The sequence below is a fragment of the Pedobacter sp. MR2016-19 genome, assembly GCF_014947265.1.
Lineage (GTDB): Bacteria > Bacteroidota > Bacteroidia > Sphingobacteriales > Sphingobacteriaceae > Pedobacter.
This window is the reverse complement of sequence record NZ_JADCNK010000001.1, coordinates 519,043-576,713: the sequence shown is the minus strand read 5'-3', so window position 1 is coordinate 576,713 and position 57,671 is coordinate 519,043. Positions and strand designations below refer to the sequence as shown.

At 39.4% G+C, this 57,671-nt stretch carries 38 protein-coding genes, 1 tRNA gene and 1 pseudogene (2 of these 40 only partly in view); 12 read left to right on the top strand and 28 right to left on the bottom strand.

The window, feature by feature from the left end:
• The 11 genes and pseudogenes from IM793_RS02490 to IM793_RS02435 form a co-directional block, all read right to left on the bottom strand.
• Positions 1-344, bottom strand: partial view of an AraC family transcriptional regulator gene (locus IM793_RS02490; protein ID WP_193419569.1) — the 5' end (the start) only. The gene continues 661 nt to the left of window position 1, outside the view; the window shows 344 of its 1,005 coding nt (coding positions 1-344); it begins with the start codon at positions 342-344; its stop codon lies off the left edge, out of view.
• Positions 345-874: 530 nt separating this feature from the next.
• On the bottom strand, positions 875-1,258 hold the full coding sequence (locus IM793_RS02485; protein ID WP_193419568.1) for a hypothetical protein: 384 nt from the start codon (positions 1,256-1,258) through the stop codon (positions 875-877).
• Between the two features lie 4 nt (positions 1,259-1,262).
• On the bottom strand, positions 1,263-2,165 hold the full coding sequence (locus tag IM793_RS02480; RefSeq protein ID WP_193419567.1) for a hypothetical protein: 903 nt from the start codon (positions 2,163-2,165) through the stop codon (positions 1,263-1,265).
• A gap of 430 nt (positions 2,166-2,595) precedes the next feature.
• Positions 2,596-3,622 (bottom strand): annotated as a pseudogene (gene porV, locus IM793_RS02475) (type IX secretion system outer membrane channel protein PorV).
• Between the two features lie 289 nt (positions 3,623-3,911).
• Positions 3,912-4,412, bottom strand: coding sequence for a hypothetical protein (locus IM793_RS02465; protein WP_193419565.1), 501 nt, complete (start codon positions 4,410-4,412; stop codon positions 3,912-3,914).
• Positions 4,413-4,612: 200 nt separating this feature from the next.
• The gene (locus IM793_RS02460; protein ID WP_193419564.1) at positions 4,613-5,107 is read right to left on the bottom strand and encodes a hypothetical protein; all 495 of its coding nucleotides are present in this window, start codon (positions 5,105-5,107) and stop codon (positions 4,613-4,615) included.
• Positions 5,101-11,685 (bottom strand): polymorphic toxin type 23 domain-containing protein, encoded by a 6,585-nt coding sequence (locus tag IM793_RS02455; RefSeq protein ID WP_193419563.1) that lies wholly within the window; start codon positions 11,683-11,685, stop codon positions 5,101-5,103. The genes IM793_RS02460 and IM793_RS02455 overlap by 7 nt, the downstream gene beginning before the upstream one ends.
• 28 nt (positions 11,686-11,713) lie before the next feature.
• On the bottom strand, positions 11,714-12,178 hold the full coding sequence (locus IM793_RS02450) for a T9SS type A sorting domain-containing protein (RefSeq protein ID WP_193419562.1): 465 nt from the start codon (positions 12,176-12,178) through the stop codon (positions 11,714-11,716).
• A gap of 224 nt (positions 12,179-12,402) precedes the next feature.
• Positions 12,403-12,476, bottom strand: a tRNA-Asp gene (locus tag IM793_RS02445).
• A gap of 103 nt (positions 12,477-12,579) precedes the next feature.
• Positions 12,580-13,653: a peptide chain release factor 1 gene (gene prfA, locus IM793_RS02440; protein WP_193419561.1), complete on the bottom strand. Its 1,074-nt coding sequence runs from the start codon at positions 13,651-13,653 to the stop codon at positions 12,580-12,582.
• 680 nt (positions 13,654-14,333) lie between these two features.
• Entirely contained in the window at positions 14,334-15,083 is a 750-nt protein-coding gene (locus tag IM793_RS02435) for a UDP-2,3-diacylglucosamine diphosphatase (RefSeq protein WP_193419560.1), read from the bottom strand.
• A 329-nt stretch (positions 15,084-15,412) separates the two neighbouring features.
• Here IM793_RS02435 and IM793_RS02430 point away from each other — a divergent pair, with 329 nt between their 5' ends.
• The 3 genes from IM793_RS02430 (at position 15,413) to IM793_RS02420 (ending at position 19,192) form a co-directional block, all read left to right on the top strand.
• Positions 15,413-17,452, top strand: coding sequence for a prolyl oligopeptidase family protein (locus tag IM793_RS02430; protein ID WP_227256102.1), 2,040 nt, complete (start codon positions 15,413-15,415; stop codon positions 17,450-17,452).
• A 360-nt stretch (positions 17,453-17,812) separates the two neighbouring features.
• Positions 17,813-18,823, top strand: coding sequence for an NAD(P)/FAD-dependent oxidoreductase (locus tag IM793_RS02425; protein ID WP_029274634.1), 1,011 nt, complete (start codon positions 17,813-17,815; stop codon positions 18,821-18,823).
• Between the two features lie 42 nt (positions 18,824-18,865).
• The gene (locus IM793_RS02420) at positions 18,866-19,192 is read left to right on the top strand and encodes a 2Fe-2S iron-sulfur cluster-binding protein (RefSeq protein WP_025141835.1); all 327 of its coding nucleotides are present in this window, start codon (positions 18,866-18,868) and stop codon (positions 19,190-19,192) included.
• A 535-nt stretch (positions 19,193-19,727) separates the two neighbouring features.
• On the opposite strand, the gene IM793_RS02415 is transcribed toward IM793_RS02420, so the two are convergent.
• The 5 genes from IM793_RS02415 to IM793_RS02395 all read right to left on the bottom strand — a co-directional run bounded on the left by IM793_RS02415 (position 19,728) and on the right by IM793_RS02395 (position 28,530).
• Entirely contained in the window at positions 19,728-22,337 is a 2,610-nt protein-coding gene (locus IM793_RS02415) for a glycoside hydrolase family 2 TIM barrel-domain containing protein (protein ID WP_193419559.1), read from the bottom strand.
• Positions 22,338-22,527: 190 nt separating this feature from the next.
• Positions 22,528-24,786 (bottom strand): GH92 family glycosyl hydrolase, encoded by a 2,259-nt coding sequence (locus IM793_RS02410; protein WP_193419558.1) that lies wholly within the window; start codon positions 24,784-24,786, stop codon positions 22,528-22,530.
• Positions 24,787-25,085: 299 nt separating this feature from the next.
• On the bottom strand, positions 25,086-26,411 hold the full coding sequence (locus IM793_RS02405) for an alpha-L-fucosidase (protein WP_193419557.1): 1,326 nt from the start codon (positions 26,409-26,411) through the stop codon (positions 25,086-25,088).
• Between the two features lie 26 nt (positions 26,412-26,437).
• On the bottom strand, positions 26,438-28,129 hold the full coding sequence (locus tag IM793_RS02400; protein ID WP_193419556.1) for a S41 family peptidase: 1,692 nt from the start codon (positions 28,127-28,129) through the stop codon (positions 26,438-26,440).
• Between the two features lie 185 nt (positions 28,130-28,314).
• Positions 28,315-28,530 (bottom strand): hypothetical protein, encoded by a 216-nt coding sequence (locus tag IM793_RS02395; protein WP_010599278.1) that lies wholly within the window; start codon positions 28,528-28,530, stop codon positions 28,315-28,317.
• A 261-nt stretch (positions 28,531-28,791) separates the two neighbouring features.
• On the opposite strand from IM793_RS02395, the gene IM793_RS02390 reads away from it, so the two are divergent.
• Positions 28,792-29,394, top strand: a complete 603-nt coding sequence (locus tag IM793_RS02390; protein ID WP_121285188.1) for a porin family protein — start codon at positions 28,792-28,794, stop codon at positions 29,392-29,394.
• 84 nt (positions 29,395-29,478) lie between these two features.
• On the opposite strand, the gene IM793_RS02385 is transcribed toward IM793_RS02390, so the two are convergent.
• From IM793_RS02385 to IM793_RS02375, 3 genes are read right to left on the bottom strand one after another with little or no spacing between them, the layout of a single operon-like run.
• Positions 29,479-30,273, bottom strand: a complete 795-nt coding sequence (locus IM793_RS02385; RefSeq protein WP_193419555.1) for a DUF4397 domain-containing protein — start codon at positions 30,271-30,273, stop codon at positions 29,479-29,481.
• A 23-nt stretch (positions 30,274-30,296) separates the two neighbouring features.
• On the bottom strand, positions 30,297-31,853 hold the full coding sequence (locus IM793_RS02380; RefSeq protein ID WP_193419554.1) for a SusD/RagB family nutrient-binding outer membrane lipoprotein: 1,557 nt from the start codon (positions 31,851-31,853) through the stop codon (positions 30,297-30,299).
• Positions 31,854-31,864: 11 nt separating this feature from the next.
• Positions 31,865-34,945 (bottom strand): SusC/RagA family TonB-linked outer membrane protein, encoded by a 3,081-nt coding sequence (locus IM793_RS02375; RefSeq protein WP_193419553.1) that lies wholly within the window; start codon positions 34,943-34,945, stop codon positions 31,865-31,867.
• 220 nt (positions 34,946-35,165) lie between these two features.
• Here IM793_RS02375 and IM793_RS02370 point away from each other — a divergent pair, with 220 nt between their 5' ends.
• Entirely contained in the window at positions 35,166-35,912 is a 747-nt protein-coding gene (locus tag IM793_RS02370; protein ID WP_121285193.1) for a DeoR/GlpR family DNA-binding transcription regulator, read from the top strand.
• Between the two features lie 37 nt (positions 35,913-35,949).
• Here IM793_RS02370 and IM793_RS02365 read toward each other — a convergent pair whose 3' ends face one another.
• The 3 genes from IM793_RS02365 to IM793_RS02355 all read right to left on the bottom strand — a co-directional run bounded on the left by IM793_RS02365 (position 35,950) and on the right by IM793_RS02355 (position 41,702).
• On the bottom strand, positions 35,950-37,245 hold the full coding sequence (locus IM793_RS02365; RefSeq protein ID WP_193419552.1) for a RagB/SusD family nutrient uptake outer membrane protein: 1,296 nt from the start codon (positions 37,243-37,245) through the stop codon (positions 35,950-35,952).
• A 17-nt stretch (positions 37,246-37,262) separates the two neighbouring features.
• Complete coding sequence (locus tag IM793_RS02360; RefSeq protein ID WP_193419551.1) at positions 37,263-40,400, bottom strand: SusC/RagA family TonB-linked outer membrane protein; 3,138 nt, start codon at positions 40,398-40,400, stop codon at positions 37,263-37,265.
• 105 nt (positions 40,401-40,505) lie between these two features.
• Entirely contained in the window at positions 40,506-41,702 is a 1,197-nt protein-coding gene (locus tag IM793_RS02355; protein WP_193419550.1) for an anhydro-N-acetylmuramic acid kinase, read from the bottom strand.
• 151 nt (positions 41,703-41,853) lie between these two features.
• Here IM793_RS02355 and nagB point away from each other — a divergent pair, with 151 nt between their 5' ends.
• From nagB to IM793_RS02335, 4 genes are all read left to right on the top strand, one after another.
• Positions 41,854-43,779 (top strand): glucosamine-6-phosphate deaminase, encoded by a 1,926-nt coding sequence (gene nagB / locus IM793_RS02350; protein WP_193419549.1) that lies wholly within the window; start codon positions 41,854-41,856, stop codon positions 43,777-43,779.
• A 243-nt stretch (positions 43,780-44,022) separates the two neighbouring features.
• Entirely contained in the window at positions 44,023-44,538 is a 516-nt protein-coding gene (locus tag IM793_RS02345; RefSeq protein WP_193419548.1) for a transposase, read from the top strand.
• Between the two features lie 177 nt (positions 44,539-44,715).
• On the top strand, positions 44,716-45,876 hold the full coding sequence (locus IM793_RS02340) for an acyltransferase family protein (RefSeq protein WP_193419547.1): 1,161 nt from the start codon (positions 44,716-44,718) through the stop codon (positions 45,874-45,876).
• A gap of 36 nt (positions 45,877-45,912) precedes the next feature.
• The gene (locus IM793_RS02335; protein WP_193419546.1) at positions 45,913-46,932 is read left to right on the top strand and encodes a LacI family DNA-binding transcriptional regulator; all 1,020 of its coding nucleotides are present in this window, start codon (positions 45,913-45,915) and stop codon (positions 46,930-46,932) included.
• A 5-nt stretch (positions 46,933-46,937) separates the two neighbouring features.
• Here IM793_RS02335 and IM793_RS02330 read toward each other — a convergent pair whose 3' ends face one another.
• A complete protein-coding gene (locus tag IM793_RS02330) occupies positions 46,938-48,482 on the bottom strand; it encodes a glycoside hydrolase family 10 protein (protein ID WP_193419545.1) in 1,545 nt (514 codons plus the stop codon).
• Positions 48,483-48,685: 203 nt separating this feature from the next.
• Between IM793_RS02330 and IM793_RS02325 the strand changes: the two genes are divergently transcribed.
• A complete protein-coding gene (locus IM793_RS02325; protein WP_193419544.1) occupies positions 48,686-49,588 on the top strand; it encodes a hypothetical protein in 903 nt (300 codons plus the stop codon).
• Positions 49,589-49,627: 39 nt separating this feature from the next.
• Here the strand turns inward: IM793_RS02325 and IM793_RS02320 are convergent, their stop codons facing one another.
• The 4 genes from IM793_RS02320 to IM793_RS02305 all read right to left on the bottom strand — a co-directional run bounded on the left by IM793_RS02320 (position 49,628) and on the right by IM793_RS02305 (position 55,471).
• Entirely contained in the window at positions 49,628-53,359 is a 3,732-nt protein-coding gene (locus tag IM793_RS02320) for a HAMP domain-containing sensor histidine kinase (RefSeq protein WP_193419543.1), read from the bottom strand.
• Between the two features lie 83 nt (positions 53,360-53,442).
• Positions 53,443-54,324: an ACP S-malonyltransferase gene (gene fabD, locus IM793_RS02315; protein WP_193419542.1), complete on the bottom strand. Its 882-nt coding sequence runs from the start codon at positions 54,322-54,324 to the stop codon at positions 53,443-53,445.
• 88 nt (positions 54,325-54,412) lie between these two features.
• Complete coding sequence (gene folE / locus IM793_RS02310; protein WP_193419541.1) at positions 54,413-55,048, bottom strand: GTP cyclohydrolase I FolE; 636 nt, start codon at positions 55,046-55,048, stop codon at positions 54,413-54,415.
• A 12-nt stretch (positions 55,049-55,060) separates the two neighbouring features.
• Complete coding sequence (locus tag IM793_RS02305) at positions 55,061-55,471, bottom strand: 6-carboxytetrahydropterin synthase (protein ID WP_029274209.1); 411 nt, start codon at positions 55,469-55,471, stop codon at positions 55,061-55,063.
• Positions 55,472-55,661: 190 nt separating this feature from the next.
• On the opposite strand from IM793_RS02305, the gene mqnB reads away from it, so the two are divergent.
• Both mqnB and IM793_RS02295 read left to right on the top strand, forming a co-directional pair.
• Positions 55,662-56,285 (top strand): futalosine hydrolase, encoded by a 624-nt coding sequence (gene mqnB, locus IM793_RS02300; RefSeq protein WP_193419540.1) that lies wholly within the window; start codon positions 55,662-55,664, stop codon positions 56,283-56,285.
• A gap of 118 nt (positions 56,286-56,403) precedes the next feature.
• Positions 56,404-57,252 (top strand): menaquinone biosynthesis family protein, encoded by an 849-nt coding sequence (locus IM793_RS02295; protein ID WP_193419539.1) that lies wholly within the window; start codon positions 56,404-56,406, stop codon positions 57,250-57,252.
• Positions 57,253-57,437: 185 nt separating this feature from the next.
• Here IM793_RS02295 and IM793_RS02290 read toward each other — a convergent pair whose 3' ends face one another.
• Positions 57,438-57,671 carry the 3' portion of a response regulator transcription factor gene (locus tag IM793_RS02290; RefSeq protein ID WP_193419538.1) on the bottom strand. Its footprint extends 462 nt past the window's final position, so only the last 234 of its 696 coding nucleotides appear in the window; its start codon lies off the right edge, out of view; it ends in the stop codon at positions 57,438-57,440.

Below are 57,671 nucleotides of genomic sequence, written 5' to 3'. Positions count from 1 at the left end.
AATGATATGGAGATCACCAAATAGGAATTTTGGTAAAGCGCAAATGAGCTACTGGCCCATGTATAATGAAAGATTGTGGTAAACCATACATATGCATAGAGAACCGTGGTAAGCGCCGCCGGTATTAAATGTAAGCCATCTTTACTGGTCGTTCGGGCCCCAGATAGAGATCGTAAAGCAAGATGGAGCAGTGGTCCAAACAACATCCATGCGGGGTTCCATAAACGCTCATTAAACTTTATTTCATTTGTGATCCATTGAAATTTGTAAAAGACAACATAAATTCCAAGGCAAGCTGAGAGCAAAATTAATTTGTTGAAGGTATCGGCTAGCTTTAAAAGCATTTTTTATTAATCATCAAGGATATTCGACTGTCAACAAAGTTACCCTTTTCTAAAATATTTTTAGTGATTTCGATTGTTCAGTTTGTTATTAAGGAAAGGCTATGTATTTCGATGAAAGTGGTTCTTCCTCTCTGCTTCGGGCCAAAATGGCCACCAATTTGGTTACCTGATGATACACACCTAAGTTTCTTTCCCTCTGAACAAATATACACTTCGGATCCAAATCCATTTTCCTCTGAGCTTTTCGGCTTAATCCATCCTACTGCCGGATTTATCTTAAATTCAGATCTTCCTAAAGGTCAAAATCCATTCGCAGGCACCAGAAACCTTAACAAAACGCCATAATCTTTCCAAAACAGCGAAGCTACCGTAGTCCATACCGAATCTCAGATATGCCCCAGGAGCTTTTATTTTATGCAGAAATTGAAAAATTATTCGCGAAAGTCAGTCGTGGAAAAAGCTGATTGAATTCGTAAAGATATTTTGATAACTGTTTAGATTTGGAAAAATGGTTTATTATAAATCTTACTTTATTTTACAGCTGAAATGATGTCTTTTACGTTGCCAGGGATTGCCGCATAATTTTCGCTTAAGATCGAAGCCGCCAAAACAACTACCTTAGCAGAAATATCTATTATTTTTTGGACATTCTTAATTGTCTTTATTGCTGCTTCAATGTCAGCTGTGGCATCCTTCAGTGCGTCCAGACTTTTGGAAACATTATCGCTAATTTCTATAGATTCTAATTCATACAACAGTCTGGCCTGGACCAGTAAGGATCTGGCTTGTTCATTCAGCGTCAGTATTTCGTTAATTGATAAGCTTTGGAAGTTATCATGAATGTTGTTGCTGATCACAGCTGCAGTAGCCACAGCAACATCCGCTGTGTTACTAAGAGAATATTGGTTTGCCATGATATTATTTTTTTAGGTTTTTAATATTTTCTAAAAGATCTTCTAATATTCCCCCATAATACTTGATTTTGTCCTTTACTTCCTGGGAGTCAATTTTATTTGTTTTTAATAGATCTACTACAGAATGGTGTTCCGCTTTAATTTCTCCTAATGCTTTTACCAGATTATTAATCTGGATTTCATAACTGTCCAATTCCGTTTGTTCTTCAAGATATTTTTCTCTCAGTCGTACCTTAGTACCGAGATCGATATGGTCATCCAATAAAATGACTTGGTACTTTGTATCAAGAAGCTTTCTGTCTATATTTAGGACATTTATTCTGGGACCAGACAATATTTTTATCAAAGCATCAGCCACAGCAGCCACATCGTTGTCATGATTAATTATGACATTTTTAATGGTCTTCGCACGATAAGCTTTCATGATTTCATCAGTTAATACTTTTGCGATTTTCGAAGAGGCATCAATTTGTCCATTTGTAATACCACCTAATTTGGTTTTTAAGGTCGCGTCAGCTTTTAAATTTTTAGCTACATCATCATAATTGTAGTTAACGAGGTCTTTGTCTGAAATATTTGCCAGGCCCTGAAAATATGCGGTAAGTCCGGTAAATAGAAAGTTTATGGCTTTGTCTGCCTTGATCGCCGTTTCAGGCTCGCCTGCAACTGTGAATTTTTGAGGCAACTGAATTTTGTTCGCTTTCAGATCATCACCGATGTTGAATTCGAAGTCTTTCTGTGTTAATACATACTTTTTGTAGCCGCTGGTGTAAGTGTAATCAATATCATTATAGCTTTTAAGCGTCTTAACAGCACCAGTAGAGAAAGTGTTGAGGTGTTCCAGATTAGCGCATCCCTGGAATAGGATACTGAGGAATAATGAGAGCAATAAGTATTTATTTTTCATGAGATCAAGTTTGGAGTTTAGAATTGTGCTTGATATTCTCTTATATTTTGCAGTCTTAGAAGAAAGCAGGACTACGCTGATGCGGTGCCACAACAAAGTAACTGAAAGGTTGAGAGAACATTAATTTAAATTGTTAATATGAATTTAGAACCTAAATTTATAAAAATAATTCAACATTTTATAAGTGCAAATATTATTTTAGTGAAAGCATAAATTATGTAATACTTTATTGAACATTGCAGGCCTCCTCCCCCTCTTCTATAAAAACCTTCTTCTGTTCATTATGATATTGATTGCAACGGCCAGAATTGCCAAGGCCACCGCCGCCAAATAATAAATTCAAGATTACTCCTTTCTATTAATTTTAAGTTCTGATTTAGAATGATTTGTAAGTGAAATTGGTCGGAGCGATTCTATAAAAGCTATTTTCCTATTTAATGGATTTTGATATTTTGGTTGCGTTTCTTTTATCAAAAGAGAACTGTAGCCCAAACCGAAGCGTATTTGCAAGTGGATTACTATTTACAGAACCGGCAAGATAAGAGAAATCGATAGATAGGACATTATACTTCAAGCCTGCCCCCAGCGTAAGGTAACTGTTGTTCCCTTTATTTGGATTCTGATAGTTATAACCTGCACGTACTGCAAACCTTTCCTTAAAGGAAAATTCCAGTCCTGTGGAAATTCCAACTTCTTGCAATTCTTCCTTAAGTCCTCCCGGAGCATCACCAAACGAGCCGAAGATACCGGAAGGCACTGAACGGTTAGGATCGCTCCCGTTAACAATGTTGCCTTCTGCATCATAAATAGGCTGGGTGGGAACAAGCAATTTATTCAGGTCCAATGCGATGATCAATTTGCTTTCCTCTCCTACCAACGTGGCGGCTGTTCCAATTTTTAAATTAGCCGGGAGAAAATAGGGTTCATCGCCAATGTTATATGAAATTTTGGTGCCGATATTCGATATATTCAAACCGGCAGACCAGATTACAGGCTCGCCCAAAAAATAACCGCCTTTTTTATAAAGACCGGAAACATCTACTGCTATTGCTTTTCCCTTTCCAGTCTGTTCCTCAGAATTAAACTGCAAACTATAGAGATTGCTATATATGAAACGTAAACTTCCTCCAAGTGAAAAGTCTGGTCCAAAACTCCTTGCGTAGCTTAAGTCAGCAGCAAATTCGTTTGGATTAAATGTCCCCAGGTCCTGTTGGTTATTGTCAATAAATTTTACGTCGCCGATAGAAAAATCTCAGTGAAGCTGCAATAGTATTCCTTTCATCAATTCTATAATACCCACTCAAATAGGAAAGGCTCATCCCTTGTGTCAGGTTCTTGAGCCATGGGCTATAGGTAACAGAAAACCCGTAGCTACCGTCTTTTAGGTATGCCATTGATGCCATATTTAACGAAGGAGCATTCGCATCTGCTTCAACAGCAACACCAGCATTGCCCATAGCGCCAGCTCTCGCCTGCGGGGTAATTAACAGGAATGGTACAGAGGTTAGAATATTGCTGGCGTGTCTACCGTATATCGTAATCTTCTCCACAGACTGGGCACAAACAGTATTCCAGTCCGTAAGGACAAGCAAAAAAGCCCATAAAAAAATATTCTTCCCATTTTTCAGAAAGATCAGAAAAGTAAAAACAAGTCTATTCATGGCAACTTAAAACATAAATACCGTATCCATTCTTACAATTTTATTGCTGGGATAAATTCCAGGTAAACCACTACACTATTCTTATTTAGAAGATTAACGCACCTGAGTCTTTCTGAAATTTAGAAAAAGCTTCCTTCGCTGCTTTAAAATCAATGTTTCGATTCAAAACTCCAACAACAGTCGATTTAAAGTTTATGATTTTTTTGTTTTTTTCATCAGCGATATTCATTGGATCACTATTTGTGACTATGATATCTGATTGTCCTTTTTCATCCTTTATTACCTTAAACTGGAAATTGTCCGGCGGCATTATCGACTGCTTGCTATCAACAAATATGTTTCCCTTCATATCGCCAATTCTATTCACATTAAATGAATTTATAATTAGCTCTTTGTCCTTCTCGGAAATACTAATAGTATCCCGGTACTTGGCGACCGCCACATTTACGATGCCTGAATTAAAATCTACTTGAATCCACGGGTTATACAAAAATTGTATATCATAACGATCGCGGTCGTATTTTGAAATTTTCCTGCATGATGCAAAAAATAAGATGCTGATAAAAAAAAGTCCTATTTTATTCATGGCTATATTTGTTAGTTTACTATTTATATCACTTTCACCTGCTAAAAAGTCGTCAGCTCTATAGTTTTACTAATAAGAGTTATCAGGACGTTATCCATAACGGCACAATACGGGCGAATTTTCTCCTGAGTTTCAAATCTCGATTAATGTGAAGTTCTTCGGAGGCAGTAGTCATGGACTCATTCTAAGTGGACATTTAATTACCAATCAGGCTTATAAATTAAAAACTTACGGGGTAGATTACGGATTTTATAACGTATTAAGAGGCTCCCGGAAGTCATATAGAAATCATCGTTAACGGTTTTTTTGTACACACCCTTAACCCAGCCACCTCCTTGAGGATGTTTAAAAAAGAATCTTACTTTTAAATTTTGATCTTTATACTCGTAAAATCCCATGTCTGCTTTCCTTGGATTAAGTGAAGAAACATCATTAGGGTCGTAATTGGAGAATGTGGCTACTTTACCATTGCTATAAAATTTGACAAACTCTTGCTTAACATTCTGTAATGTTTCGTTATGGGCAGTATCAATTGCGCCAACCTGCTCATATATCTTTGCGGTATCTATAATGCTAAAGACCTTTGTGTCCACTTCCCCTCCCTTCAGTGCATTTGTATTTCTTATCTTGCCATATTCTGTTCGAACCTGGCATCCTGATAAAAGGACTGCCATAGCCATAATTTTTCTTACCATGATGTAAAACTATTACGTGTCTTATATTGAGAAAAGCCATTCCAGTTCCATGACTGGTTAGTAAATTCCGTATCGTGAATAAATCGGTGAATGACACTATTTTGGATCGCATGACGTACGTGTTCGCTATCTACACCGGCTCTATAATTTCCGTATGAAACAGTTAAAGCGCCGAGCCTGTAACGGGTGCCCGTCTCGTTTACGTATGTATTTCTGTGGTATACACCAAATTGATCTTCTGATGCTCTTTCAGCAAATTGCTCAGTTCTTTGGTTTGCCAAGCTCCTATTACCTGTAAAAAGACTAAAAGCTACACCGATTTTTTTGTAAGACAAGCTTAATGCCGCTGTTCTATAACTATCATTTCTGTCACCTAAACGCATCTGAGCAATCGGCTTTCCTCCGTCATTTTCATAGGACACCTTGAAATCTCCAAAATGAAAATCGATCAAGCCGGTCCTTTGTTTAAATTCGTTCATTTCGCCCGTTCCCCACCATTGATTAGTGCCTAAGTTAAATCCATTTGTTCCGTTATCATAACCACCCATAAGAGAAGCACGTATTTCAGCACCTCCTTTCCCAAAGCCTTGATAGTTACTATAAGCCATAAACCCGAATCCGGCGGCAAAATTCCATTTCCCTGTCGAGTATCCGACGCTTAAATTTGCACCCATACCGAACGACTTGCCAAAAACTATTGATGGAGAAATACTGAAATTAAAATCTCCGAGCGAAAAGTTTGCAGATGGCATAAAACCACCAACGAAGGCTGTCGCAAAAGTTGTCGTTAATGAATTACTTATTAATGCGGAAGGATTGACCCCTCCCGTAATTCCCCCGATAACAGCCCCCGACAACATGGACATTCCTAGCGAGCCCCAGTTCCAGCTGTCGGTCCTTATTGCCGATGCCACATAACTTATTCCACCGGTTAATGCTCCTATCAGAGCTCCAACCGCAACAAATGCCCAGATAAACTCCCCACTGGGGTCGGTAAACATTAGTGGGTTGTTCATTGCGTAACCATACCTGTTATAATTTTGAGTATTGTAAGGATCTTGTACAAAATTATCAGGGGATAAGAAACGATGCAATTTAGGGTCATACAAACGTCCGTTCATATGGAGCAGCCCTACCCCTAATAAGTGTTCGTGGCCGGTATAGCCCCTGTCTAATACTAGAAATGCAGCAAGATCATTCCCAAACCCGTCCTGTATTTTCACAATATTTCCCCACGCATCAAATTGACGCTTCTCGACCACCGCTCCCTGGTCGTTGGTAATCATTACAATGCTTCCCAAATGGTCACGGTGCAGATAATATAAGTTAGCAGCCTGCACGCTTCCCGACGAGTATTCTTCTTTCCAAATAGCCGGGGCATTGTACGCATCGCCACCCAGATAAAAAACAAAACTGGTTTTTCCCGACTGTATATCATTAGTAATTTCCATGACACCATCTTCGCTATAATGCCGCCTGTACCTCCGCAACATTTTATCGACCTGTTCATCGCCATAATACATGTGCGCCCGGCCAAGTAACGCATTATACTGAAAGCTGACGCGCTCCTTACCTTGCTCTATAATCTCCACGGGACTTTTAAAAGCATTATAGCTGATCTGTTGAAGCGGATGGTCAGTTTGATAATAAGGATTGGCACCAGTATTTAGCATAAGCTCACTTTGGCGGTAAGTATTGCCATCATAAGTGTAAGTTCCTAACTGGCTGTTGTCGGTTATCCTTCCACGATTGTCGTAGACTTGGCTGTTATTGCCCACGTTATCATTAAATGCAGTGAGCCGATCCTGGTTATCATAGCTGAAGCTTTCGCTCCAGTTAAAGGCGCTGTTGCTCCTACTGTTTAACAAACCCCGCTGCGCATCATAACTATAACCAAGGCTCATCAGGGTTACGGGTGTACCAGACACGTTTTCTAACAGGTTCTGCTGTGGCAATCCATAGGTATCGTACTGAATGGTTTTTTTTAATGCAGTTCCTTGCATAGCTTGTGTTAAATTCCCCCTGCCATCTAGCAGATCCACCTTCCAAAGTATCTGCCCGGTGCCCTGTAAAGTTGTTTGCACAAGCCAGCCGTTCTGGTATTGCAATTCTATACTTTTGGCGGCTACGATATTATTGGCTTTGTTTTTTGCCTCGTAACTTTCCGTGCTAATCCGGCCAAAGCTGTCATAAGTATATCCTTTGACGAAGCGGGCGTGAAGATTATCTTCAACTGTGCTACTTATCCTTTTGTCTCCGTCATAATTGTAGGTATAAGTCGCATTATTGCCATCGGCATTGGTCAGCGCCATACCTGTCAGCAACTTGGTTGTACCATCATATGTATAGTCTTGTTGGATATTGGTTTCATCACCAGTGATTTTTTTCTGCGTCAGATTACCCGCACCATCATAGGTCATTTCTGTGATCCCTTTGGGTGTTATTTCTTTGATCACTTGTCCCCACTCATCATACTGGTATTCGTATACCCCGGCAGATGGATCAGTGAGCCTGGTTTTTCGTCCCCAGCCATCCTGTTCCATGGTCTGTACAATCCCGCTATAATCGGCGGTTTTCAAATTGCCATTAGCAAAATAAGTATAGTTGATTGTTCCTCCAGGATCTTGTAAGCTCACCACCTGGCCCATTGCGTTTTTGGTAGAGGTTATGCTTTTGACTCCATCGTTCATTGTAGTGCTTAATCCACCATAATTGATATTGGTCACTTTGCCAGTAAAACTGGTAGTTTGTTTTACCCTTCCATATTCATCATATTCGGTGTCGTTCCACTGGCTAGCCGAACCTTGTGCAGCCTGTTCGCTCTGACGGGCAAGACGACCATAAACATCATATTCCGTTTCGGATGCCAGGTTGCCTCCCAGTGCGGTTTTAGTATAGCTACTTATTTTTTGCTCGAACGCGTTTAAGACAGTGCCGGCAACGCCGCCCTCATCATTGGTCTGTGTAATTGTAATACCCCCGTTCGGCGCGGTTGCATAGGTTGTGGCTGTCACCTTGCCTAGATAGTCGGTGATCGAAATTACCCTGCCCCAGGTATCATAATCATTGGTTGTAGTTTGCCCAAAAGGATTGGTTGCAGTAAGCAGATTTCCAGTACTACTATTATAAGTACAAGTGGTGGTCATCCCAGTAATATCTGTTGAACTGACCATAAACCTTCCTGATCCGTCATACTGCATTGAAATAGTCCGCTGGGCACCACCGGGTGCCGTCGTCGTTTTTTGGGTCACATTACCAAAACTGTCATAGGTCATATCCTCTATAACCCAGCTGTTGTTTCCTTTCTTTTTTACCCGGCTTGGCAAAAACCCACTATACGTATATTCGTCTTCCGTTGTAAAAATCTCTGCCCCATTAGTTAGGGTAGCCTTGCTGGACAATATCCTCCCAATGTAATTACCGGCCGGATTGTTATCATAAGTAATGTCTGTTGTTTTTGATCCCTCACCGTTAAAATTGCCTATGCTTTTAGTAACATTATAGAAATTATCATATTCCATAGTTTGAGTACTGAAAGTTCCACCAAGCATATCTTTACTAACTGTTCCCACAGCTAGGTTTACGAGGACTTTGTTCGGCAAAAGCTGTGTGCTGTAAACCTGGTCTGTCCTGCTGATATAGTCGTTCAGCGATGCCCCGTCTGCAGTGTTTGTTGGTGTCAGGGCCATATCTTTTATAGACGAATTGATATAGGTTGATTTTGTCCTGAAGCTTCTGACTGCTGCACCCCGTAGAAGCGGATCGGAAATACTGATATTAAACATCCTGTTATTGTCACTGCTGTTTACATGCCAATTACTACGTGTGAGTTCGCCAAAGCCCATAAACCCCAGTCCGCCAATGTGGCTTACGGCTTTGCCATAACCAAATACTTGCTGAATTTGCTCTCCGTTATAATTCCTTGCCAGTTTACTGACCACGCTCACTCCAGGTAGTGTATACGAGTCAGCATAGGGATAAGTTTGGTTGTTTCCCGCTTGGTAGAGTTCAATATCAGTTGTACTCTGTTCACCGCTAAGTTCGTTATAGTTGATCGAATGCGTTACTCCATCCTGATAAATACCTGTGATCTGCACCTCATCCCTAAAATCTTTCTGAAATTTAAATAGCGAAATAGTGGCATCACTTATAAATCCAAATTCGGGCCTGAAGTTCTTTCGGTTTGGATTTAGGAATATCGGGATTGGGTTGTGCTTGAGATTTGTAAACTGGCTCATAGAATAGGATGAGCCAAAGGTTGGTGTATGATCTGAGGAAGATGGGCCTAGGTTATAATAAATATTGAGGTTTATTGTTCCGCCGTTCACTCCATTTTGCGAAACGGTCTCTCCTCTGATAATATCTGTTTTTCCATCGCCGTCCACGTCATTGGAAACAAGATAGTATTGACGTAATACTTCATAGCCAGACCCTGGTCCCGGTGACCAATAAGCCGCAGTGTTCGAAAAAGGTTGGTTTTGGGTATATTTTAAAAACGAATAACCTGTGGATATAAACGTTAAAAACTGTGAATTATATCCTGTCGAAAACATGATGTCCATTTTCCCGTCCCCATTGTAGTCTCCAATTAAGGGAATATCAGTACTGCTCGTAGGCGCACCAGGAGTTTGCCACAAAAGTTCTAGTGTTCCTGCGTTATTCATTGAGTAGACCACTAAATAACCACCCGAGAGCTGAAGGATGTCTGTTTTTCCATCGCCATTAAAGTCTGCGGTTAAGAGAGGCTGGCCTGTACGATAGGAGACAGCGAGTGCTCCTATATTTGTCACATAACCGGAAGTTAGTCTCCGGTCCATATTGATCAGGTACGCAGAGGAACCAACATCTCCGAATAAATAGTCACAGAAATTATCCCCCGTTACGGGGTCTGCACCGTAAAATTTATTTAGAAGCGCATAGGAATTGTTTATCCCGATAACATCAGTGCGCCCATCTCCATTGAAATCCCCCGAAACAAACTTAATATCAAGCGGAGTGCCCTGATAGGTGATCCCATCACATTCTGCATAGAATGTCGGACTATATGGGGCCGTATCCCATACCCTGTCATATTGATAATAAACAGTGGAAGTAATTCCTGCCGACAGCATCTCAAATTTGTAAGCGCCCGGTCCGATGTCCTTAACTACGATCAAGCCCTGTTGTGGCAATAATTTATTATTATGACTTAGCCAGGTAGCCGGAATCAGTTCTTTGAAAGCACCGGTATTGACAGGCATGCCCCACTGAAGATTTGAACCACTCGGAACCATATCATAAAAAGCATAGAATTTGGTTTTATCGGCTTTATTGTACCACAGAAAATCCATTGTACCGTTACCGGTAAAATCGGCTGTTACAATTTCCGAGTTGTTGAAATCAATTCCAGATATGCCAAAATTTGAAATGGTACTGGAAGGGATAATATTTCCGGTAGTTCCATAGGTAAAAGAAACCGGTGCAAGGGGTGTTGTTCCGTCCCCATTCTTTTCCTGCACTGCCGTTATCCGCTGATAGTTGAGGTCAGATACCGTACCATAGTCTAACTGGTAATTTCGGAAGCCACTGCCATTGGCAATAACAGAAATATTGCTAAGCAAGTTGGAGCTGTAGGATTCAGCACCCCCGGTATATGCTTGTTCACCCCTGATTGCCGACATGTAATTGAAAACAATTTGGTTTAGACTAGCAGAGTTACCCAAACTGCCGTATTCTATCCGCGCAATAGATAGATTGTTGTTACTATTGTTATAATAGTAGCTAATCCGCGCACCAAGTGGGTTTTCAGAATAAGTAATAGCATAGGTCAAGGATGTTTCAGAAGCAACACCAACTCCATAATAAACTTTTGAGCCATCAGGGTGGATTACTTCAAAATAATCTGGCCCAATTCCTGATTCCCCTCTGGAGAATATCCTGATATTAGAATAGTTTTCGGTCTGGTATTCCGAACCATCCGCGCCATAAACCCCGCTCTTAAGCATTAACCTTTGCCCATCAAGGGCAAAGCGGTCTTTTGAATCCCAGTATGTACTTCCTATAAATCCGTCATGGAACATTGTAGCAGGTATACGTGTAATAGTAGATAAGCCTGATAAACTCCAACCTAAGCCAAGGCTCCCATTACCTCCCTGACTGTTATAGACCAATGCAAGCTGAGGCACAGCATTGCCTAGTCCTGGCGGCAGGATCAGGGGAATAGAATAAGTCGCGCCACCTGTAGCGGATACATCTACACTTCCTGCAATCCTCCCTGCTGTAGAAGATATAACAGGACCAACAGGGTCTCCCGGATCTCTTGGGTCAATCGGATCAGTAGGGTCTCCTGGATCGCCAGGGTGACCGGGGTCGCCCGGAGGATAATAGACATTTTTTGTAGCATTGGCACCTTTCCCAGCTAATGCGTCGGTCTTGAGTACAGGGATACTGCCTTTAATAAACTTTAATTCCTGTCCGGGAATGATAATACATTTAGTTGTGTCATTATTTTTTTTTGGAATGACCGTCTTAATCTGCGCCAGGCTGATATGAATGCCAAGGACGAAGACTATTAGCGAGAGTATGGAAATATTTTTCATTAGAGCGATGTTTTTGAAAAATGAGAGATTAGTGCTTGATCAGCTTGATAGTTTCGGTCTTTGCATCTGAATATTGTGCCACGAGCAAATAGGTTCCCGGAGGGAGCTGCTGAAAGGGAATAGTAGTTTGCCTGTCTTCAGGCGAATAATTGCCACTAAAAACCTTATTTCCTCCCACACTATACACTGTGACATTTTTTAGTGAAATCTTGTCTGGAACTCCCCAGGAAACATTGAGTGTTTCCTTCAACGGATTTGGATAAGCCTTTATGCCCCGCTCGGTCGTAAGACCTTCGTCCTTGAATACAGCGTCCGAACCGTTGACCATTTTCTTTTCCATTGCCATCTGTCTGGCAGAGGGGCAATTTATACATATCCAGCGTCGCTCCGTCTGATTTCCGGATGCGTCATAGCTGAAAGCCAGTTTCTGTGCCACCGAATCTTTTAAAAGGGCAAACGTAAATACGAAGAAGATAAGAGCGCATCTTTTCATAGTAGAGTGGTTAGTGTCCGTAAATCTGATGATCTAGTTTACCTAATGTCTTAATCACAATAAACTTTTTTACATGAACTACCTGTTTTTCAGGACATCAACCACCAGTTTTTTACACAAACCCTTTTCAGTTAAAGGTATGATTGAGGGAAATCCGATCAAGCGGGATTCTTGGGGGCATTAAACAAAAAAGCCTCAACTTTTGCAAGTTAAGGCTTTTGTTGCGGAATGGACGGGACTCGAACCCGCGACCTCCTGCGTGACAGGCAGGCATTCTAACCAGCTGAACTACCACTCCTTTTGTTCTTCTTTAAAGTTCGAACCTCTTGACTCTTTCGAGGTTGCAAATATAGAGACAATATCTTAATTCGCAAACTTTTTTTTAAAAAATATTTAACTCCTTAACCTACAGCGCCTTCCTGCATCTTCTCTGCATTTTCCGCAAACTGGAGTGCATCAATAATCTCCTGGATATCCCCATCCATAATACTTGGCAGGTTATACATCGTTAATCCGATACGGTGTTCGGTAACACGTCCTTGTGGATAGTTATAAGTCCTGATCTTAGCCGAACGATCTCCGGTTGACACCATTGTTTTACGTTTAGCAGCAATATCACCATTCTTTTTCTGCAATTCGATATCGTAAAGTTTACTACGCAACATCTCCATCGCAATTACACGGTTACCCAATTGCGAACGTTCTTGTTGACATACCACTACAATACCCGACGGTTTATGTGTTAACTGCACCTTGGTTTCCACCTTATTTACGTTCTGTCCACCAGCACCGCCTGAACGCGAAGTTTGCAACTCAATATCAGCAGGGTTAATATACAGATCAATTTCTTCAGCTTCTGGTAAAACTGCTACTGAGGCCGCTGAGGTATGCACACGCCCCTGTGTTTCCGTATCTGGCACGCGTTGTACGCGGTGTACACCACTTTCGTACTTTAACTGACCATAAACATCATCGCCATTCACTTTCAGAATTACCTCTTTATAACCGCCCGCTGTACCTTCAGTTACATCAACAGTCTCCACTTTCCAACCCTTAGTTTCGAAATAACGAGTGTACATACGGTATAAATCGCCCGCAAATAAAGCTGCTTCATCGCCACCAGTACCACCACGGATCTCAAAAACTGCATTTTTAGCATCTTCAGGATCTTTAGGAATCAACATCAAACGGATATTGCTTTCCATCTCTTCCTGCTGTTTTAACAAAACATCAAGCTCTTCTTTTGCCATTTCGCGCATTTCAGCATCTTTCTCAGTAGCTAAAATTTCTTTATTCGCATCAATATTACTCATCACATTCTTGTAGATTTTATATTCATCTACAATTTTGCCCAAATCTTTATATTCTTTATTTAAAGCCGCAAAACGTTTCATATCCTGAATTACATCCGGATTGCTCAACGATTCTTCTACATCTTCCCAACGCAGCTTTATAGCTTCTAATTTATCTAACATATTTATTCTTGTTGAAATTTCCTGAAGGTTAGCATAGGCCCAAAAATTCAGGAAATGCAAAAATAAGGAAAAAAGCTGAATTAGTTTGTTTAGGATTAGAGGTTAATTGGTTAACCGTTTAACTGGTTAATCGCTTGGACGTAATGCGAGATAAAATAAAACAATATGTTGTCCGTTAGTCAAAAATGCTAAAAAGTTGATTTAAGGTTTTGGAAATGAGCAGTCCCTCTCCTATGGCAGCCAGTAGCCCCGCTATCAGTTCAAGTCCTCGCTACGCTGTGGGCTTTCCGTTTTATCGGGTTTAGGAACAGAAGGCGGTGCAGCTAAGGCAATGCAACCCTTAATAGTAGCATGAACCTGCGTAACTAAACGGGACTATAGTGGCAGCTCCCGATTTTTCATCGGGACTATAACGAAAAGCCCGACGAACATTAAGAAAAGTTACAGACACTGCTTTCCAAAAAAACAGACATCAATATAGTTGGAAAAATAGTCTTATGCCAGAGAAAGCATTATTTAGAGGTTTTGGAAATGGACAGTTCCTCTCCTATGGCGGCCAGTAGCACCGCTATCACTTCAAGTCCTCGCTACGCTCCGGGCTTTTCGTTTTATCGGGTTTAGGAACAGAGGGCGGTGCATCTAGGCGACGTGCAATTCCAAATAGCTAAACTACTCAAAAATTAAGCTTCTGGATTATAATACTCCAATTTCAAATCTACACCATCAAAAACCCCATAAGAATTATAATTAAGCCATTCGCCAATATTTACATAGCGGCTTCCCTTGCCTAAATCAATATCAAGCGGCAGGTGTCTATGTCCGAAAATAAAATAATCGAAATGCGCTTTCTGCAATTGTTCTTTGGCATAAATGGCCAGCCATTCTTTATCCTCGCCGAAAAAAACTTCTTTTTCGGTTTGCGCAGCCCTACTCCCCTGGCTCCATCCATTTGCAATGCCAATGCCCAGGTTTGGATGCAAACGGGCAAACAACCATTGACAAAGTTTACTTCTGAAAATTTTCCTTAGGAATTTATATTTGTTGTCTCCAGGCCCTAAACCATCGCCATGATGTAAGTAGAACTTCTTTCCACTCCTTTCAATGATCAGTTCATCACTTACAATTTCCATCCCGATTTCCTGAATGAAATAATCGCGCACCCACATATCATGGTTGCCTTTAAAAAAATAGATTTTTATCCCGGCATCGGCCATAGTTGCCAACTTACCCTGCAGGCGAATAAAGCCTTTAGGAATTACTTTCGAGTACTCGAACCAGAAGTCGAAAATATCGCCCATCAAAAATAATTCGCCACAATTTGGTTCTATAAAATCCAACCAACTTATAATGCGCGCTTCACGGGCACGGCTTTCGCCATAATTGGGCGTACCTAAATGAAAATCGGAAGCGAAATAAATATTTTTTGCCATGGATTTTTCAAAGGTAACTCAAAAAGCTTAAAGACTAAAGAAGAAAGACCAAAGCACAAAGACTAAAGCATAAACACTAATTAGTACAAACACTAAAACTAAAATCGCCGAACAAATCGGTGTAATCACCCCGAAGGTAAAAAGCTTAAAGATCCACGCTTAACCCATAATCGGTGTAATCTTAAAATCAGTGTAATCAAGCCGAAGGTAAAAACATATATTAGTAAATAAATCTGTTTCACTATGAAAAACAAATTCTATTAAGCTTATTTGCATTAAGTCTGTTTGCCTGTAACCAGGGCAAAAAACCTGCAGAAAAAATAACATTGATGAAATACCCTGAAACAAAAAAAGACAGCACAAAAGATAATTATTTCGGAACAGCCATTGCAGATCCTTACAGATGGCTAGAGAATGATACCTCGGCAGAGACAAAAGCCTGGGTTATAGCCGAAAATAAAGTAACCCAAAATTATCTGGATCAGATTCCTTACCGTGCAGACATTAAAAAGCGTTTAACTGAAATATGGAACTACCCTAAAGAAAGCGCGCCATTTAAGGTTGGCGAATATTATTTCTTTACCAAAAATGACGGGCTTCAAAACCAAAGTATCTGGTTTATTAAAAAAGGATTAGAAGGTAAGGAAGAGCTTTTTCTAGATCCAAATACACTCACAAAAGATGGAACGGCAGCCGTTTCGCTTTTGGGCTTCTCTCACGATAAAAAATACCTGGCCTATTCGGTTGCACAAGCTGGATCAGACTGGAGCAATATTTACGTAATAGAAATAGCCAGCAAAACCAAATTAGCAGATGAGCTGAAATGGACAAAATTCTCTGGTGCAGCCTGGAAAGGCAATGGTTTTTACTACAGTAAATTTGACGAACCTGCTAAAGGAACCGATCTTTCTGCAGCCAATAAATACCAAAAAGTGTATTTCCATAAATTGGGCGATCAGCAGCAAAATGATCAATTAATTTTTGAAGACAAAACCAATCCAAATCTATATTTCGGTGCCAATGTTACCGAAGACGAACGCTTTCTGGTGGTTTACGCCAGCGCAGGTACTTCGGGCAATGCATTGTACTATCAAGATCTGAAAGCACAGGGAAGCAAAATCGAACCTTTAATTAAGGGTTATGAAAATAACCATAGCGTTATTGATAATATTGGCAATAAATTATTGGTAAATACCGACCTGGGCGCCGAAAACAAACAGGTAGTTTTGGTTGATCCTAAAAATGCAGATCCTAAAAACTGGCAGAAAATTATCCCTGAATCGAAATTGGCTTTAGAGGGTATTGGTACTGGCGGAGGATTTCTTTGGGCTTCTTACTTAAAAGATGCTAGCACCAATATTATTCAGTTTGACTTAACAGGAAAGAAAATTGGCGAAGTAAAACTGCCAGCAATTGGAACCGTTGGAGGCTTTGGGGGTTATAAAGAAGATAAAGAATTTTTTTACACCTTTTCCAATTTCACCACTCCCGGCACTATTTACCGTTACGATGTGGGCAAAGCTGAATCGATTTTATATAAAAAGTCAGAATTGAAGTTAAATACAGACGATTTTGAAACCAAACAAGTATTTTACCCATCAAAAGATGGCACTAAAGTACCCATGTTTATTGTACACAAAAAAGGCATTAAGCTGAATGGCAACAATCCGGTTTATCTTTATGCATACGGCGGCTTCCAGATTAGTTTAACCCCGGGGTTTAGTCTCTCGCGGATGTTATTTTTAGAGCGTGGTGGCATTTACGTTCAACCCAGTTTACGGGGTGGGAGCGAATATGGCGAAGCCTGGCACAAAGGTGGCATGTTAGCCAAAAAACAAAACGTTTTCGACGATTTTATTGCCGCAGCCGAGTACCTGGTTAAGGAAAAATATACCAATCCTGCTAAAATCGCCATTTCGGGTGGCTCAAACGGCGGTTTACTGGTTGGAGCTTGTATGACTCAACGACCTGATCTTTTCAAGGTAGCTTTACCAGCCGTTGGCGTGCTGGATATGCTTCGCTACCATAAATTTACCGTTGGCTGGGGCTGGGCTGTTGAATACGGAACAAGCGATAAAAGGGAAGATTTTGATTACCTGATTAAATATTCCCCGCTCCATAACATAAAAAGTGGGGTGAATTATCCGGCCACATTAATCACCACAGCCGATCACGATGACAGGGTGGTACCGGCACATTCATTTAAATTTGCAGCAACATTACAAGAAAAATATAAAGGCGAAAACCCGGTTTTAATCCGAATAGAAACTAAAGCGGGTCATGGAGCAGGCAAGCCTACAACGAAAATGATTGAAGAAGCGGCTGATGTATGGAGCTTTGTATTCCAGAATTTAGGAATGAGTTGGTAGCGTATTTTTTGTCATTCTGAACTCCATAGAAGGTCGTCATCTCGACTGGAGCGTAGCGAAATGGAGAGATCTATCCAGACAGATTTCTCGACTGCGTTGCACTCCGCTCGAAATGACGATATCTTGTAGTACTCATCACGGAAAATTATTCTTCTAATATGACATCATTATATTTTCCTACTAAATCCATAGACCAATTATAATTTGCTTTAAATCACTAAAAACCTTTAACTTTTGTTTTCGATTAGCAAAAGACATATAAAATACTGAATATAATACGACAACAAAATTATCTAGAATATTTCTAAATAGCAGAATTGATAATACTTTATTTCGTAACTTTGCGTCAAATTTTTTTTAATGATCACTACTGATATAGCCGTAATAGGCGCTGGTCCGGTTGGTTTATTTGCCATTTTTGAAGCCGGTTTATTAAAAATGCGTTGTCATTTAATTGATTACCTTCCTCAGGTTGGTGGTCAGCTGTCTGAAATTTACCCTAAAAAACCGATATACGATATCCCTGGTTATCCTTCTGTGTTAGCTCAGGAACTTATCGATAACTTAATGGAGCAGGCGAAACCTTTCCATCCAACCTTTACTTTAGGCGAGCGTATTGAAGGTTTAGAAAAGCGTGGCGAAGCTGATTTCGTTTTAACAACCAATATGGGTACCGTTATCGAAGCTAAAGTTGTGGTAATTGCCGGTGGTTTAGGTTGCTTTGAGCCACGTAAACCTGCTGTAGAAAATTTAGAGAACTTTGAGAACGGTAAAGGTGTAAACTACATGATCCTTGATCCGGAGAAGTACCGCGACCAGAAAATGGTAATTGCCGGTGGTGGTGACTCTGCTTTAGACTGGACCATTTATTTGGCAGAAGTTTGTTCTGAACTAACTTTGGTGCACAGAAGCGAAAGTTTCCGTGGTGCTCCAGATTCGGTTGCTAAAGTAATGGCTTTGGCAGAAAGTGGAAAAATCAATTTAATTTTAAACAGCAATCTGCAAGCAGTACAAGGAACTGATAAGTTAGAGCAAGTTGAAATTGTGCAGAACCGTACCATGGAAAAAACAGTGGTAGAGGCTGATCACTTAATCCCTTTGTTTGGTTTGAGCCCTAAATTAGGCCCGATCGAAGACTGGAATTTAAATATTAACAAAAGTGCAATTGAGGTTAACGTTGATGATTATTCGACAAACATTCCTGGAATTTACGCTATTGGCGATATCAACACTTACACGAATAAACTAAAATTGATTCTTTGTGGTTTCCACGAGGCTGCATTAATGAGCCACAGCGCTTATTCTTACATGAACCCCGGTGTGAAATATACCATGAAATATACAACCGTAAACGGAGTTTCAGAATTTTAAGCTTTCTCCTATATTTGTGAATCAATATAAGTAAGCTGAAGAATGGAAAACAATATTAATATATATATGCAAGAGCCGGATGGCTCGGTTACTGAACACGTTGCACCAACTGACATGGGTTTAAGCCTGATGGAGTTTTTAAAGGCATCAGAGTACGATATTCTTGCTACTTGTGGCGGAATGGCTTTATGTGCTACCTGCTGTGTTGATGTATTGGAAGGCGAAGAAAAACTTAACGAAATGACAGACGATGAGTATGCCATGTTAGATACTCTGCCCGACCTGTTACCAAATTCGCGTTTAGCCTGCCAATTGCAGTTAAATAACAATATGGACGGATTAAAAGTGAAATTACACGGCGTAAGTTAAGGCTGTAAAACATATTAAAGAGAAAGGCGATACGTAAAGTGTCGCCTTTCTTTGTCTCCAATAGATCTGAATTGCAAACGGCCAACCGAAAATTGCAAACTAATCTGGGCGTTACCCAAGCTGCGCAAGGGCCCGGGCTTTCCAGGGCTACGCTGTGCTCCGGTACCGATGAAAACCTGTGAAACAAGCAAGCATACCGTGATTAAATAAAAACAGATGCTTAATCGCTACTGAACCCTTACAATCCCTAACGCGGATATATGGTAATTTTAGAATTTCATGCAACGACCCATGTTCCTAAACCTGATAAAGCGTAAAGCCCACAGCGCAGCGAGGACTTGCAGCGATAGCAGGACTAAGTCCGCCATTGAAGCAGAACCTTACATTTCCAAAACCTTCGTGTCAGCATAATTTATTCTATAAAGGCTTGAAATCCTTAGTTCTAAAGACGGGATTACAAATCCTGCCTAACGGAGTATATTTCTTTTGTTACAGACCTCTCAGGTTTAAAAACCTGAGAGGTCTGGATGGCAACTTATTGAATAGTTACTTTCTGCTTTTCTACATTCCAGCCATACACTTCTACAGCCAGATTACTTTGTTTACCAGTATATTCTACAGTCACCGTTTTACTTTCACCAGGTAAAACACTAATATAGTTATCATCATAAAAAGCAGGTAATATGCGCTCACCAGTATTGTCATCTATTAAAGCAACACGGTTAAAAAACGCGACAGGATTTCCAGCTGCGTTACTTAAGGTTACAGCCACTTTGCCGTTTTTCTGATCAACAGCAGCTATTTTTAATGGCGCCTTTTTGATATTTTTCAAGCCCGAATATTCGCCGTCTTTTCCGGCAAGCCAGTAAAGATTTTCACTTAAAATATTTTGCTTCTGATCTAAAATCCTTAACGAAACAAATACACCTTCTTTTTTATCCAGTTTGGCCAAAAACTCGTTCATAGGAAAAAGTCTTCTCACTGAAGATGGACCAACCGAGTTGAAGGCCTGAGAGTAGAAATAATCTTTCCCATCCATATCATAAGCTTTAGCCTGTACCATCAGGTTGTTTTTGGTGGTAAACCCGTTGTTTACGATGGTAACCATGCTATCCAAAGGATTCATCATTACATGCAGCGGCTCACTTCCTTTTCTTAAACCATATAAACAGGCATTAGGATCAAGATAATAATCGTACATCTGTCCGCGCATGGCTGTCCATGGGTTTTGGGTTTTCCAGATGATGGAACCCGTGTACCAATCCCACATTTTGTTCGAAAAACCCTCCATTAATGCCCTGTATTGATCATAATTGGCCAATTGAGCCTTCATCGCAAAATCTTCTGCACTTTTTGGCTTGCCATATGGATTCAGATATTGCTCATAAGAGATGTATTTATGATAATCCCATACCGAATCGGGCTTAGCTTTGTACTGTGGTGCAATTAGGTTTTCTTTCGGAATAAAACGGAGTAGTGAAGCGTAATCGCCGACTCCTACCGATCCAACTTCCGAATTGTAAGGAAAAGTCTTTGTACCCCAAAAAGTTTTAATGTCCTGTATCCCGTAAGGACCATCACCATTACCACCGATTGAATTGAACGACATTTCATCACTATTAGAGAAATCGAAAAGTTTTCTTGTACCATCCAGGCGGGGCAGAATATCGTTCTTTAAAGGTTCCAAAATATCTTCTGGTGGGGTAATTTCGTTCCCTCCGCACCAAAAGGCAAGTGAAGCATGGTTTCTGATCATCTTGATCTGATCTTCAATGGCTGTTAAGGTAAGGTTATGGTCATCAGGATAATTTCTGCGTGTCCACTGGTCTTCTTTTTTCATCGGGTCTACCCAACGGCCATTGCAATCGCCACTGAACCAGAAATCCTGAAAAACCAGCAAGCCATATTTATCGCAGGCGTTATAAAACTCAGGGCGTTCCAAAATTGCTCCACCCCAGATCCTGATGAGATTGAGGTTCATATCTTTATGGTAACGTATTTCTGCATCGTAACGGGCATCGCTAAAACGGAGCATCGCATCAGAAATGATCCAGTTACCACCTTTTATGAAAATTTTTTGCCCGTTTACATAGGCGCCCATACTCTTGGTATGCTCGTTCCAGATGTTATCAATCTGACGTACACCAACTTTAAGCTGCTCCTGATCTAGCACCTGGTTGGCCGCTACAAATTCGATTTTTACATCATACAGGTTTTGTGCTCCATATCCGCTTGGCCACCACAATTTAGGATTTTCGAGCTGTAAATCAGGAAGTTTAACCGTAGTGGTTTTATTGGCTGCAATGGTAGCAGATTGTTTGATCAACTTTCCGGCAATCTGATATTGCAAAGTACCCGAAACCGCCTGGCCTGTTGGGTTTTCTACTTCAACTGAAACTTTAACGGTTGCCGGATTTTGTTTCCCTTCGGGTAAACGTTTGCCCGGCACCAAGGTAATTACCTGCGGATTCTGGATATTGATGCTTTTGGTTTTCTCGATAGTTACTTTATCCCAGATTCCCGTGTTACGGTCGCGCGTAGGCTGAATCCAGTCCCAGCCGGCTGTATACTGTGTGGTTAAGCCTTTTGCGATGGTACCGTCGCCACCCTGACCACCATTAGGATTACCTGGAAAATCTGGCGGATAAACAATTACAGCCAATCTGTTTTTTCCATTGGCAGATAACAGTTTGGTGATGTTATACTGTGCCCTAAGGTGCATCCCTACCTGGGTTTTCGGATTAACTTTTTTCCCGTTTAAATAAATTTCGGCTTTATAATTTATTCCCCTAAACTGTAGCCAAATCTGTTCGTTACCCGTAGCACGCTCTTCAAAATCTTTTACAAACCAATAGGTGTAATAATCGTTACCGGTTTTATATACGTCAGGAATTTTCTCGTTGTTCATTCCGTAAAATGGATCGGGAACTTTTTTATTGTTCAGCAAAGTGGTTAAAACCGTTCCGGGAACTGTTGCAGGCATCCAGCTATTAAGCGAGAAACCGGGTTTAGAAATTTCTGAACCATTAGCAGCTTGCACATCTTTGATATTTGTACAAACCCAGCCCGAGTTTAGCTCGTATCGCTGCTGTGCATTTACAATGAAGGCTGAACAGCACAAAAGAAGTAGAAATATTTTCTTCATTTATTTGAGATATTTTAGTTAATACTTGTTTATGGTTAATTTTTAATGACGATGTATTATAAATATAGAATTGTCATCCTGAGCTTGTCGAAGGACCTTCCACAACACCGTGTGAGGCGTTTCGACAGGCTCAACGTGACAAATTCCAGATAAATCAGGTTTAAAATATAACCTCACTCTTTATCTAGAATTATTTTCCGGATATCGGCCTGTCTTCAGGTTTTACGCCCCAGGTTGCCGATGGTGTATTGCCCATATAAATCTCCATCTTTCCACCAGCAACAATAGTTTTATGAAGAATATACGATTTACTGTAGGGCTTTCCGTTCAGTACAATTTTCTGAATGTATTTGTTCTCTGCGCTATTACCTATAACCTTTATATTGAATTTTTTATTCCCAGGCAGCGCAATAACCGCATCATTGATTAAGGGTGTTCCGAAAACATAAGCCCCGTTTGCCGGATTTACAGGATAAAAACCCATTGCCGTAAAAATATACCAGGCGCTCATTTGCCCCACGTCTTCATTGCCGCACAAACCATCAGGCTTAGCGGAATAGAAATCTTTGTCGATTTTACGGATCAGATCGGCTGTTTTCCATGGCTGACCTGCATAAGTATATAAATAAGTAATGTGGTGGTTGGGCTCATTCCCCTGTGCGTAATTACCAATCAATCCACTAATATCCGGCGAACCGTTGGTTCCCAAATCTAAAGGTAAGGTAAATAGCGAATCAAGTTTATTGGTAAAGGCTTTATCTCCTCCAAAAAGGCTGATCAAACCTTCTACATCTTGTGGTACCAACCAGGTATATTGCCAGGCATTTCCTTCTACATAATCGTCTTCACGGTGTTTGGATGAAAAAGGATTGAAAGGACTTCTCCAGTTTCCGTTGGCCAGTTTACCCCGCATAAACTGAACGCTTGGATCGAAATATAAACTGTACAGTTTCGATCTTTTACTAAAATAAGTGTAATCTGCTGTTTTGTTCAATGCCTTAGCCATTTGTGCAATGCAATAGTCGTCAATAGCATATTCTAAAGCCTTACCTACTGACTCGTTTATTTTATCAGCTGGAATGTGTTTAAGCTCCTGAATGTATTCTATACCATCTGTTTTTTGCATCGCAGATTGTTTTATCGCTTCGTAGGCCAGGTTTACATCAAAGCCACGGTATCCTTTTAAATAGGCATCAACAATAACCGGCACAGCATGGTAACCTACCATGGTATTGGTTTCGCTTCCCATTAAATGCCAAACAGGAAGTTTTCCCTGCTGTTTATAGATGGACAACATCGTATTTACTACATCGTTTACTTTATCCTGATGAAGGATAGTGAAAAGCGGATTTGCTGCACGATAAGTATCCCAAAGGGAAAAAGTTGTTAAATTGTTAAAATCGGCATTTTTGTAAACTTTTTTATCGGTTCCCAAATAATCTTTATTTACATCGTTAAATAGTGATGGCGCCACCATGGTATGAAACAAGGCAGTATAAAATATTTTTTTAGTTGTATTTGATGCTTCAATTTTAACCTTCGATAGTTCTTTCTCCCATTTTGCATCGGCGCTTTTAACGATTGAAGCAAAATCCCAGCCTGGCAATTCTGTTTTCAGGTTTAAAATGGCATTTTCGATACTTACAGGAGATAAAGCAACTTTAATCTGCAGTTTATCATTATTAATGGCATTAAAGCTAACCGATGCCTTAAGTTTTTTACCAGATAACGTTTTACCACTTTTAACTACTGTGCTATCGTAAAGCGCAAGACTTTTAATTGGTTGCGAAAGTTTGATTACAAAATACAAACGTTGATCGTCCGCCCAGCCCTTCGAATTACGATGCCCTACCAGGGTCGTAGCATCTAACTGTTTAAACGAAGCAGATACAGGTGCATCCCAACCAATGCCTTCAATTAAATCGATAATAATATGGGGATTTTCAGCACCTTTTTTAAAAGTATATTGGTGAAAGCCTACTCGTTCGGTTGCCGTTAGCTCCGCCTTAATTTGGTATTTATCAAGCAATACACTGTAGTAACCGGCTTTAGCCACTTCATTTTGATGAGAAAATTTAGAAAGATAACCTTGCTGGTCGTCGGCTGTTTTGCCCTTTTCTAAAATGAGTTTACCCGTTGAAGGCATAATCGAAATATCGCCTAAATCGCCAATACCTGTCCCGCTTAAATGCGTATGCGCGAAACCAGTAATGGTATTACTGCTATAATTGTAGCCACTGCACCAATCCCAGCCTTCAAAAATATTATTCGGCCCAAGTTGTACTGCACCAAACGGAACATTGGCACCAACGAAAACGTGCCCGTGTTTTGCCGATCCAATTATTGGGTCAACATATTGGGTTAATTTTGTTTTTTGTTGTGCAAAGATACTATTGGTAAAGAGAGAGGCTGTTAGAAGTAGAATAGACGAGGTTTTCCTGAACTGCATGTGTATTTATAATTTCCTACGGATAGATTTAAAAATCTAAAAGTAAAACGTTTTACGTTATTTCTTGTAAAAAGGATAAATAATTGTGCTAAAATTAAGTAAAAGATAGGAATACACCATTTCCAGATATATAGTGCGCATGCGCGAATTGTATTTTCAATTGTCTTGTACTACGTCTTGGTCAACATCTTTATATCCTGAAATAAATCCGATAGCTGTCGGATCAGGATAACGACCGTTTATATAAATTTGAAAGATCCTTCACTGCGTTCAGGATGACAGCATATATAAACGCCCTGTTACCCAATCTCCAAAACAATTACCTGATCGGGTTCTGCGTTATTTAAAGTCGTGTTAATGCTTAGTTTTGATTTTTTAAAGGTATAGTTTACGGGGCTTTTATCTTTTAGCAAATAGGCTTTTTTGATTTTCTTTACCGGAACGTTTTCTAAATCAAGCGTTGTCGTTTTTCCATCAACCAGGTGGATATAAACTTTGTTGTCGCTTTGCGTAATACTTCCCCAGGCCTGTGGCTTAATAAATCCTGCTTTAGTACCGTAAATGCTTTCGCCATAAATTTTAAGCCAGTCGCCTAAGCCGGCTAATCGATCTTGAAACTCCGGCTGAATTTTACCACTCGGCATCGGACCAATGTTCAGTAAAAGATTGGAACCCAAACTTGCTGCTTTAACCAACATATGAACCAGTTCTTTATTTGATTTGTAATAGGTATCGCTCAAATTATATCCCCACGAATTTGAAATGGTTTCACAGGTCTCGAGCGGTAATTGATCTGATGCCTTTTGAAAACTTAAACCTGATTTATTCTCTCCGGGAAGATCGCGTTCGAACATCTGAAAATCTTCTCCCGCAAAGGGTGTGAGGTGGTGGTTATTCCCAATCATACACTGTGGCTGAAGTTTGTGAATTAAACCATAAATCTCATTGTACTTCCAATCAATTCGTGATGTTCTGTCTTTCGATCCTTCTGGTTCAGTCTGATCCCAATGCCCATCAAACCAGATTCCGCCAATTTCACCATAATTAGTCAACAACTCGGTTAACTGGTTTTTCATAAACTGCAAATAACTTGCATAATCGCCTTTGCCGGTCCTGCCTGAGTTCTGCCCTGTCCGTCCGGTCTCATGCGGATAATCTTCCCTGCGCCAATCTAAAAGTGAGTAATACAGGTATAGTTTTATGCCTTGCTTGTGGCACTCATCGGCCATCATTTTTACGATATCTTTTTTATAGGGCGTATTCATGATGTTGAAATCAGAATATTTAGTATCCCACATACTAAAGCCATCATGATGCCTGGTGATCAGTGTAATATACTTCATTCCGGCATTCTTCGCCATGCTCACCCATTGTTCTGCATTAAACTCAACCGGGTTAAAAAAATCTTTAAGATTGGTGTAATTGTGAACAGTCAACTTTCGTTCGTTCATTACCCACTCGCCACTTCCTGGTATGCTAAAAGGCCCCCAGTGGATAAATAAGCCAAACCGGGCATCGTTAAACCATGCTCTTTGTTTTAAATTAGAGGCTGTAGGTGTATAATCCTGCGCTTTTAACTGTAATGCGATTAATAGCACAAGGCATATTAAGGTTAATTTCTTCATGAATAGCGGTATCGTTTGGTTAGGTTTTAGTCTATTGATGCAGTGGCTTTGGTTGGTTTTCCAATTACCTTATAGTTTCCATCGCCTTTTAAAATGGCTAAAATCTGCGTTTGATTGGCAAAGAGGTTTTTAGCGGCAGCCAATTCTTTATCGTATTGAAAACTCTGCTCAATTCTTCCTTTTTCGTAAAAATAACGGCTCACAATCTGTGTCTCTAAAACTCTTTTAATTTCTGCTTTATGACTAACCAGATCGGTTTTTTTAGAAGAGGTGAGTTTATATTTTAGGTTCTCGAGATCGGTTTTTACTTCTGCCGATTTATTTTCCTTTTCGGCTTCAACCCGTAAATCGGAAAGCAATCTTTCAGTACGGCTTTGGTAAGCCAAATCCTTATCAGCAAGGCTGCCAGAAAATGCAGCATAATCTGCATCAGATAACTGGAAAGTTTTGGCTGAAGTTAAACTTGGTTTTTCTTTCCTGTATTGATTTGCATAGTTAAAGAAAAGGTTTTTATTAAGCATTGAAATGGTAATCGGGCTTAATTTGGCTGCATCAACCACAATATCTGGATAAACACCATTACCACTGTACACGTTTCTTCCTGCTTTGGTCTGGTACATGACCATGGTAGAATCGGCAAAACGTTCGGCAATACCATCCGCATTTTTATGTGCATAATCTAATTTTTGGATACACCTGCCCGATGGCGTGTAATATTTAGCCACGGTTACTTTAACCAGGCTGTTATAAGGCAGATTGAAAGTTTGCTGAACCAAACCTTTACCGTAGCTACGCTGTCCGATTACAATGGCACGATCTAAATCCTGCAGTGAACCAGCAACAATTTCGGAGGCTGAAGCCGAATTTCCATTTACAAGCACCACCAACGGAACCGATGTAGAAACTGGCGCTAAAAGTGTTTTATAGGCAATGGTTTTCTCTAAATTTTTGCCTTTTTGAGTGACAATAAGCTGATCTTTATTTACAAAGAGGTTCACAATTTTCACCGCTTCCTGCAAAATACCTCCACCGTTGTTTCTCAAATCTAAAACTACACCTTTGGGATTTTCTTTTTGAATAGCCAAAAGGGCATCTTTAACTTCCTGACCGGAATTTTCAAGGAATTTATCAAGTTTGATATAACCGATTCCATCGCCAACCATTCCAGAATAAGAAACGTTAGGCTGTTTTATTTCATCACGGACAAGTTTTTTAGTAATCTCTTTTCCATCTCTAACCACCAACAAATCAACCGGTGTTCCTTTAGGCCCACGCAACAACTGACTAATCTCCTGGCGATCTTTGCCCTTTACCGCAATTCCGTTGATACTTACCACCTGATCTCCTGCCTTAATCTCACTTTTATTTGCCGGGTAACCTTCACTCACATCGTTAATAAACAGTTTCCCATCGATAAAAACAGTGCTGGCACCAATACCTCCGTACTGAGTGCTTACATATTTTAATTTGTAATCTTCAATTTCCGATTCGGGAACATACTCCGTATACGGATCCAAACTATCCAACATAGCATCAATACCTGTTTTCATCAACTGAGTGGCATTGGTATCATCTACATAGTTGATATTGATTTCTTTATAGAGTGAGGCAAAAATATCCAGGTTTTTAGAAACCAGAAATAAATCTTCTTTAAATGAAAAAGATAAAGCAGCCAGCCCGAAACCTGCTGCTAAAAGACCATATTTTAGTTTTTTCATTCCCCTGTTTATTTTAATTCCAATAGCAGATCAATAGATTATTACCTGTTTGAAAGATTATTTAATAATTCTGTACAAACGTAAATGTACAAAAAGCAATAAATATTAAAAACAGCTTATTTGGACCAGGCGTAAATTAAGCGTTACGCTAAAAAGAAGCAGAAATTGGCCTTTTAAGAGAGAAACTAAAGTCTGTTGCCTTTGGTATCGGCAAGTGCTTTCTGAATTGTAAATTCGATATAGGTACGGTCACGTTTCACCAAACGCATTAAATCTTCAACCAATTGATCTTCTTTGCCAGGCGTAAATTCTAAAGGCTCATTCGCCAGATCGCGGTATTTCCTTAAAAACTTAGTTTTTACTTTAAATGCAGTTTCAGAAGTCAGTTGAAAATTAGCCATGGCATATTTTATTTGATGCAAAAGTAAAAAATATTTGCTCAGGTTAATACTTTTTATGTGATGTGACAAAAAAAGTAGACATTCGCGGATTCTTTTTGCACGATAATTGTGTTAAAACTGCGTTATAAAACTCAGCCGGGTATGAAAGCCCATAAGATGTAAATTTTAAAATTGAAACCAGAACCTGCAAAAACACCACAAAAACGGCATTTGCAGCGATTTATGGAATCACTGAACTTAAAAAAAAGCAAATTAAACAACATGAAAAAGATTATCTTCTCCATTGTTTTCCTAACCCTGGGTTGGGCAACATCACAGGCACAAACCTTTAACCTGGGAGTAAAAGCCGGTGTTAACTTAGCTAAAATTAATGCAGATTTTGCAAGTGAAGAAAACCGTTTAGGGTATCAGATCGGTGCATGGGCACGTATTGGTGGCGCTAGCTTTTATGTACAGCCAGAGGCTTACATTGGTAGCAAAGGGAACAAATTCATCAGTATTCAGCAAAACAACGGTAATGAAGTGGCTGCCGAAGGAAAAGTAAAATTTACCACTTTAGATGTTCCTGTGTTGTTGGGAACAAAATTTGGCGCTAAAAATTTAAACTTCCGTGTAATGGCCGGCCCGGTAATTTCATTTATTCTGGATGAAAATTCGTCATTTAGCTCAGCTTATCAGCAAGCAACAGATTTCGACAATTACAAAAACCAGGCATTGGGCTTACAGGCTGGCGCAGGTGTAGATGTAGGTAATATCTCAGTTGATTTACGTTATGAAGCTGGTTTATCAAACATCAGTAAAAGTGAAAAATATAGCCAGAAACCTAATTTATTTCAATTGAGTTTAGGGTTTAAGATTTTGTAAACAGCAAAAAAATGCTATAAAGCAAATTTAAGACATAAAAAAAGCCATCAGAAAATAGATGGCTTTTTTTATAAAATTTTCTTCCTAATAAAAAGTAGTGTAAAATGTAACTGCGAGCGGATAAGTAGTATTGCCCGCCACCCCTCGTATATAAATGGTGTAAGCCCTGCCTTTGGTTAATGTAAATGTTGAACCTGATGCAATTAGCGGAGTACCTGTTCCTGCAATGTTAACAAATAGTTTTGGAGTAGGTGCTGTACCAGGACCTAAATTTGGTATTTCCGTCCATGATGTAGCTGTTCCATAAGCTACATTTGAAATTATCTTGGTTCCCGCAACGGCATCTTTAACCAAATCCAGATTGGGGCTGCCATTATACAGGTTAACCATGCGTACAAAGATTTTAGACGTATCTAGTGTAGGCCTGCTATCTTCAACCATTAAAGATGATGGAATTTTTTTACTTGTTGCTGTGTATTGACCTGTTGTATAAATGGTATAATACTTTCCTGCCTCCGGTGTGATCGTTGTATTAAAAACCTCCAAATTAGGATCAGGAACAACTGTTGGGATAATTTTAGCAGTTAAATTATGTGAGCCAGGACTTGTAACGGCATAACCTAGATCAGGAAACAGGCCATTATATGCATAACCTGCGTTTTCTACACCTAAACTGGATAGTGATGACGAAAACTTAGTACCATCCATATAGAAAGTAAGCGCAGGACTACCTGGTGTAAGGTTCAGAATTTTTAGGTATGAATATTTGGGATCTGCCGGACTTATTTTTTCATAAGCTGTATTTTCTACAAGATCGCCTTTTTTACAAGCGGAGAATAATCCAATACTAACCGCAATAAAATATAATACTTTTTTCATTTTTCTTTTTGATAATGGTGAAATTACGGTTGAGAGAACCACATTTTATAGGTGTGATAATCATTTTTGTCAGCTCCTATTTTCTTCAGCGCTTCAACATTCCATAAGTACTCAGAGTTGTAGCGTGGACGATACCGTTGTGCTGGTTTGCCTCCGTTATCGGTAAAGAAACTGGCCGGAAACCTGTACACGTTTAAGTAAGGATTATTCCCTGCAGCATCTCCAACATTATAGTTATATTTTCTTAAATCGCACCATGTTTCTACAAATCCGTAGCCATAGAGCGCTAAGTATTTCTGTAACATGATATCTTTTAAAGTTAAGGCGGCGGCCGTTTGCTTAACGGAAGTACTTGCCAAATAAGTTGCTTTTTCTGCAGGGGTTATGGCTGTTCCCAAAGCGCTTACAAAATCAATACTCGAGCTTATGCCATTTAGATAAGCGGTATAAGCTAAACCTAAATCGCCCTTTCTAAATGCAGCTTCTGCCTTAATAAATTGCAGTTCGCTATACGTCATGATCGGAAAACCAGCATTATCTTTAAATAAATATTTTCCTTGATTTGGTCCAGGGTTAGCACCTCCAACTACTCCCCAAACGTTTGGAATCTGGTTTTTATTTACTACAGTTCCGCCATCTAAAGTAAATGGTGCCGTACCTCTGAAAATAAGATCTGGTGATGCTGTTAACATGTTATTGCGACGGGGATCGATAACCAGAGGCGTGTTGGCAACGGCAAAAGTAGTACCATCAAGCAAGGCAACCATTATTGCCGTTTGACGATAAGCACCCATATTTGCTCTTAACGGCCCAAAGAAATTGCCATTTGCAGCAGTAGTTCCTGTGTTGGGAACAATAAAATCATCAGCATTACCGGCTAAAGATTTATCAACATATTCGATCACTTTTGCCGGATCATAAATTGCTTTGTTAACCAGATTATTTGCATTTCTAGCTAGAATACCATAGTTAAACTTTATCCATTTGGCATTGTCACCAGCATAAATCAAATCAGCAGGCCCAAACTTAACTACCGTACCTGCACCATCTGTTCTGGTAAAATTGGATATTGATTGATTCGCCAGCCTTACTACTTCGGCATAAACCTCTGGTTGTGTATCGTAATCATAAACGTATCGATTAACATCAAAGGCTTGTTTTAAAATAATATCACCGTGATAATCGGTTGTAGTTTGCCAACTCCAGGCTTTCAAGGCCTGCGCCATTCCTACATAATTCCATTCCTGTTTTGCCTCAGAATCTTCAATAATCAAGTTCAAGTTTGCACCTAAACCAAAATAATTGGTTCTCCATATTTCGCCCATGGCATCGCTACCGGCAATCCAGCCATGTTGCTCACCAACATTTACGGCTCCTCCAAAATATTGGATAAGTCCACCTAAATATCTCGAATCGAACTGAACACCCCGCTCCATCTGAGCGAACAACGGCGGTGTTAATGTTTTGCTAGAAACTTCTTGCGGGGTAGCCGGATCTGTATTCACATCCAGATACTTTTTACACCCTGAAGTAGTTATTATTGACGCAAAAACTGATAATAATAAATATATCTTTTTCATCTCTTTAATCTTTAAAAACCAATTTTCACACCTAAATTATAACCCCTTGGCAAGCCTACAGAACCAAAATCAATACCTGTTCCTCCTAAACCACCAGATGCAGCACTTAATCCGTTAACCGATGGATCTACTCCTTTGTAATTGGTAATCAACAGCAAATCAGTACCGGTTGCAAAAACACTGGCGCTTTTAATTACCCTGCTTTTTTCGAAAATGGTTTTTGGGAGGTTATAACTTAAAGTAATATCTTTCAGCCTGATCCAATTGATATCTTTTTCTAAGAAATCGGCTGTATTGTAGAGTGTTGAATAATACGTAGTTGTGATATATGGAATAACCACAACATTGTTCTTGGTTGGGTTAGCCGAATTCTCAAGTCCATCGCGCATTACACCTGCTATAATACGGGGCACTTCACGATCGGTACTTAATTTAGATAGACCTCTGGCATATAAATATAATTCTGTCGCATTATAAATATCTCCACCCTTACGCAGATCAAGCAAAAAAGAAAGATTAAAGTTTTTATAGGTAAAGCTGTTGGATAACCCAATCATAATATCTGGCGCACGGTCGCCCATTTGAGTAAAATTAGCATCCTTAATCGGCATTCCGCTTGCCGGATTGATTAGAAGCTGGCCGTCTTTATTCCTTAAGTAATCTATACCGGCAAAAGCAGATATTGATGTACCAACGGCATATTGTGCCCTAACGTTATCAAAAAGCCAACTGTCTGACACATAAAACACATCCTGATTTGCAGGTAATGATAATATTTTACCTCTTGATCTTGATGCATTAGCCGAAATATCCCAGCTAAAGTTCTGCGTTTTAACCGGAGTACCTTTTATCAACAGCTCAAATCCATGAACCCTTATTTTACCGCTGTTAATGTACTGTAACACTGCACCTGATGCATAACTTAAACGGGGTGCGGTAATTTGTTTATCAGAAAGGTTATGATAATAAGAGAAATCGAATGATAACCTGTTATTAAAGAAACCCAGTTCCATACCAATTTCTTTAGCGGTTGTAAATTCTGCCTCAAGATTTGGATTGCCCATATTTACATCTAATGCATACCCCCCGCCAGTTGTTTGTTGAGCAATAAGTTTGTTATCAGTAACATATGCTACCCTGGCATCTTTACCTGATTGCCCCCATGAGCCTCTTAATTTACCATAAGATAACCATCCCAAATCTTTTACTGCCTGCAAATTAGAAAACACAAAACTTAATGATGTTGCAGGATAAAAGAAGGTGTTATTTTTTTGTGGTAAGGTTGACGATAAATCCTGACGACCAGATAAGGTTAGGTACAGATAATTATCATATCCTAGCTCGGCATTAGCAAAGAAACCAACTTTACGTTTTAGCTCATTTGTATAAGCAACCCTTTGCGTAGTGGGATCGATGTTATTCATGCTAAAAAAATTTGGTTGATAAAAACGCGTACCAAACTGGGCGTTAACCTGGTAAGAATCGTCTTTGATCTCTGTACCCACTCTAATTACAGGTTTAAACTTTCCAAAATCTTTTTTTGCGGTGGCTACAAAGTTGGCTGTAACCAATCTTTCATTTGCATTGTAGGTATTTAAGCCTCCACCAGCGTTGGTGGTTTGAGCTTTATTGGCCTCATACGATTGAACATCATAGGCAGATAATCCGGTTTGAGAAAAAATATCTGCCCCGGCAGTTCCCTGCATACTTAACCAATTAGTTGGCGTATAGGTAAAACCGATATTGCCTAACACACGGTTCATTTTATCGTAGTTTGGATTTCTTTCTACTCCCCAGTAAGGATTATCCAGCTCGCCACTCAAGCTTCCCGTAATGGTTCTTCTTTCGCCAAGTGGTGTTAAATAATTCCGCATATCATCTGTTAATGGCCAAGATAATGCACTTAACATTGGGCTACTTACTCCTTTATAGGTTTTATCTGTTCTGGATGAGATCAGATTTAGTGAAGCATTCATGCTTATTTTATCACTAATTTTAGAAGTCGCGTTTATTTTACCATTAATTGTATTGTACGCTGTACCCGGAATAATCCCTTTTTGATCAGTATAACTTACTGTTGTTCTGACCGAAAGTTTTTCACTTCCGCCTTCAATGGTTGCATTATGTTTTTGCGTAAACCCTGTTTTGTAAAAATTGCCAATGTTATCATAGATTGTTTTATTTGCCGGATACTTTGCACCAAAGAAAGTACGGGTTCTTTGTTCCTCATCGAAAACCCCTCCTGCGCCACCACCATAAGTGGTTTGCACTTCAGGATAACGGTAAGTATTTTCTAAACGAAAAGAATTGCTGTACGATACACGTGCGGTACCTGCTTTTGCTCTTTTTGTGGTGATTACCACAGCACCCGAAGCTCCGTCAGTTCCATATAAAGCTGAAGCTTCAGGCCCTTTCAAAATGGTTAGTGATTCTATTTCTTCCGGATTAATATCCATGGCTCTATTACCGTAGTCGTTCTGACGGTTAAAGGTTCCCTGGCCTACTAAATTATACTCGCTGAAAGTACGGTTAGAAATAGGCAGTCCATCTACCACGAAAAGTGGCTGGTTATCACCATCAAGAGAGATCCCTCCACGGATGATCATTGTTGCAGATGCACCAGGGGTACCCATTGTAGGGGTAATTGTAGCTCCGGCAACCCTTCCCTGCAAGGCATTTAAAAAGTTGTCACGCTGTGTATCAGCAATATCTGCCCCCTTTAATGTTTGTGCAGAATAGCCTAAAGCATCTTTTGATCTTTTGATACCAAAAGCTGTAACCACTACTTCGTTCAGATTACCAGCATCAGGCGAAAGATTAACATTAATAGAAGAGTTTGAACCAACTGATCTTTCGAAAGTTTTATAACCAATGTAAGAAAAGGTAAGCACATCTGTTTTTAATGCTTTAATAGAGTAGTTTCCATCAGCGTTAGTTTGTGCAACTGTAGTGCTTCCTTTTACTCTAATGGAAACACCGGGTATAGGTCCATCAGTTGATGTAACCTTACCGGTAATGGTTATTTGTTGTGCAATGGCATGAGCCAGCAACAAAAACGTACCAATAAAAATTAGTAGTAGTTTTTTTTTCATAAACTGCCTGTTTAGTTAAGGATAAGATTGTTTAGTTGTTGTTAGTTAATTACTAAAACACGCACAATAACGCATTTTATACTAATATCACAATTGTTTTAGAATAAAAAACTATTTAGCAAGGAGTAACAAAAATTTTATCGCAACAACACGCACAAACACGCAATATTAAAAATCTAAAAATCTTTTATACATTCGCTTAAAACCAGACACCAACTTTATGCTGAAAAAAGAACGCCACGACTTCATTATGCGCCAGATCAATTTACATAACCGCGTATTAACTTCTGATCTGGTTCAATTGCTCAATGTTTCGGAAGATACCATTAGACGGGACCTACAGGAACTTGTTGATGAAAACCTGCTTTACAAGGTCCATGGAGGCGCTTTATCTAAATCATACCACAGTTCTTTTGATGACAGTACAGTTTATGCGCGTGATAGTAAAATTGCCATCGGCAAAAAAGCCGTTCAGCTGATAAAGGATGGCATGGTGGTGTTAACAGGTGGCGGAACCACAATTTTAGAGTTTGTAAAGCTGCTTCCACAGGGTTTATCTGCAACTTTTTTCACTATTAGTCCGCTGGTTGCGGTAGAACTGGCCAAGTACAATAACATCGAAGTGATTTTGATTGGTGGTTTGTTTTCTAAAAATTCGCAGGTTACTTATGGCGGACAGGTAATTACGCAATTATCGGAAATAAAGGCCGATTTATGCCTGATGGGAACGAGTGCCATTCATCCGGACGAAGGTCTAACAGATACTTACTGGGAAATTAACCAGCTAAAAAAGGCCATGCTGGCCTGTGCAAAAAAAACAGCTGTGCTTTGCATCTCTGAGAAATTGGATATTGCTTTAAGATTGAGAGTTTGCCCGATAGAAAGCATTAGTTATTTGATAACTGAATTAGATTTAGATCATGAATCGCTTTCGCGTTATGTAGAAAAGCAATTGAATATTTTATAAAAAGAGTTCCGACGAAAATCGGAACTCTTTCGTTTTGCTAAAAAGTTGGATCAGCAGGGGTATTCGTATTATTATCTCTTTCCTGGAAAGGATAAGGAAAGAAATTCCGTTTACGATCGGCTAAAGGCTGATTGAACCTTCGCATATCCTCTATCTTCAATCCGGAAGCATACAGTTCGATTGAACGGTGTTTGTAAATAAGATCAAGCAATTGCTGCTGTGTGTAAGGGCCAACTAGTGGCGGCAATGCTGCGGTCACACCGAAAAGATCTGAAGCTTTGGTTACTACCCTGTTCAACTCAATTAATGAATTGGTTAGGTCTGGCTGCCTCGCCAGTGCTTCAGCCTTTATTAAAATCATCTCTCCAGGTAAGTATATCGGAAAAGGGCTTGCTGTTGCTGCTGCAAAACCATTCATACGTAAAGTTGGGGTTGCCCCCGCCATTACGGTATAAAAAGCTATTCTTTTATCTGCAGCATCCGGAGTGTTCGCACCGGTAAGTCCTAGATTTGCGTTTAATGGCTGAAATACATTATTTGAAGAAATGATGCTAAATAGAATATTCGGTGAGGTAGTATCAAACTTGAAAAATGATGCCTTAGTTAAATCAACAGCATTTGCTTCTGTTAATGCCAGTGGATAATTTCCTGAAAATAGTGCATATCTGGCCTTGAGTGCATGAATTGTATTTATAATATTCACATCAGAAGGAATATTACCTAAAAAGCTGGCAGAAATTGAATTTGCAGCAATAACAGTTAAAGCATTATCCAAAACAGCAATTGCTTTTGTAAAACCAGCAGAACGGGTAATAAAAGTTACGTTTTTTCCTGTTCCATCTGGAATTTTTTCCCAGTATTGCGCCATATTTCCAATTGCCAAGGCCTTGAATATGCTAGAATAGGCAATTAATCCCGCTGCATAACCTTTGTCACCCAAATTACCGGCATTAGCAATCACTAAATCTGCATCGTAAATAATCTTGTTAGCACTTGTCCAAAGATTAAATAAAATTGTATTTGTTCCATCAACGGTACTGCCACCGGTACTTAACTGTAACTCAGGAATATTTCCTGAATTGAGTAACCGCAGCTCGTTGGTTACAAAACCATTTGCTGCAACAGAGTTGAACATTACACCTGTACGGGTTAAAGTATAAACCCGCTGTAAACCTATTGCCACTGCAGTTAACCCTTGCTGGGTGCCCAAAGCCACATCTGTTTTAGCTCTGGATGGATCCTGATATTCTTTCGTACATGAGGAAAAGCACAATGTTAACGAAAGGGCTAAACAGGTTATATTTGCCGGAATATTATTTTTTAAAATTTTCATAAACTTTCCTTTAACGATTATAATTTAACTTGTAAACCCAAACTAAAAGTCCGTGGAATCGGCACCGAACCAAAATCGATATTTCTCAGTATCGTTGATTGCCCGCCAGAATTTAGCTCAGGATCGTAACCTTTATAGTTGTCCCAGGAGATAAGGTTTCTACCGCTCACCGTTACAGTAAGGTCCCTTAGGAATTTTAGCTTGCCTATATTATAGCTCAGCGAAATCTCTCGCAGCTTAACAAAAGATCCATCATCAATCCTCCACTCCTCAATGGCATAAACTCCGGCAACATATCCCCTGGGCAACTGGCCAAGTTGCTCTTGTTCGGCTACTTTGCCATTTCCAACACCCTGGCGGGTTCTCCAATCGGCATTCCAAACGTCGCCGCCTTGTACCGCATCAAACTGTACATGCAGATTCAGTTTTTTATAGGTAAAGTCGTTTACAAACGACATGTTATAATCAGGGTTTGGATTACCGATTACTTTACGAAGCGTTGTTCCGGTAGGCAAACCATTTGCATCGCGTTGTGGAGTAAACGTAGTGGCAGAATTTTGAATACCCTTTTCTATCTGAGGAATTCCTGCTGCATTTGTTAACAGACTTCCATCCGGATTACGCGCAAAAAAGGTTCCATAGAACACGCCAATGGCTTCACCATTTATAATTGCAACAGGAGCGCCTGGATTTGTACTAAACAACCTTAAACCACCTACATCAAGTGCTGTATTTCTATTCCTGTTGAAAATAACTGAAGTGTTCCATTTAAAATTCTTCCCATCAACCGGAGTTCCATTCAACACAAGCTCAATCCCCTTGTTCCTTAGTGAGCCTATGTTATCTAATAAGCTGGAAAATCCTGTTGAAGGTGCCTGCACACTGGCAATCAATAAATCGCTTACTTTTTTATTGTACCAGTTAAATTGTAAACCTAATCTGTTTTTGAAGAAAGATAAATCTGTTCCCAGTTCCAATTCGCGCTGGCGTTCTGGTTTAACGTTTTCGTTAGCTAAAGTCGCACTCGAAAATAACGATGCTCTACCCAAAAACGATTGTGTAGAATAGGCATTAATCCTATCATATGCGCCAATACCGGTCAGGTTTCCCGATTCTCCATAAGCCGCTCTTATTTTAAATGTATCCCACCAATCAGAAACACCAAAACTTTTCCAATAATCGGCTGAAGAAAGCACATAACTTAAGCTTCCTTTCAGGTATTCCTGTGTGCGGTTATCAGCCCCGAAAACTGAAGATTGATCGACCCTTAAGGCACCCGTAACAAATAAATGATCTTTATATTTAAAATTCTGCTGGATATATCCTCCACTTACAGACAATTCAGTTCTTCCATCTACACTTGGAAGCTGTGTTGCAGCAGCATTTACCGTTTCGATTAATGGGGCTAAACCTCTGCCATTTACCAACTGGTATCTGGTTTTTTCGTATTGAAATGAATAACCAACCTGAGTGGTTGACGAAATCAGCTCTGATAATTTAGCCTGATAAGTTGCATTAAACTCATTGTTAAACTGAAAAGCATTATTGGTTGCTGCACTTGCGTAGCCATTTAATGTACCATCTAAAGCTGCACCACCACCATAAAAATCTGGATTTACGTTATACGCAAATGGTGGAATGTAGGTTGACCCGCTCTGACCAGAATTATCAACACCTAAAGTAAAATCTAAGGTTAAATTTTTTACAGGGTACAATTTCAAATTGGCATTGGCAATAATGCGGTTGGTTTCCTGACGCTGTTTAATGTCTTCTATTACCGACACAGGATTTACCCTGCCACGTTCTCCAACAGCCATTAAATTACCATTAGCGTCTCTGGCAAAAATATCATGAATGTTCCCGATAATGGTAACAGAATTCATTGGCGAAAAAAACGAATTTCCATCTGGCTTTTCATTGGCCGAACTGCGGATATAATTTAAGCCGGCACTAAATTTTGCCCATTCCGTGATTTTCTGATCGATGTTTGCCCTGAAATTATAGCGTGTAAAATCGGTGTTTTTAATAATTCCCTGATTACTGAAATAAGCTGCCGAAGTATAGTATTTTGTATTTTCATTACCACCGGAAACAGAAATCGTATTATCTGTACCTGTAGCAGATTGAAAAATGTAATCCTGGTAATTATAACGAGTGGCAGGGATTTTTTGGGTCTGCAGAAACGGAGGATCACCAACAGTCTGGATTACGTCTTGTGTAGGAAAGTTCGTAGGCGTACCAAACCTTACCGGAGATTCGTTCACCTCAACCTGTTTACGCAAATGGCTCAATGTTAAACTTGTGCTGAAATTAACCTGAGCAGCACCACTTACACCTTTTTTGGTAAAGATCTGAATTACTCCCGAATTTGCCCTCGAGCCATAAATGGCTGCAGCTGCAGCTCCGTTTAATACTTCAATACGCTCAATATCTGCCGGATTGATATCAACCATCCTATTCTGCCCAATGCTTCCAACAAAGTTTCCGCCATCATAGTTGGCTGAGGTATTGGTAACCCTGGTAGTTGAATTGTTAACGATTACACCATCGATAATGTAAAGTGGCTCTGATGATGAATTTACAGAGCTAATACCTCTTAAACGAACAGATAAGCCCCCTGCAGGATCACCAGAGTTCTGGCTGATTTGAGCACCAGCCGTTTTTCCCTGTAAAGATGAGAGTACATTTCCGCTCGGCGCTTTGTTCAGATCATCACCTTTAACGGTACTTACATAACTTCCCAGCTCTTTTCTGGTTGTTCCCTGCGATGTTCCAGTTACAATTACTTCATCCAAACCAACAGCATCGGCACTTAGGGAAGTACTTAGCTGAACCTGATCGCCTGACGCAAGATCGATCGACTGCGCCTTACTCTTGTAACCTACGTAAGAAAACTGAACCTGATATTTACCAGGGGCCAAATCTACGGCAAACGTATAAGCCCCATTAGAATTGGTACTTGTTGCTAAACTTGTATTAAGGATTTTAACTACAACGCCCGGGATAGGCTCGTTATTTGAGGCATCAGTCACTTTCCCGCTAATGGTATAGCGTTTATTCTGTGCCTGCGCCTTTTCCGTAAACAGAAGCAGCAGAAATGGGATCAACAAAATTACGAAGAATCCTGGCGACCATTTTAGGTAACTTTTTTCCATAAAATTTGGTTTTGTTAGAAGATTAGTGTTAAAAACAAATTTAACAAAATACCATATAAACCAATTTTTCAACCTGTACAAACTTATCTACAAAATTGCGACTACTTAAGCAGGCAAACTGATTTTACCCATGCAAACCGAAGGCACACCTTGCCGGTTACCAAAATTAATCGGCTCTCCACACAGCGTTTCGTTAGCCAAAACAGCAAATAAAACAGCCTCTTTTGCATCGGGATTAATATTTAAATCTTCAGTGCTTAGGAATTTGCAAAAAGGCAGCCTGGTTTGAAGAAGCTGAACAAGCAGCGGATTGTGCATGCCACCACCACTCATAAATACCCGCACCCGGGCATGCTCTCCAAAACAACGTTTTATCGCATTGGCAATGGTTTCTGCTGAAAAATGGCACAAGGTTGCCATTACATCTTCTTTGCCCAGATTTGTTGTTGAAGACTGTTCTTGTGCCTTTAGTAAATATTCCAGGTTAAATAATTCCGGCCCCGTGGTTTTAGGAAAATCTAATTCAAAAAAACTACAATTCAACAATGCAGATAACAGCTCTGGATTAACTTTACCAGCCAAAGCAACCCTGGCATTTTTATCATAAAACTGATTAAAATATTTTTGCATATATTGATCCATCAGAGTATTTCCTGGACCAACATCTGTTGAAAAAATTTCGCTGGCATCGGTACTCCCAGGCAAATAAGTGAAATTTGCTATACCACCAATATTCAACATTATCCGATCTTCACCAGCCTTCGAAAACATTAAATAATCTCCGTATACAGCCAGAGGTGCGCCCTCACCCCCCGCAGCCAAATGTTTCTGCCTAAAATCGGAAAGCGTAATAATTCCGGTTTTAATGGCAATATGGTCGCCATCACCAATCTGTAGTGTACCATTAGGATAATCGGCCAGTTTATGCAAAGATTTTGGTGCGTGAAAAATGGTTTGTCCATGACTGGCGATAAAATCAATGTCCTCGTTTTCATACCCCCATTCTTTTATGGTTTCATTGATCAATTGAGCATGAATATTTGCAATGTGCTCATTCATCAGGCACACCGATTGTAAATCGACTTCTTTTTTAGAAAATATGACCTTTATTTTTGCCCTGAAATCATCTGTATAATCCGCGGTTTTAAATTTTAAAAGGCGGATATCAGTTTCAGCACCGCTTCCCTTTACCAAACAGAGCGCAATATCCAGTCCATCCATAGAAGTTCCACTCATCAATCCGATAATTAAACGTTCTGACTTGCCTGCTTTTGAATATAATTTTTGGATCTGCCCGTTCATATCAATTTTTATCTTAAAAGATCAAACGTTTGTCTGCCCCTTTAATTGAATTTTATGTAAATACTTGCAATAAATGTAAATAACCTTTGTTAGAAATTGGGCATAACTCTCTATATTTACTGCTCCGTACATTAAAATCCATATAAAAAAAATGGCTAGATTAAATCTACTGGAGGAGACACGTTTCGAGAAATTACCTGTAAGCGTGTTCGAAAATCCAAAAATTGCTTCAATTAATGTGGCACATCGCATTGCCGAGCTCATTAAATCAAAACAAGCAAGCAACACACCTGCAGTACTGGGCTTAGCAACAGGTGTTACCCCAATTGCTGTTTATGCCGAACTGGTTAGACTGCACAAAGAAGAGGGCTTAAGTTTTAAAAACGTAATTACTTTTAACCTGGATGAATACTATCCAATGGCGCCAACCGCAGCGCAGAGTTATGTTACGTTTATGAACGAAAACCTTTTCAATCATATCGATATAGACAAAAAAAATGTTCACATTCCTGATGGTACGCTTGCACTGGAAGATATTCCTGCTTTCTGCCTGGAATACGAAAAGAAAATCGGCGATCTTGGTGGTCTTGACATCCAGATTTTAGGAATCGGCCGTACAGGTCACATCGGGTTTAATGAGCCGGGTTCTGCGCCAAATTCGGGTACCCGCTTAGTTACCTTAGATGATTTGACGCGCCGGGATGCTGCGCGTGATTTTGGCGGAAAAACCTTTGTACCAACAAAAGCCATTACCATGGGTATCGGTACAATTTTCAAAGCAAGAGAAATTATATTAATGGCCTGGAGCCGTAAAAAAGCTTCAATAATCAAAAAAGCTGTTGAAGGCGAAATTTCAGGCGAAGTTCCGGCAACATACCTTCAACTTTCTGACCATGTAGAGTTTATCCTCGATGCACCTGCTGCCTCAGAATTGACCCGTTTTGATACGCCATGGTTGGTTAAAGATTGCGTTTGGACTGATGCATTGATCCGCAAGGCAGTGATCTGGTTGGCCAACACATTAAAAAAACCGATCCTAAAATTAACGGAAGACGATTACAATAATAACGGTATGGCACAACTGGCTACTGAAAAAGGACCAGTTTACAACATCAACATCCATATCTTTAATAAATTACAACACACCATAACTGGCTGGCCGGGTGGCAAACCCAATGCTGACGATTCTCAGCGTCCGGAAAGAGCCGAACCAGCTAAGAAGAGCGTAATTATTTTTTCTCCTCACCCGGATGATGATGTGATCTCGATGGGCGGTACTTTCCTACGTCTGGTTGATCAGGGGCATGATGTACATGTAGCTTACCAAACCTCGGGTAATACTGCAGTATGGGATGACGACGCACTTCGTTTTGTGGAGTTTAATGTAGATTTCGCGGAGAAAATGGGGATGGACAATACGCACTTAAAGGATCTTTATCACAAGATGAGAGCCTTTATTGAGCAGAAAAAACCAAACCAGATTGATACACCAGAGATCCAAACGGTTAAAGGACTCATTAGAAAAGGTGAAGCTATTGCCGGTGCAAGATATTGCGGTTTAGAAGATGACCACATTCATTTCCAGGCACTTCCTTTCTACGAAAGCGGTAAGGTTCAGAAAAACCCGGTAACTGATGCTGACATCGAACTTACAATAGCCCTATTGCAACAAGTTAAACCTCAACAGGTTTATGCTGCGGGCGATTTTGAAGATCCTCATGGAACGCACATCGTTTGTTTCAAAATTATTTTAGAAGCATTAAAACGATTACGCAAAACTGAAGCCTGGGCGCAAGATTGCTGGTTATGGATGTACCGTGGTGCATGGCATGAATTTGAAACTTATGAAATCGAAATGGCGGTTCCAATTTCTCCACAAGAGCTTGAACGCAAGAAATATGCAATTTTCAAACACCAGAGTCAGAAAGACCGGGCGGTTTTCCCTGGCGATGATTCAAGAGAGTTCTGGCAACGGGCAGAAGATCGTAATCGTGAAACGGCAAAGGCTTATGACGAACTTGGACTTGCAGAATACGAAGCTATTGAAGCTTTTGTTCGCTGGAAATTTGAAGAATAGTTTAAAAATAAACACCAATCCTGCTTTGTTCGTTCAAAGCAGGATTTTTTTTACCCAACCTGCGAAGTCTAAAAAGGCCAAGGTTGCAGAAAGACTTCGCAGGTTTAATGAAAAACTTACGAAACTACTCTACCACAATATCTTAGATAAATTTAGTAAGTAATTACACGCGTTATTTTCAAAATAAATATCTATCTTTCTATCTGATTAGTCATCCCTAATTAATTATTCAATCAATTAGAAATGAAAATAGAGGAAGGCGGCTGTTACCACATTTACAACAGGGGAAACAACAAGGGTAAAATCTTTTTTGAAGAAGGAAATTACATTTTCTTTTTAAAGCAATTTAAAAATTATGTCTTACCCTCCGTTGATGTATTTGCTTATTGTTTAATGCCAAACCATTTTCACTTTTTTATCAGGGTAAATGATGAGGTGAATTATGAAAAGGGAATTAAAAACATGCTTATTTCTTATACCAAGGCAATAAATCAAAGCTATAACAGGATTGGGAGCTTATGGCAAGGGCGGTATAAATCGAAGAAGGTTGATTCTGAGACTTACTATACTCGGATCGTTATTTACATACACCAAAACCCATTAACTTCAGGATTGGTAAAAAAAATGGAAGATTATACCTATTCTTCTTTCAGCTCATATTTATCAGACGAACCAAGTTCAATCTGTAAATCCGAAGTTTTAGAATGGTTTGGTGGCTTAGCAGGCTTTACTACTGATCATACGGTTAACGAAAAGTAAGTTTTTGCTTTGACTCAATTTCCGAAGTCTTGATGGCTGAGCGCTGCACGACTTCGGAAGTTTTTCTATAGACTTACGAAGTTAGCCTGTCGCTACTGTCCACCTAAACTTCGTAAGTAATTTCTCATTCTAAAAACAATACTCTAAATTAGTTTGCTGAACCCAAATAAGCGAATCATGACCGAACCTAAACAACGATTGCTATCGCTGGATTTTTTTAGAGGATTAACCGTAGCCGCGATGATCTTAGTGAATAATCCGGGCAATTGGGGCCATATTTATGCGCCTTTAGAGCATGCAGAATGGAACGGATGTACGCCTACTGATTTGATTTTCCCATTCTTTTTATGGATTGTTGGCGTTTCTATTGCCTTTGCCATGAGCAGTAGTAAAGCAGATCCATCTACACATCAAAAAACAATGATTAAAGCCATTAAACGTGGTATTATACTTTATTTACTTGGTTTTTTCCTCGCTATATTCGGAAAGATTATCAGTGCAATTATGGATAACAGATCCATCTGGGAAGCATTTCAAACCGTTAGATTGTTGGGCGTTTTGCAAAGGATAGGCATTGTTTTCATCATTAGCAGCATCATTTTTATTAAGGTTTCCAACAAAACCATATTTAAAACATTAATTGTAATACTCGCCGTTTACTGGGCACTAATGACCTTTATACCTGTTCCTGGAATTGGGTACCCTAACCTGGAAAAAGAAACCAATTTAGCAGCCTGGATAGACCGCGGAATTTTAACAGAGGCACATACCTGGGCTTCATCAAAAACCTGGGACCCGGAGGGAATTTTGAGCACGTTACCAGCGATAGGAACCTGTTTATTTGGTATTCTCGTTGGCGTTTGGATGCGCAGAAAAGATGTAGACCATCCAACTAAAGTGGCCTGGTTATTTACCACGGGGATTGCGGCAGTTGTTTTAGGCTTACTTTGGGACCTGCAGTTCCCGATTAACAAAGCGTTATGGACAAGCTCTTATGTGTTATATGCCGGTGGCCTGGCTTCCATAGGGTTGGCGCTCTGCTACTGGATCATTGATGTGCAGGGCTACAAAAAATTTACCACTCCCTTTGTTGTATATGGCGTAAATGCCATTACTGTTTTCTTTCTGGCTGGATTAATGCCAAGAGTGTTAAACCTGATTCAGATTACTCAATCAGATGGCACCAAAACAGGATTATTGGTTGTGTTCTACGAAACCTGTTATACGCCATTTTTCAGCCCCATAAATGCTTCTTTGGTTTGGGCCATAACCTATGTATTGGGTTTTTATGTATTATTATATTTTATGTACAAAAAAAACATTATTATTAAGGTTTAGTAAAAAAACGCTATAATTGATTGTCCCTCTCTTCAATTGAAAAAGAAAACTACCATATATGATATCGCCAAGGCGCTCAATATTACAGTATCAACTGTTTCCAGGGCGCTTAGTGGCTTTCCGGCAATAAGTGATACCACCAGAAAGGCTGTTGTTGAAATGGCTAAAAAATTAAACTATAGCCCAAATAAACTCGCATCAGCACTAAAATCCGGTAAAACCCATATCATTGGTGTAATTGTGCCAAGCGTACAGGCACATTTCTTTGCATCTATTATCCATTGCATAGAAGATGGCCTGAAAGACAGTGGCTACCGCGTAATTATCTATCAATCTAATGAATCAGTTGAGAATGAAATTAATGGTGTAAGAACCTTACTGGAAGCACAGGTAGATGGCATTATGGCTTCAATGTCTTTAGAAACGGAAGACATTTCGCACTTTGGCGAAATTATTAAGCAGAATAAGCCCCTGATATTATTTGACCGTGTAAATATAGATTTAAAAGTTCCGACCATCACCCTTGACGATTTTAAGGCAGGCTATATTGCTACAAAACACTTAATCGATCAAGGTTACCAAAAAATTGCATTTGTAACCACTGTTCACCAGATTAAAATATTTAACGACCGGCTGGAAGGCTACAAAGCAGCCTTAGCAGACCATAATCTTCCGCTAATAGAAGACCATATTATTTTTGGTGGTCTATCCATCAAAGACGGCCGGTTTGGTGCAGGCAAGTTAATGCGCAGCCGCAATAAACCCGATGCTATTATCGCCGGCGATGATTTTACGGCGCTGGGTGTAATTAAAAAATTAAAAGAGATCGACGAAACACCACCTCAGGTTGGTGTAATTGGTTTTGCCAATGAAGCATTCTCCGCATACATCACTCCTAACCTATCAACAATTGACCAGCATGCCTCGCAAATGGGCCAGGAGTGTGCTAAAATGTTTCTGAAAATGATTAATCAGGAGAACCCGTATGCCAATATGGAGCATATTGTACTCGATCCGGCTGTTGTAGAAAGAGAATCGACCAACAAGAAGATTTAAACATATTATTCCTTTGCTAGAGGAATTTCAACTCCAATAGGCCCGCTAGGCTCACTTTCATTTTTTAATCGATCTAATGCCGTTACGAGATAGCTGTACCGTTTTCCACTTTCTACACTGGTATCAATGAATGAAAGATAATCTTCAAAGCTTATTTTAACAATGTTCTTAGGGTCAAGTATCGAAATTTTTTCTCCTTCATTAAATCGGTAAACTACAAATCCCGAAGCCGTTTCCCCATCTTTAGCCTTTAACGGAAGCTGCCATTTTAAATGTACACCATCTTTTAGTGCATCAGCTGTTAATGCCTGAGGCTCGTTTGGCGGCACCTCATCCAGCCATGGCATTTGCGGTGGCAGAGCAGGGTATTTATAAAGATCGTTCTTTAGCGAATCGCCAACTGCCTTTGCAACCGTACTTAATGATTTAGAACTAAAAAATACACTCCCCTGAATTCGGTTATTATCTCTCAGGTATCTGATCTGTCTGGGTATTTCGCTCAGGTTTTTCCAGGCGGCTTCAGCCCGCGAATTTACCAGGTAAGCACCCTGCCCAATGTAAACATGCCTGCCAAAGTTATTATTGCTCCACCAATCAACCAAAACCCCATAAGGCGCCACTCTTCTGGTAAACGTAAAATAAATTTGAGGATTAATGTAATCTACCCAGCCTTCTCTCACCCATTTACGGCTATCGGCAAAAAGCTCGGCATAATTAGATAAACCACTGGTGGCAGAACCTTCGGGATCTTCGTATTTATTTTTCCAGATCCCAAACGGACTAATCCCAAACTTTACCCACTTTTTATAGTGGTGGATACTATCATCAAGCTGCTTGATGAGCAGGTCGACATTGTTGCGCCTCCAATCTTTTATATCGGAAAAATTATTAGGGTATTTGTAAAAAGTATTCCCATCATTAATCGTTTGCCCCTCTAATTTATAGGGGTAAAAATAATCGTCGAAGTGAATACCATCAATATCATATCCCTTCACCACATCTAAAATTACCTGAACAATATATTCCCTCACATCCGGAATACCCGGATCAAACTGTTTTTTACCTCCATAGGTAAAAAACCAATCGGGATGTTTACGATAAGCATGATTTTCGCTTAACACAGTCGAGCTACTCATACTGGCTCGATAAGGGTTAAACCAGGCATGGAGTTCCATTCCCCTGAAGTGGGCTTCTTTAATGGCAAAAGCCAAAGGATCATAACCAGGAGCTGGCGCCAAACCCTGTTTCCCCATCAGCCATTGGCTCCAGGGTTCTCTGGATTTTGCATAAAATGCATCGGCTGCGGGCCTAACCTGCAAAATAATGGCATTCATCCCCTGGCTTTTATGTCTTTCTAAGATCCCGATCAGTTCCTGCTTTTGTTGATCAATACTTAAACCCGGCCTCGATGGCCAGTCAATATTGGTTACAGTTGCCACCCAAACACCTCTAAACTCCCTTTTTGGTGCAATTTTTGCTAAAGGTTGTGCATTTAATATATAAGGTAGTACAGTTAAGGATAAAAGTGCGTATAGGAAGTTTTTAAGCATTATTTGTGTCTTATTTTTTATTCAGGTTGTGTGTTTGTGTAAATTTGAATACAAATGAACACTAGCAAGTAAACGATTTTTTTTAAAAACTCTTATAAGTTTATTAAAAATTTTAATTTGCGCCCTGCTAAAATTAATTGTGTACCCCATTTACCTATGGAGAGCAAAAGTATATTAATTTACAGAAGATACAGCGTTATTAAATGGAACCACAAAAGATTAATAAGGGTGATAGAAACAAAATTTACTTCCTGGTCATCGTTATTGCTGCTTTAATAGGCACAAATGCTTACTTGTTTTTTAAAGATCGAAAGCAAAGTGAAAAATTTGTTACCGTTAGTGCAGAGAAGGACAAACTAAGACTTGAGGTAGAAAAGATTGAGGTTGAGTTGGATAAGGTTAATGCATTGAACCTTGATTTAAATGATAAGCTTGTTGAAGAACAGAAACTTGCCAGGGTAAAAATTGAAGAACTTAAAGCGGCTTTAGCAAAAAACCAGATCACCCAAGCCGAAATTGACAAAGCAAATGCACAAATTAATGAGCTGAAAACATTTGTAAAGAACTACAATGATCAGATTATTCAGTTACAGAAAGACAATATTTTTCTAAAAAACAGTCGCGATAGCTTACAGAATACGCTGAGAAACATCAGCAACAGGGCATCGAACTTAGAGAACGAAAACTCGAATTTAAATGCGAAAGTTAAAACTGCCGCAGCATTAAAGCTACAATCGGCCGAAATTATTGCTTTCAGAACAAAATCAAGCGGCAAAAAAGTCGAAGTGAGCAAATCGTCTACAGCAGAGAAATTAAGCGTGCGCTTTAACGTTGTGCCGAATCATTTAGCAGAAAAAGGACATCATAACATTTACCTTCGGGTATTTGATCCGGCAGGGAATCTGCTTGCAGACGAGGGAAACCATTTTGAGGCTGACGGGCAGGACATGCAGTTTAGCCATTCTATTTTTATCGACTACAATAACGATGACAGCACCTATGTTATCGACTGGGCAAACCCAAAGCCATTTATAAAGGGCATATATACCGTAATTTTATATGCTGATGGCAATACCATGGGGAAGGCTCAAGTGGAGTTGAGATAATACACTCCATCTGATTGATTAACCATATTTATCTTTAATTTAAGCTAAAGGAAAGTTCAGATAGAACGTTGTTCCTAGGCCACTTACTGAAGTAAACTTAACGGAACCGCCAGCATTTTCTACAGCCTGCTTAACAAAAGCCAAACCTAAACCTGTACCCGATGTTTTCGTAGTGAAGTTAGGTACAAATATTTTATCATGCAGAGCTGGTGGTATACCTTTTCCATTATCCTTTATTTCTATATATGCATTTTTCGCATCTACATATACAACAATGGTAATACAGCATAAGGTTTCTTCATCTATAGCTTCTATTGCGTTTTTAAGCAGGTTATTAAACGTCCTCAAAAGCTGATCGTGATCAGCCATGATTTCGATATCTTTGTCGCTTTTGTTGAGCACATCGATAGTGACGTTTTCGGCGCTTTTAAACACTTCTCTTGCCTGCTCAATAATGGGAAGTAAAGAAAGCCGCTCCAGCTTGGTATCAGGCATTTTGGCAAAATTAGAAAATTCAGATGCGATTTTCGAAAGGCTATCAATCTGTTCTATAAATGATTTACTAAACTTATTAAATTTAAGTTCGAAGTTTGGATCCTTCTCCTTCCACGACTTCTCTAGCAATTGAACACCTAATTTTAAAGGCGTTAGCGGATTCTTGATTTCGTGAGCAACTTGTTTTGCCATTTCTCGCCAGGCACTCTCCCTTTCCGATCGGGCCAGTTTGATTGCACTATCTTCCAAGGCCGAAATCATATGGTTATATTCCTTAATTAAAGAGCCGATCTCATCATGCCTGCGCCATACAATAGGTTCGTTCTTCTGCCCTATTTTAGTTTTACTGATACTTTCCTGAATAAAAGTTAAGGGATTGGTAATCTGATTGGCCAAAAACACAGCCAATACCCCAATAGCCACAAATACTAGTGCGTAAAGATTAATCAGGTTACTTACAAAAAGTGCAAGTTTATCACTATACTCCTCTTCGTTAGAATAGTTCGGCAAACCAATATAAGCTATTGTTTTGTTCTGCGCATTCCTGATGGGGGCATATGCAGCAGCATAAATTAAATTCCCAATATTCTCTTTAGGATTAATGTATTCTGAACGGTGTAAACCACTTAAAGAAAAGAAGGCTTTAGGTCCCATTTTTTTACCGATAATTTTATAATTATAGAGCTTGGGATAGGTCGTCATGATCAGATTACCACTCAGGTCATATAAATTTAAATCGGCATTATTGATATCGGCAAAATTGTTAAAATCTGCTGCAGCATTCTCATCGTTTTCAATAATGCCACTACTAAAAACCTGCTTTTCGAAATTCTGCTGAACCTTCCTTATTTTATCCTTTAATATCGCATCTTGCTGCCCACGATACTCATTGTTCATATAATAGTAAGTTCCCCAACCTACAATAACCAGCGTTGCCACTACAGCCAATACAATAGATACCTGGATTCTGGTTTTATACAAAATCTTGTTGGCATTGATCATTAAAGATCTGTTAATACTGAACCAGCCTACTTTATCATCATCAAGGTTTTTAATTAACCATATTAACCCATAAAGTAACATGGAGAAGATAATAAATATCAGAAAGAAAAACGACAGCGCGGCCAAACGTTCTACATAATCCACCTTCTCTTTACTAATCACAACCATCTTGCTATCAGTAGGCTTGTAAATTAAATGGCTGTAATGAAGTTCATCATCATTACTGATTATAAAATCGTCCTTTTTACCTTTAAACGTGCTTCCATCTAAAGGATATGTATAATTTCCAGACTGATTAAGCAATTTATTATTGCTGTACAAGGCGATGGAATAACCTTTAAAATCTTCGTCTTTAATGAATTTTTGATCTCCCAGGAGATCGGGCAGCCGATTATTATAATTATATGGCTTCGACCGGAGTTCGATAACAATTGTGCCCAATAAACTGCCACTGTTTACAACCGAAATGATCCCAAAGTAATCCTGATAACCAAATGTATTGTTTACCTGATAAAAAAAGTTAGATCCATCGATTTTAACAGAGCCAGCTTCTACCAGGTTTTTATACTTATTAATGGGCGGCGTATCAGAATTTTCTATTGCAGCCCCCGTTTTATCATAGGGATAAATCTGATAATCGTATCGGTTTAAATAGCCGTCCAAGTAATCTTTAATATGATTTTTGAGTACCGCATAACCACCCTTCCGGTTTTGACTAAAATAGCTTGTTAGAAAACTATCTTTAACAATTTCATCGCCTAAAGTACCTAAAGCAACAATTGCATTCGGATCTTCTGACGATTGCACTTTTCTGGCCAAAGGCTCGCGCAAACTTCTTTCTTTAATATCTTTATACTTGGTGTACTTAATAGAAGTGTTAAAAGCCAGACAGAAAAATACAATGGCAAACATGCCGATTGAAAAGTTTTTTTCTTTTAAATAAACTGCCCTTGCTACTATAAATAACACTAGCGCAAAAACGATAAAAAAGGCATTAAAATCTACCACTAACTTGTAAATAAAAACGCCGGCAAAGCCGATGAGGAAAATAATAACCCGCTCTTTATTGCTCACATTTAATTGACTGCTTATCGTTGCCGAGACAGCTGTTATGAGGTAAATCTGAAACCAGGCTAAACATAAAATTACAATCCCTACCCAGCTGGTTCCGCTGAGTTTAAGGATATTAATGATATCGAAATTAATTTTTGAGTTAAAAATCAATCCGAAGAAAATATCATCGGTATCCCAAACAATCCGGCCTATAAACACCATTAATCCGGCCTGAATAACAATTCCAATTATTTTACTCCGCTTAATCCATTCCGGAAACTTATATTGTTCCTTGTGGTTATACATAAACAAGAGCAACCAGGTGAGTGCGATGACGTTCAACAGGAAATCGCCTAACGAAGGCATCAGGAAATTATCTGCATATATTCTTGGATCAAATAGATCTAAGTTAAACCTGTGATTAAACCAACCGTAATATAAATCTGTTAACCTAAAGGCTAAGAAGAAAAACAACAGTAAAAAAGTACCCCAGGCAATATGTCCACGCCTGGCAATAAACGAACTTAAAGAGTTAAAAAACATGCAGATGCATAACATACCTGCAATAAACAGCCATAATTGCGTACCAGAATAATGGGTTTCTGCATATCCTGGCTTTACTTTTAGCCCGAATAAAAATTTATTTTCGAGGTTTTTTATTACATAAACATCCTTGTCTGTAAAAGAGGCAAATGTTAGTATTTTTGTTTTGGATAAAACAGGATCAATATTATTCTTAAAATACTTTGTTTCCTTAAACGGATATTGAGATTGAATAGTGATTAGGAAAATAAGGCTGAAATTTCCCTGGGTACTTTTAATCACCTCGTACCAGCCATTATAAAAAAACAGTACCGAACTGCCTTCTTTTATGGTAGTTGGGTCTATTTCGGAAACCTTATAACTACTCCAGAACTTAAGCTGATTATTTTGAAAGGTTAATAGATTTATTCCATTATTCTCGCGAAAAGATGTAATAAAATCAATTGCATTTTTAGGATTCAGATGAAACTGTTTGGCTTTGGCAACTTCCTGCTTATTGGCCAAAAATGTTTGTACAGCTTTCTCTTTGATTAAAATCTTCTGTTGAATTTCTTCTGCATCGTGTTCTAACAGCTCACCCCTGGTGGTAAACCTGCTTAGCGAAATAGAAGTTACCATGAGGCAACAGCCCAAAACAAGCAATAGAAATCTTATTTTTACACCAAAGCTCATTTTCATCTACGGATAAAGATATTAAATATTGATAAAAAATAACGCCATAAACAGTTAAGTTTATGGCGTTCATATTCTATTTGAATAAATTAAGCTATCGCAGCACTACTTGTCTGTACTTCGCGGCTTACTTTTTTAACCAATCCCTGCAATACATTGCCCGGACCAACTTCAACAAATTCAGTTGCACCATCAGCAAGCATGTTACCTACTGTCTGTGTCCAACGCACAGCACCGGTTAATTGTTTAATTAAATTAGCTTTTATTTCAGCTGGATCTGTATAGGGCTTAGCATCAACATTTTGATAAACAGGACAAATTGGTGATGCAATATTGGTAGCTTCAATAGCCGCCTGTAATTCGATTTTTGCCGGCTCCATTAAAGGAGAGTGAAAAGCACCGCCTACGTTTAATTTTAATGCTCTTTTTGCTCCGGCTTCAGTTAATTTGGCACAGGCAAGATCAATACCTTCTATACTGCCCGAAATTACCAATTGCCCGGGGCAGTTGTAGTTTGCAGGTACCACTACTGCATCAATTTCGGCACAGATTTTTTCAACCACATCATCAGCTAAACCTAAAATAGCTGCCATGGTTGATGGCTGTGCCTCACATGCTTTTTGCATGGCATTTGCACGGGCAATAACCAGTTTTAATCCATCTTCAAAGCTTAATGCATTTGCAGCCACTAAAGCAGAAAATTCGCCTAAAGAGTGACCAGCAACCATATCTGGTTTAAAATCATCGCCTAACACTTTGGCTAATATCACCGAATGCAAAAAGATCGCTGGCTGTGTTACATTGGTTTGCTTAAGCTCTTCATCTGTTCCGCTAAACATAATATCGCTAATGCGGAAACCGATAATTTCATTGGCTTGTTCAAATAATACTGCGGCTTTGGGATTTTCGTAAAGATCTTTACCCATACCTACAAACTGCGCTCCCTGTCCGGGAAAAATATATGCTTTCATTATAATTTGTTTGGCGTATCGCGGTTGGCGCTTAGCGTTTTTTATCTAGGCGCTCATCATGATACTTAATACTTTCTACTAAATACTATTAATCTAAACTTGCAGTAATCAACCTCAAAAACTCAGACCTTGTTTTATCGTTACTTAAAAAAGTTCCTGTAAAGGCAGATGTTGTGGTTACCGAATTTTGCTTTTGTACGCCACGCATAGACATACATAAGTGCCTGCACTCAATCACCACTGCAACGCCCATGGGGCTAAGGGTATTTTGGATACAATCTCTAATCTCGTTCGTTAAACGTTCCTGTACCTGTAAACGGCGGGCAAAAGCATCAACTACACGAGGAATTTTACTTAACCCCACAATGTGTCCATTAGGAATATAAGCAATATGTGCTTTGCCGAAGAATGGCAACATGTGGTGTTCGCACATCGAATACACTTCAATATCTTTAACCACCACCATTTGGCTGTAATCCTCTTCAAACATGGCTGATCTAAGGATTTCATCAGGCTTTAAATCGTATCCATGTGTTAAATATTGCAGCGCTTTAGCCACACGTTCAGGCGTTTTTAATAAACCTTCGCGTTCCGGATTTTCGCCCAACTGGCCAAGAATATCTTTATAATGTGTAGCTACAGCTTCAATTTTATCTTCATTGTAACGGTCTATTTTCACATAACCGTCTTTTGATTCGCCTTTTAATACGTCTTTATTGCTCATTAATTTAGGTTTTTAACCAAAGTACTCAACAAAATTATTTTCGGTTTCGTAGATTTTTACGCAATGTAAAACCGCACCGCTCTCTGCAATCGGAGCCCAAAGTTGTTTCCAGATTTCAATGGCCAGGTTTTCGGTCGAAGCCAGTTTGCCTTTCATAAAATCTACATCAAGATTTAAATTTTTATGATCAACTTTATCTACCACATAATCGTTCATTACGTCTTTCAGCCATTTCAAATCAACCAGAAAACCTGTCTCCGGATTCACTTCGCCTTTAACGGTAACATATAACCAATAGTTATGGCCATGCCAGTTTGGGTTGGCACATTTACCATAAACTTCATTATTTTTATCATCATCCCAATCGGTACGGGCCAATTTGTGCGCCGCATTAAATGATGCTTTTCTCGTTATGTAAATCATTACTATAAAATAAAATGCAAATATACGGATAAAATGGATGATGGAAGAGGGATAATGGATGATGTAAATATACCCCCACCCGTATTCCATTTTACACCAGGTTGCTTTTTTCTTTCCTTTGATTATACTGATCTCCCTTCCATATTCCATCCCACATCTTACATTCCTCCTATTTCCTTAACTTTACTTTATGAAAACTTTAATTGTTGCTGCTACAAAAGCCGAACTTACTTTCTTTTACCAGCATTTTAATTTACCAGACGCAGATTTTGTGGAAAGTAAAAATTTCGATTTGCTGATTACCGGAGTTGGGATGGTAGCAACAGCCTTTGCCTTGGGTAAACATCTTTCATCAAAATATAGCCTTGTGGTAAATTTCGGGATTGCCGGAAGCTTCAACCGGGATATTGCCTTAGGTACAGTATTAAATATTACTGAAGATACTTTTGCTGAACTGGGCGCTGAAAATGGAGATGAATTTTTAACCATAAGCGATTTAGGTTTTGGGGAGAACCATTATTCTCCGAAGACACAAAAAAGCCTTAACCTACCTATAGCTAAAGGCATAACTATGAACTGTGTAACGGGAAGCGAAAAAAGCATCAAAAATTTAATCAAGAGGTTAAATCCAACTACCGAAAGTATGGAAGGTGCTGCTGTTTTTTATGCCGGTAAACAATTAAATATAGATTGTTTACAGATCAGAAGTATATCGAATTATGTAGAACCGAGAAATAAAGACAATTGGAAAATTGGTTTGGCCATTAAAAACTTAAACGATTGGGCCATCGCTTTTGTTGGAGAAATGAACTGATTATGACTTATTAGTTTACTACAGTACTTAATTTTGATTTATGAACCCGACACAATTAAAATAATTATTTTAATTGTCAAAGGCTCCATCTAACAACTGAAAACAAAAAAATAAATAGATGAAACTTACACTTGGATTTTCTCCCTGCCCTAACGATACCTTTATTTTCGACGCATTAATTCACCATAAAATTGATACGGAAGGATTAGAATTTGAGGTTTCTTACGATGATGTAGAAACCTTAAACCAAAAGGCACTCAGGGGCGAATTAGACATTACTAAATTAAGCTTTCATGCATTTGCCTACGTAGCCAACCAATACGCTTTATTGGATGCTGGGAGTGCCCTCGGGTTTGGTGTGGGCCCATTATTGATCAGTAAGAAGGATTTTAATGGAGAAAACGACGCTGAACTCCAAACACCAGACTCAAAACTGAGGGTTGGAATACCAGGAAAATATACTACTGCGAATTTCTTGTTGGGAATTGCTTATCCCCACTTACAAAATAAACAAGAACTTGTTTTTTCGGAAATTGAATCGGCTTTGATTAATGAGCAGATTGATTTAGGACTAATTATTCACGAAAACAGGTTTACCTATCAGAATAAGGGATTAAATAAAATCGTTGATTTAGGCGATTATTGGGAAAAACTAACGGGTTGTGCCATCCCATTGGGAGGTATTGTAATCAACCGTAATTTAGATCGAGAGGTGCAGTTAAAGGTGAACCGTTTAGTTCGCCAATCTGTAGAGTTTGCCTTTGCACATCCACAATCGGGGATCGATTTTATCCGCCAGCATGCCCAGGCCATGGAAGAAAGCGTGATGTATAAACACATCGAATTATATGTGAATAAATACAGCATAAACCTTGGCGAAGAAGGCCGGAAAGCAGTTGATACCTTGTTTAAACTGGCGCAGGAACGCGGAATCATTCCTGCTATTCAGGAGAATTTATATATTTAATTCGTTCCGTCATCCCAACCGCAGCGGAGAGATCTAATCTCGCTTGAAAGACCCTGAAACAAGTTCTGGGTGATGACGCACTGGAAAGGTCCATCTAATAGATTTCTCGACTGCGTTGCTCTTCGCTCGAAATGACGATAGCGCGGAACATTTCAAAATTACAACATCCACATTTAAACACCGTGCTAACTCACCAGCAACTTATAGCCTTTTCCGTGCACGTTAATAATTTCTACCATTGGATCGGCCTTAAGGTACTTACGCAACTTACTTAAAAACACGTCCATACTTCTTCCGTTAAAGTAATTGTCATCATGCCAGATGCTTAACAGGGCTTCTTCACGGGTTAAAACGGTATTCTTTTTTAAACACAACAAACGCAACAACTCCGCTTCTTTGGTAGATAGTTTTTGTTGATG

Coding starts and splice junctions, on each gene's coding strand:
- IM793_RS02485 (WP_193419568.1), bottom strand. CDS start 1,258: ATGGCAAACCAATATTCTCTTAGTAACACAGCGGATGTTGCTGTGGCT.
- IM793_RS02480 (WP_193419567.1), bottom strand. CDS start 2,165: ATGAAAAATAAATACTTATTGCTCTCATTATTCCTCAGTATCCTATTC.
- IM793_RS02465 (WP_193419565.1), bottom strand. CDS start 4,412: ATGAATAAAATAGGACTTTTTTTTATCAGCATCTTATTTTTTGCATCA.
- IM793_RS02460 (WP_193419564.1), bottom strand. CDS start 5,107: ATGGTAAGAAAAATTATGGCTATGGCAGTCCTTTTATCAGGATGCCAG.
- IM793_RS02455 (WP_193419563.1), bottom strand. CDS start 11,685: ATGAAAAATATTTCCATACTCTCGCTAATAGTCTTCGTCCTTGGCATT.
- IM793_RS02450 (WP_193419562.1), bottom strand. CDS start 12,178: ATGAAAAGATGCGCTCTTATCTTCTTCGTATTTACGTTTGCCCTTTTA.
- prfA (WP_193419561.1), bottom strand. CDS start 13,653: ATGTTAGATAAATTAGAAGCTATAAAGCTGCGTTGGGAAGATGTAGAA.
- IM793_RS02435 (WP_193419560.1), bottom strand. CDS start 15,083: ATGGCAAAAAATATTTATTTCGCTTCCGATTTTCATTTAGGTACGCCC.
- IM793_RS02430 (WP_227256102.1), top strand. CDS start 15,413: ATGAAATACCCTGAAACAAAAAAAGACAGCACAAAAGATAATTATTTC.
- IM793_RS02425 (WP_029274634.1), top strand. CDS start 17,813: ATGATCACTACTGATATAGCCGTAATAGGCGCTGGTCCGGTTGGTTTA.
- IM793_RS02420 (WP_025141835.1), top strand. CDS start 18,866: ATGGAAAACAATATTAATATATATATGCAAGAGCCGGATGGCTCGGTT.
- IM793_RS02415 (WP_193419559.1), bottom strand. CDS start 22,337: ATGAAGAAAATATTTCTACTTCTTTTGTGCTGTTCAGCCTTCATTGTA.
- IM793_RS02410 (WP_193419558.1), bottom strand. CDS start 24,786: ATGCAGTTCAGGAAAACCTCGTCTATTCTACTTCTAACAGCCTCTCTC.
- IM793_RS02405 (WP_193419557.1), bottom strand. CDS start 26,411: ATGAAGAAATTAACCTTAATATGCCTTGTGCTATTAATCGCATTACAG.
- IM793_RS02400 (WP_193419556.1), bottom strand. CDS start 28,129: ATGAAAAAACTAAAATATGGTCTTTTAGCAGCAGGTTTCGGGCTGGCT.
- IM793_RS02395 (WP_010599278.1), bottom strand. CDS start 28,530: ATGGCTAATTTTCAACTGACTTCTGAAACTGCATTTAAAGTAAAAACT.
- IM793_RS02390 (WP_121285188.1), top strand. CDS start 28,792: ATGAAAAAGATTATCTTCTCCATTGTTTTCCTAACCCTGGGTTGGGCA.
- IM793_RS02385 (WP_193419555.1), bottom strand. CDS start 30,273: ATGAAAAAAGTATTATATTTTATTGCGGTTAGTATTGGATTATTCTCC.
- IM793_RS02380 (WP_193419554.1), bottom strand. CDS start 31,853: ATGAAAAAGATATATTTATTATTATCAGTTTTTGCGTCAATAATAACT.
- IM793_RS02375 (WP_193419553.1), bottom strand. CDS start 34,945: ATGAAAAAAAAACTACTACTAATTTTTATTGGTACGTTTTTGTTGCTG.
- IM793_RS02370 (WP_121285193.1), top strand. CDS start 35,166: ATGCTGAAAAAAGAACGCCACGACTTCATTATGCGCCAGATCAATTTA.
- IM793_RS02365 (WP_193419552.1), bottom strand. CDS start 37,245: ATGAAAATTTTAAAAAATAATATTCCGGCAAATATAACCTGTTTAGCC.
- IM793_RS02360 (WP_193419551.1), bottom strand. CDS start 40,400: ATGGAAAAAAGTTACCTAAAATGGTCGCCAGGATTCTTCGTAATTTTG.
- IM793_RS02355 (WP_193419550.1), bottom strand. CDS start 41,702: ATGAACGGGCAGATCCAAAAATTATATTCAAAAGCAGGCAAGTCAGAA.
- nagB (WP_193419549.1), top strand. CDS start 41,854: ATGGCTAGATTAAATCTACTGGAGGAGACACGTTTCGAGAAATTACCT.
- IM793_RS02345 (WP_193419548.1), top strand. CDS start 44,023: ATGAAAATAGAGGAAGGCGGCTGTTACCACATTTACAACAGGGGAAAC.
- IM793_RS02340 (WP_193419547.1), top strand. CDS start 44,716: ATGACCGAACCTAAACAACGATTGCTATCGCTGGATTTTTTTAGAGGA.
- IM793_RS02330 (WP_193419545.1), bottom strand. CDS start 48,482: ATGCTTAAAAACTTCCTATACGCACTTTTATCCTTAACTGTACTACCT.
- IM793_RS02325 (WP_193419544.1), top strand. CDS start 48,686: ATGGAACCACAAAAGATTAATAAGGGTGATAGAAACAAAATTTACTTC.
- IM793_RS02320 (WP_193419543.1), bottom strand. CDS start 53,359: ATGAAAATGAGCTTTGGTGTAAAAATAAGATTTCTATTGCTTGTTTTG.
- fabD (WP_193419542.1), bottom strand. CDS start 54,324: ATGAAAGCATATATTTTTCCCGGACAGGGAGCGCAGTTTGTAGGTATG.
- folE (WP_193419541.1), bottom strand. CDS start 55,048: ATGAGCAATAAAGACGTATTAAAAGGCGAATCAAAAGACGGTTATGTG.
- IM793_RS02305 (WP_029274209.1), bottom strand. CDS start 55,471: ATGATTTACATAACGAGAAAAGCATCATTTAATGCGGCGCACAAATTG.
- mqnB (WP_193419540.1), top strand. CDS start 55,662: ATGAAAACTTTAATTGTTGCTGCTACAAAAGCCGAACTTACTTTCTTT.
- IM793_RS02295 (WP_193419539.1), top strand. CDS start 56,404: ATGAAACTTACACTTGGATTTTCTCCCTGCCCTAACGATACCTTTATT.